This window comes from Acinetobacter beijerinckii CIP 110307, from assembly GCF_000369005.1.
In the GTDB taxonomy this organism is placed as follows: Bacteria; Pseudomonadota; Gammaproteobacteria; order Pseudomonadales; family Moraxellaceae; genus Acinetobacter; species Acinetobacter beijerinckii.
On sequence record NZ_KB849765.1, the window covers coordinates 1,344,637 to 1,402,307 of the forward strand.

The 57,671-nt window shown below is 38.2% G+C and carries 54 protein-coding genes and 1 riboswitch (2 of these 55 only partly in view); of the genes, 26 read left to right on the forward strand and 28 right to left on the reverse strand.

The window, feature by feature from the left end; all coding sequences use genetic code 11:
- The 6 genes from F933_RS11925 to F933_RS11950 form a co-directional block, all read left to right on the forward strand.
- Positions 1-643: the 3' portion of a nucleotide sugar dehydrogenase gene (locus F933_RS11925; RefSeq protein WP_005061447.1), read on the forward strand. Its footprint begins 518 nt before the window's first position; 643 of the gene's 1,161 nt are visible here — the last part of the coding sequence; the start codon falls outside the window, past its left edge; its stop codon occupies positions 641-643.
- A gap of 173 nt (positions 644-816) precedes the next feature.
- The gene (locus F933_RS11930) at positions 817-1,572 is read left to right on the forward strand and encodes a hypothetical protein (protein WP_005061448.1); all 756 of its coding nucleotides are present in this window, start codon (positions 817-819) and stop codon (positions 1,570-1,572) included.
- A gap of 31 nt (positions 1,573-1,603) precedes the next feature.
- Complete coding sequence (locus F933_RS11935; RefSeq protein WP_005061449.1) at positions 1,604-2,596, forward strand: Stealth CR1 domain-containing protein; 993 nt, start codon at positions 1,604-1,606, stop codon at positions 2,594-2,596.
- Between the two features lie 15 nt (positions 2,597-2,611).
- The gene (locus F933_RS11940) at positions 2,612-3,370 is read left to right on the forward strand and encodes a glycosyltransferase family 25 protein (RefSeq protein WP_005061450.1); all 759 of its coding nucleotides are present in this window, start codon (positions 2,612-2,614) and stop codon (positions 3,368-3,370) included.
- A 73-nt stretch (positions 3,371-3,443) separates the two neighbouring features.
- Complete coding sequence (locus F933_RS11945; RefSeq protein WP_005061451.1) at positions 3,444-4,358, forward strand: glycosyltransferase family 32 protein; 915 nt, start codon at positions 3,444-3,446, stop codon at positions 4,356-4,358.
- Between the two features lie 91 nt (positions 4,359-4,449).
- Positions 4,450-5,229 carry a glycosyltransferase family 25 protein gene (locus tag F933_RS11950; protein WP_005061452.1) on the forward strand — a complete coding sequence of 260 codons (780 nt, stop codon included), beginning with the start codon at positions 4,450-4,452 and terminating at the stop codon, positions 5,227-5,229.
- 31 nt (positions 5,230-5,260) lie between these two features.
- Here the strand turns inward: F933_RS11950 and F933_RS11955 are convergent, their stop codons facing one another.
- From F933_RS11955 to F933_RS12000, 10 genes are all read right to left on the reverse strand, one after another.
- Positions 5,261-6,475 (reverse strand): glycosyltransferase family 61 protein, encoded by a 1,215-nt coding sequence (locus F933_RS11955; protein WP_005061453.1) that lies wholly within the window; start codon positions 6,473-6,475, stop codon positions 5,261-5,263.
- A gap of 19 nt (positions 6,476-6,494) precedes the next feature.
- Positions 6,495-7,340, reverse strand: coding sequence for a glycosyltransferase family 2 protein (locus F933_RS11960; RefSeq protein WP_005061454.1), 846 nt, complete (start codon positions 7,338-7,340; stop codon positions 6,495-6,497).
- Positions 7,337-8,455: a DegT/DnrJ/EryC1/StrS family aminotransferase gene (locus tag F933_RS11965; RefSeq protein WP_005061455.1), complete on the reverse strand. Its 1,119-nt coding sequence runs from the start codon at positions 8,453-8,455 to the stop codon at positions 7,337-7,339. Before F933_RS11965 ends, F933_RS11960 begins: the two co-directional genes overlap by 4 nt.
- Positions 8,452-9,312 carry a WxcM-like domain-containing protein gene (locus F933_RS17070; RefSeq protein WP_005061456.1) on the reverse strand — a complete coding sequence of 287 codons (861 nt, stop codon included), beginning with the start codon at positions 9,310-9,312 and terminating at the stop codon, positions 8,452-8,454. Before F933_RS17070 ends, F933_RS11965 begins: the two co-directional genes overlap by 4 nt.
- On the reverse strand, positions 9,309-10,184 hold the full coding sequence (gene rfbA, locus F933_RS11975; RefSeq protein ID WP_005061457.1) for a glucose-1-phosphate thymidylyltransferase RfbA: 876 nt from the start codon (positions 10,182-10,184) through the stop codon (positions 9,309-9,311). The genes F933_RS17070 and rfbA overlap by 4 nt, the downstream gene beginning before the upstream one ends.
- On the reverse strand, positions 10,184-11,242 hold the full coding sequence (gene rfbB, locus F933_RS11980; protein WP_005061458.1) for a dTDP-glucose 4,6-dehydratase: 1,059 nt from the start codon (positions 11,240-11,242) through the stop codon (positions 10,184-10,186). The genes rfbA and rfbB overlap by 1 nt, the downstream gene beginning before the upstream one ends.
- 104 nt (positions 11,243-11,346) lie before the next feature.
- Positions 11,347-12,207 carry a lysophospholipid acyltransferase family protein gene (locus tag F933_RS11985; protein WP_005061459.1) on the reverse strand — a complete coding sequence of 287 codons (861 nt, stop codon included), beginning with the start codon at positions 12,205-12,207 and terminating at the stop codon, positions 11,347-11,349.
- A gap of 11 nt (positions 12,208-12,218) precedes the next feature.
- Positions 12,219-12,434: a hypothetical protein gene (locus tag F933_RS11990; RefSeq protein ID WP_005055957.1), complete on the reverse strand. Its 216-nt coding sequence runs from the start codon at positions 12,432-12,434 to the stop codon at positions 12,219-12,221.
- 120 nt (positions 12,435-12,554) lie between these two features.
- Positions 12,555-14,336, reverse strand: coding sequence for an aspartate--tRNA ligase (gene aspS / locus F933_RS11995; protein ID WP_005055955.1), 1,782 nt, complete (start codon positions 14,334-14,336; stop codon positions 12,555-12,557).
- Between the two features lie 148 nt (positions 14,337-14,484).
- Positions 14,485-15,249 (reverse strand): DUF4184 family protein, encoded by a 765-nt coding sequence (locus F933_RS12000; RefSeq protein WP_005061460.1) that lies wholly within the window; start codon positions 15,247-15,249, stop codon positions 14,485-14,487.
- Positions 15,250-15,386: 137 nt separating this feature from the next.
- Here F933_RS12000 and znuD point away from each other — a divergent pair, with 137 nt between their 5' ends.
- From znuD to F933_RS12015, 3 genes are all read left to right on the forward strand, one after another.
- Positions 15,387-17,489, forward strand: a complete 2,103-nt coding sequence (gene znuD, locus F933_RS12005) for a zinc piracy TonB-dependent receptor ZnuD (RefSeq protein ID WP_005061461.1) — start codon at positions 15,387-15,389, stop codon at positions 17,487-17,489.
- A 78-nt stretch (positions 17,490-17,567) separates the two neighbouring features.
- Positions 17,568-19,031: a phospholipase D family protein gene (locus F933_RS12010; protein ID WP_155757858.1), complete on the forward strand. Its 1,464-nt coding sequence runs from the start codon at positions 17,568-17,570 to the stop codon at positions 19,029-19,031.
- Between the two features lie 23 nt (positions 19,032-19,054).
- A complete protein-coding gene (locus tag F933_RS12015) occupies positions 19,055-19,864 on the forward strand; it encodes a hypothetical protein (protein ID WP_005061463.1) in 810 nt (269 codons plus the stop codon).
- Between the two features lie 83 nt (positions 19,865-19,947).
- Here the strand turns inward: F933_RS12015 and F933_RS12020 are convergent, their stop codons facing one another.
- The gene (locus F933_RS12020; RefSeq protein ID WP_034711012.1) at positions 19,948-20,385 is read right to left on the reverse strand and encodes a hypothetical protein; all 438 of its coding nucleotides are present in this window, start codon (positions 20,383-20,385) and stop codon (positions 19,948-19,950) included.
- Between the two features lie 180 nt (positions 20,386-20,565).
- Between F933_RS12020 and F933_RS12025 the strand changes: the two genes are divergently transcribed.
- Positions 20,566-21,054, forward strand: coding sequence for an RcnB family protein (locus F933_RS12025; RefSeq protein ID WP_005061465.1), 489 nt, complete (start codon positions 20,566-20,568; stop codon positions 21,052-21,054).
- 152 nt (positions 21,055-21,206) lie between these two features.
- Positions 21,207-21,575, forward strand: a complete 369-nt coding sequence (locus tag F933_RS12030; RefSeq protein WP_005055944.1) for an RcnB family protein — start codon at positions 21,207-21,209, stop codon at positions 21,573-21,575.
- Positions 21,576-21,614: 39 nt separating this feature from the next.
- Here F933_RS12030 and F933_RS12035 read toward each other — a convergent pair whose 3' ends face one another.
- The 4 genes from F933_RS12035 to F933_RS12050 all read right to left on the reverse strand — a co-directional run bounded on the left by F933_RS12035 (position 21,615) and on the right by F933_RS12050 (position 26,925).
- The gene (locus tag F933_RS12035) at positions 21,615-22,112 is read right to left on the reverse strand and encodes a phosphate-starvation-inducible protein PsiE (RefSeq protein WP_005061467.1); all 498 of its coding nucleotides are present in this window, start codon (positions 22,110-22,112) and stop codon (positions 21,615-21,617) included.
- Between the two features lie 220 nt (positions 22,113-22,332).
- Positions 22,333-24,114: an acyl-CoA dehydrogenase C-terminal domain-containing protein gene (locus tag F933_RS12040; RefSeq protein WP_005061469.1), complete on the reverse strand. Its 1,782-nt coding sequence runs from the start codon at positions 24,112-24,114 to the stop codon at positions 22,333-22,335.
- Positions 24,115-24,274: 160 nt separating this feature from the next.
- Positions 24,275-26,077, reverse strand: a complete 1,803-nt coding sequence (locus F933_RS12045; RefSeq protein WP_005061471.1) for an acyl-CoA dehydrogenase C-terminal domain-containing protein — start codon at positions 26,075-26,077, stop codon at positions 24,275-24,277.
- 473 nt (positions 26,078-26,550) lie between these two features.
- A complete protein-coding gene (locus F933_RS12050; RefSeq protein WP_005061474.1) occupies positions 26,551-26,925 on the reverse strand; it encodes a hypothetical protein in 375 nt (124 codons plus the stop codon).
- A 131-nt stretch (positions 26,926-27,056) separates the two neighbouring features.
- Between F933_RS12050 and baeS the strand changes: the two genes are divergently transcribed.
- Together baeS and F933_RS12060 are read left to right on the forward strand one after the other, a co-directional pair.
- Entirely contained in the window at positions 27,057-28,727 is a 1,671-nt protein-coding gene (baeS, locus tag F933_RS12055; RefSeq protein WP_005061476.1) for a sensor histidine kinase efflux regulator BaeS, read from the forward strand.
- Between the two features lie 45 nt (positions 28,728-28,772).
- Positions 28,773-29,456: a response regulator gene (locus F933_RS12060; RefSeq protein WP_005061478.1), complete on the forward strand. Its 684-nt coding sequence runs from the start codon at positions 28,773-28,775 to the stop codon at positions 29,454-29,456.
- Between the two features lie 51 nt (positions 29,457-29,507).
- Here F933_RS12060 and F933_RS12065 read toward each other — a convergent pair whose 3' ends face one another.
- The 4 genes from F933_RS12065 to F933_RS12080 all read right to left on the reverse strand — a co-directional run bounded on the left by F933_RS12065 (position 29,508) and on the right by F933_RS12080 (position 34,204).
- Positions 29,508-30,584, reverse strand: coding sequence for a hypothetical protein (locus tag F933_RS12065; RefSeq protein ID WP_005061479.1), 1,077 nt, complete (start codon positions 30,582-30,584; stop codon positions 29,508-29,510).
- Between the two features lie 235 nt (positions 30,585-30,819).
- The gene (locus F933_RS12070; protein ID WP_005061481.1) at positions 30,820-31,401 is read right to left on the reverse strand and encodes a L,D-transpeptidase family protein; all 582 of its coding nucleotides are present in this window, start codon (positions 31,399-31,401) and stop codon (positions 30,820-30,822) included.
- Between the two features lie 67 nt (positions 31,402-31,468).
- Positions 31,469-32,911 carry a protein adenylyltransferase SelO gene (locus tag F933_RS12075; RefSeq protein WP_005061482.1) on the reverse strand — a complete coding sequence of 481 codons (1,443 nt, stop codon included), beginning with the start codon at positions 32,909-32,911 and terminating at the stop codon, positions 31,469-31,471.
- A 123-nt stretch (positions 32,912-33,034) separates the two neighbouring features.
- Positions 33,035-34,204, reverse strand: coding sequence for an acyl-CoA desaturase (locus tag F933_RS12080; RefSeq protein ID WP_005061483.1), 1,170 nt, complete (start codon positions 34,202-34,204; stop codon positions 33,035-33,037).
- A 210-nt stretch (positions 34,205-34,414) separates the two neighbouring features.
- On the opposite strand from F933_RS12080, the gene F933_RS12085 reads away from it, so the two are divergent.
- Positions 34,415-34,942 (forward strand): META domain-containing protein, encoded by a 528-nt coding sequence (locus F933_RS12085; RefSeq protein ID WP_005061485.1) that lies wholly within the window; start codon positions 34,415-34,417, stop codon positions 34,940-34,942.
- A gap of 38 nt (positions 34,943-34,980) precedes the next feature.
- On the opposite strand, the gene F933_RS12090 is transcribed toward F933_RS12085, so the two are convergent.
- The 3 genes from F933_RS12090 to F933_RS12100 all read right to left on the reverse strand — a co-directional run bounded on the left by F933_RS12090 (position 34,981) and on the right by F933_RS12100 (position 38,248).
- Positions 34,981-35,700, reverse strand: a complete 720-nt coding sequence (locus F933_RS12090; protein ID WP_005061486.1) for a glycerophosphodiester phosphodiesterase — start codon at positions 35,698-35,700, stop codon at positions 34,981-34,983.
- A 20-nt stretch (positions 35,701-35,720) separates the two neighbouring features.
- A complete protein-coding gene (locus tag F933_RS12095; protein WP_005061488.1) occupies positions 35,721-36,308 on the reverse strand; it encodes a cob(I)yrinic acid a,c-diamide adenosyltransferase in 588 nt (195 codons plus the stop codon).
- A 95-nt stretch (positions 36,309-36,403) separates the two neighbouring features.
- Complete coding sequence (locus tag F933_RS12100; protein ID WP_005061489.1) at positions 36,404-38,248, reverse strand: TonB-dependent receptor plug domain-containing protein; 1,845 nt, start codon at positions 38,246-38,248, stop codon at positions 36,404-36,406.
- Positions 38,249-38,285: 37 nt separating this feature from the next.
- Positions 38,286-38,498: riboswitch (cobalamin riboswitch) on the reverse strand.
- Positions 38,499-38,615: 117 nt separating this feature from the next.
- Here F933_RS12100 and F933_RS12105 point away from each other — a divergent pair.
- From F933_RS12105 to F933_RS12120, 4 genes are all read left to right on the forward strand, one after another.
- The gene (locus F933_RS12105) at positions 38,616-39,275 is read left to right on the forward strand and encodes a phosphoribosylanthranilate isomerase (RefSeq protein WP_005061490.1); all 660 of its coding nucleotides are present in this window, start codon (positions 38,616-38,618) and stop codon (positions 39,273-39,275) included.
- On the forward strand, positions 39,256-40,500 hold the full coding sequence (trpB, locus tag F933_RS12110; RefSeq protein WP_005055926.1) for a tryptophan synthase subunit beta: 1,245 nt from the start codon (positions 39,256-39,258) through the stop codon (positions 40,498-40,500). The genes F933_RS12105 and trpB overlap by 20 nt, the downstream gene beginning before the upstream one ends.
- 142 nt (positions 40,501-40,642) lie before the next feature.
- A complete protein-coding gene (locus F933_RS12115; RefSeq protein WP_005061492.1) occupies positions 40,643-41,362 on the forward strand; it encodes a CPBP family intramembrane glutamic endopeptidase in 720 nt (239 codons plus the stop codon).
- Between the two features lie 9 nt (positions 41,363-41,371).
- Entirely contained in the window at positions 41,372-41,884 is a 513-nt protein-coding gene (locus F933_RS12120; protein WP_005061494.1) for a DUF1543 domain-containing protein, read from the forward strand.
- Positions 41,885-41,949: 65 nt separating this feature from the next.
- On the opposite strand, the gene F933_RS12125 is transcribed toward F933_RS12120, so the two are convergent.
- Positions 41,950-43,728 (reverse strand): 5'-nucleotidase C-terminal domain-containing protein, encoded by a 1,779-nt coding sequence (locus F933_RS12125; RefSeq protein ID WP_005061495.1) that lies wholly within the window; start codon positions 43,726-43,728, stop codon positions 41,950-41,952.
- Between the two features lie 214 nt (positions 43,729-43,942).
- On the opposite strand from F933_RS12125, the gene F933_RS12130 reads away from it, so the two are divergent.
- Entirely contained in the window at positions 43,943-44,938 is a 996-nt protein-coding gene (locus F933_RS12130) for a DUF2804 domain-containing protein (RefSeq protein WP_005061497.1), read from the forward strand.
- 53 nt (positions 44,939-44,991) lie between these two features.
- Here F933_RS12130 and F933_RS12135 read toward each other — a convergent pair whose 3' ends face one another.
- The gene (locus F933_RS12135) at positions 44,992-45,867 is read right to left on the reverse strand and encodes a metal-dependent hydrolase (protein WP_005061498.1); all 876 of its coding nucleotides are present in this window, start codon (positions 45,865-45,867) and stop codon (positions 44,992-44,994) included.
- A gap of 115 nt (positions 45,868-45,982) precedes the next feature.
- On the opposite strand from F933_RS12135, the gene F933_RS12140 reads away from it, so the two are divergent.
- Positions 45,983-47,005: an AraC family transcriptional regulator gene (locus tag F933_RS12140; RefSeq protein ID WP_005061500.1), complete on the forward strand. Its 1,023-nt coding sequence runs from the start codon at positions 45,983-45,985 to the stop codon at positions 47,003-47,005.
- A gap of 316 nt (positions 47,006-47,321) precedes the next feature.
- Here F933_RS12140 and F933_RS12145 read toward each other — a convergent pair whose 3' ends face one another.
- Positions 47,322-48,653, reverse strand: coding sequence for a Na+/H+ antiporter NhaC family protein (locus tag F933_RS12145; RefSeq protein WP_005061502.1), 1,332 nt, complete (start codon positions 48,651-48,653; stop codon positions 47,322-47,324).
- Positions 48,654-48,928: 275 nt separating this feature from the next.
- Between F933_RS12145 and trpA the strand changes: the two genes are divergently transcribed.
- The 5 genes from trpA (at position 48,929) to F933_RS12170 (ending at position 53,976) form a co-directional block, all read left to right on the forward strand.
- Entirely contained in the window at positions 48,929-49,732 is an 804-nt protein-coding gene (gene trpA / locus F933_RS12150) for a tryptophan synthase subunit alpha (RefSeq protein ID WP_005061503.1), read from the forward strand.
- Positions 49,729-50,625 carry an acetyl-CoA carboxylase, carboxyltransferase subunit beta gene (gene accD / locus F933_RS12155; protein WP_005055916.1) on the forward strand — a complete coding sequence of 299 codons (897 nt, stop codon included), beginning with the start codon at positions 49,729-49,731 and terminating at the stop codon, positions 50,623-50,625. Before trpA ends, accD begins: the two co-directional genes overlap by 4 nt.
- Positions 50,622-51,908 carry a bifunctional tetrahydrofolate synthase/dihydrofolate synthase gene (gene folC, locus F933_RS12160; RefSeq protein WP_005061506.1) on the forward strand — a complete coding sequence of 429 codons (1,287 nt, stop codon included), beginning with the start codon at positions 50,622-50,624 and terminating at the stop codon, positions 51,906-51,908. Before accD ends, folC begins: the two co-directional genes overlap by 4 nt.
- Positions 51,899-52,966 carry an SPOR domain-containing protein gene (locus F933_RS12165; RefSeq protein WP_005055912.1) on the forward strand — a complete coding sequence of 356 codons (1,068 nt, stop codon included), beginning with the start codon at positions 51,899-51,901 and terminating at the stop codon, positions 52,964-52,966. The genes folC and F933_RS12165 overlap by 10 nt, the downstream gene beginning before the upstream one ends.
- A gap of 80 nt (positions 52,967-53,046) precedes the next feature.
- Positions 53,047-53,976 carry a DUF6929 family protein gene (locus F933_RS12170; protein ID WP_005061508.1) on the forward strand — a complete coding sequence of 310 codons (930 nt, stop codon included), beginning with the start codon at positions 53,047-53,049 and terminating at the stop codon, positions 53,974-53,976.
- A 146-nt stretch (positions 53,977-54,122) separates the two neighbouring features.
- Here the strand turns inward: F933_RS12170 and F933_RS12175 are convergent, their stop codons facing one another.
- From F933_RS12175 to F933_RS12185, 3 genes are all read right to left on the reverse strand, one after another.
- Positions 54,123-54,707, reverse strand: a complete 585-nt coding sequence (locus tag F933_RS12175; protein ID WP_005061510.1) for a dual specificity protein phosphatase family protein — start codon at positions 54,705-54,707, stop codon at positions 54,123-54,125.
- Position 54,708: 1 nt separating this feature from the next.
- Positions 54,709-55,518, reverse strand: coding sequence for an MBL fold metallo-hydrolase (locus F933_RS12180; protein WP_034711014.1), 810 nt, complete (start codon positions 55,516-55,518; stop codon positions 54,709-54,711).
- A gap of 273 nt (positions 55,519-55,791) precedes the next feature.
- Positions 55,792-56,427 carry a peroxiredoxin gene (locus tag F933_RS12185; protein WP_005061517.1) on the reverse strand — a complete coding sequence of 212 codons (636 nt, stop codon included), beginning with the start codon at positions 56,425-56,427 and terminating at the stop codon, positions 55,792-55,794.
- 336 nt (positions 56,428-56,763) lie between these two features.
- On the opposite strand from F933_RS12185, the gene secA reads away from it, so the two are divergent.
- On the forward strand, positions 56,764-57,671 hold the beginning of the coding sequence (gene secA / locus F933_RS12190; protein ID WP_005061518.1) for a preprotein translocase subunit SecA. 1,828 nt of this gene lie beyond the right edge of the window; the window shows 908 of its 2,736 coding nt (coding positions 1-908); it begins with the start codon at positions 56,764-56,766; the stop codon falls past the right edge of the window.

Here is a 57,671-nt window from a genome sequence, read left to right on the forward strand (position 1 = left end):
AAAAGCAACGGTGGGAAAAAAAGCAGTGTTACTGTGCGTCGATTCAACTGAAGCCGAAGCAATTAAACTATTTTCAAATACCTACTTAGCTATGCGTGTTGCCTTTTTTAATGAGTTAGATACTTATTGTCTTAAAAATAAATTAAGTGCTTTGGATATCGTTACAGGCGTTGCTTTGGATCAGCGTATTGGCGATCACTACAATAATCCTTCGTTTGGTTATGGCGGTTATTGTTTACCGAAAGATACCAAGCAATTATTAGCCAATTATCATGACACACCGCAAGAGTTGATATCGGCAATTATACGTTCTAATCAAACTCGCAAACATGCCATTATTGAAGATATTATGAGTCGTAAAGTCTCGGTGGTCGGCGTATATCGCCTCACAATGAAGGCAGATTCTGATAATTTTAGAGAGTCCGCCGTGCATGATGTTTTACAAGGACTGGCTGATCAGGGTATTCAAATTATTATTTATGAACCAACTTTAGACGTAAAAGAGTACTTGGGTCACCCAGTTGAGTCTAGCTTGCAAAAATTCAAATCTAAATCAGATTTAATTATCGTCAATCGAATGGTGCCCATGTTTAGTGATGTGATGGAAAAAATTTATACACGAGATTTATTTGGTGTGAATTGAACTAATTAGCATCGAATAAAAACAATAAGGGCGAGTGGTTTGACCAATTAATAGTAAAAAAAAATATGATCTATATGCTAAGATGACGATACATTCAGTGCATAGTTTTGATTGGTAGTTTGTTTTAAACTTTCAATCTAAACAATCCTATCTAAAGCATTTAAGGTCATCAGATGGTAGATACTCAACTAGATTCGGCAGCTCATGAAGACAATGTGATCTTGTGCATGAAGTGGGGAACTAAATATGGTGCCGAGTACGTAAACCGTTTGTATAACATGGTCAAACGTCATTTGACCTTGCCTTTTAAAATGGTCTGTTTAACAGATCGGACGGAAGGTATTGATCCTAATGTTCAATGTTTCCCAATTCCTTCACTTGATTTACCCGTAGGTAGTCCTGAACGTGGATGGAATAAACTCTCTACCTTTGAACCTGACCTATATGGCTTAAAAGGCAATGCTTTATTTCTCGATTTGGATGTGGTCATTATTGATAATATTGACTGTTTTTTCCAAGCGAAAGGCGAGTTTTTAGTCATTCATGATTGGAAACGCCCTTGGCGTATCACAGGGAATAGTTCGGTTTATCGTTTTAAGCTGGGTGCTTTTTCAGATATCTTGCCTTATTTCCGTGACAATTTTGATGAGATTCGTAAAAAATTCCGTAATGAACAAGAGTATTTATCTTGGTTTGTTCACAAAGAAGGTAAGTTAAGTTATTGGAATAAAGATTGGTGTAAAAGTTATAAATACCATTGCCTAAGAAAAGTGCCATTTGCTTATTTTCAGCCACCAGTAAAGCCTAAAGGCGCAAAAATTATTATTTTCCACGGTGAAATTAACCCACCTGACGCAGTTTCAGGTGGTGGCGGTAAGTGGTATCGTTATGTATTGCCATCAGATTGGATCAAAGAGTCTTGGCAGTAATAAAGACGACATCATTACAAGAGTTTGATTTATGAAAGATACTCATCCTATTGATATCGTAATTGCTTGGGTAGATGGAAATGACTCTAAGTTAAAAAATAAACGCCGTCAGTTCATGAATCAATCTGAATCTTCTAATGCCTTGCAAGACACTCGTTTTGCGAGTAATGATGAAATCTATTTTTGTATTGCCTCGATACTCAAGTTTGTCCCGTATTGTGGGAAAATTTATGTAGTCACTGATCAACAAACTCCACAATGGTTGGATCAGTTTGAGCAGCAGAATCTCTGTGAGAAAGGCAAAATTAGATTAGTCGATCACACAGAGTTGTTCAGAGGACACGAATTTGCATTGCCCACATTTAATTCTCTAAGTATTGAAACGATGCTTTGGAATATCCAAGGTATTTCAGATTATTTTATTTATTTAAATGATGATTTTTTCTTTAACCAACCTTCTGATCAACAAGATTTTTTAGTTGATGATCGCATGGTGATGTATGGGCATTGGGAAATTAATCTAGTAAAAAAAATCAAATATATTGTTAGAAAGTTTGTGCAAAATAAATTTGGAAAAGTTCCACAACCCTCATATACAATGGCGCAAATGTTAAGTGCAGATTGTCTAGGACTGTCTAAATATTTTGAGATTCACCATCGCCCACATATCTTGAGTCGGGTACTTTTATGCAATTATTTTGAAAAAAATATGCAACAATTGCAGAAGCAAATTGGCTTTAAATTTAGGAATATTGATCAGATTTTGCCTGTAGGTTTATCTAATCACCTAGCAATTAAAAAAGACCAAGCAATTCTCAAAAATGATGTAGAAATTGCGTATTTAAAAGATCATCGAGATTTAGAGTTTTTTATTGAGGCTTTATCTAATCCAGATGTGAAATTTGGTTGTATTCAAAGTTTAGATCAATTACAGCAGAGTGATGAACAGTCCATTCGTCTTGCGCTTGTTGATAAATTTAGAGATGTTTTACCTAGTCAAATCCAACCGATTAATGCAGGATAAGCGAAGGAAAATTAAATGAAAGTCGTTACTTATCTTATAAATCTTGACGGTAGTGATCAACGTTTAGCGAGTGCAACAGCGCAATTGCAGCACGCGAATTGGGAGTTTACTCGTTTTCCAGCTTATGATGGTCGAGGAAAAGCATTATCTGAGTTTCAAAATTATGACGATGCAGAAGCGCAGAGAGTTTTAGGGCGTAGTCTGATTAATTCAGAATTAGGTTGTTATCTGAGCCACTATGGCTGCGCTGAAAAATTTCTTGAAACAGATGCCGACTATTTGGTGGTGTTAGAGGATGATATTCAGGTTCTACCCAACTTTAAGCATAATCTTGATTCACTTCTCAATTATCTAGATCAGCATAAAGAACTGGATTGGTATGTGGTGAATATGGCGGCTAAAAAGAAAAAATTAGCAAAAGATATTGTTCAAATAGATCAATATCAATTGTGGCATGCTTATTATTTCCCGATTCGTGGGGTAGGACTACTTTGGTCTCGCAAAGGTGCAGAAGAGTTTGTAAAACTTGGCAAACAAATACATGTTCCTGTCGATATTTTCTTCCAAGGCTGGCTGAGTAAAAATGGCAAAGGCTTAGGCGTTTGGCAACCTTTCGTAAAACCAGCAGGGTTGGACAGTGATATCTTAGGTACTGTTGCAACGCAGGGGATTCAGCGTAAGGAGTTGGAAAATCGCGATTCATCTCATGGTCTCAAGAAACAGAAACGCATGTGGCGTGACCGTTTTTATGCTTTTAGGCATCTGTTCTTCTAATGAAAATGATTTGTGTAAATCATTGCTATGAAATGAAAAGCATAAATGATTGGGTTTTTGCTGAGTTCCCTTTATGAAAATATTTAAAAAAATATTCTATCTCTTAAAATTTTATACGATGTATTGGAGTAAAAAGAGAGGGGTTAATGAAGTAATAGACAATGAAGCAGATTTAATTGTTCTTAATCCGATTAAGCAAAACGCGGTAATTCCTAAAAAAATCTGGATGTATTGGGAGGGGGCACTTTCAGGCTTTGTTAAACAATGTATCGAGCAAGTGAAAAAGACCAATCCAGACTACGAAGTTTATTTTTTAACCCCAGATACAGTCAACGATTTCTGTGATATTGATTTTAGTCGCTTCTCTCAGGCGACACCGCAGCAAAAAGCCGATCTCATCCGTTTTGAGCTGATTTATCAACATGGTGGCATTTGGTTGGATGCTAGTACGATTGTTTATGAGAGCTTGGACTGGATTCAAACGTTAGTGGTGAAGAATCAAACCAACAGCTTTGCCTACTATCGTGCTAAAAATACGACAATTACAGAGTTTCCAGTAGTAGAAAATTGGTTACTGGCTAGTGCAGAGAAAAATATTTTCTTTAAAGAGTGGTTTAATGAACTGGCAAAAGCCATTGAAATGAGCCCTAAAGCTTATCTGCAGCAACTTAAAAAAACAGAGCAACAATATCAGGACTTATTTCAACAGATTGGTCGCTTGGAATATTTGGTTGCCTATGTGGCTTGTCAGAAGGTGATGCGTAATCATTTGCCAAGTATGAGTTTGATTAACTGTGACAAAAATGCCTTGTTTTTCCAAGTAAAACATCAATGGATCAAAGAAAAAGTATTGATTGATATGGCTGTTAATTATCCACCTGCGGAAATGCCAAGATTGATCAAACTTGCGGGTAAGGAAAGAAAAACGCTGAGTCATTATTATGAAAAAGGAATGTATCTGGAAGGTTCTCTACTCGATCTCTCTTAACTTTTAGACAACTCTGCTGCCGATATGAATTGGTGGTGAAGCTTATTCAAAAAGGTAGTAAAATACGACTAATCTTCAGTTTTTTACTACTATGAAAAAATTTGTTATTAGCCTTGCTACTGCACATGAACGTAGAGAGCATATATGCGCTGAATTTAGTAAGCAGAATCTAAACTTTGACTTTTTCGATGCGTTAACTCCTGAACCCGCTGCTATTTTCGCCAAAGAACTCAATTTAAAAATTGATGAGAAAACTTTAACTAAAGGTGAAGTTGCATGCTTTATGAGTCATGTATTTTTGTGGAATAAAATGATTAGCGAGAATATCCCGCATTTGGCTATTTTCGAAGATGATATTTATTTAGGTGAGAATGTTAAAGCATTCCTAAGCGATAATTCTTGGATTGATTCTAATTGGCATCTTATAAAGATTGAAGAATTTACTTCCAAAGTTGCATTAGGGCAAAAGATTAAAACCTTTAATAGTCAGCCAGATAGAGCGCTTTTTGAGCTTAAAAGTAAGAATCTCGGAACTGCTGGTTATATTCTTTCTTTTCATGGTGCTAAGCAATTAATCAGTTATATCCAGTCCTTGGATAAGTTGATTGCATTGGATCATTTGATGTTCGAAAAACTTGTTCAAGATAAAATTTTACCCGTATCTCAAATGAAACCAGCCTTGTGTATTCAAGACGTTACGCTTTTCTCTACAAAGGATAGTGTGCGTTTTACTAGTCATTTGTATAAAGAGCGCTTAACCAGAAGACATTATGATAAAAAAACGGGGCTGGATAAAATAATTCTAGAGTTAAAGCGAATTTTTATACAATTAAGAAATTTTATTTTTTTAAAGTCTGTCGGTTTTAAATAACTTGAGCTTTAAGTGATCTTAATTTTAAGGGTTATGAAATAAAATTTTCATAAAGGTTCTTTATATCTTCAATATCCAAATAATATGAGCTATGTATATCATTTGGATTATCAGATAATGTTAAGATAAACCTCATATCACAATCATTAATCTTTGCTAATGTTGAAAATATAGAAAATTCTGAGAGATGCTTTGGAAGCCAGCTTATCGCTTTGCAATGTGAATTACAAAATATAATATTAGACCAAGCTGCACCGCTTGGGCCTGCAATAAACTCTGCATTATTAAAAATAGTGACTTGCTCATAAAAATCATAATCTTCTAAATAAAGAGGTGTGAAATCTTTACTGATAAAATATTCTAATATTTCATTTTGGTTGTAGCTTCTAGCAGCATTTTCTTTCCTTGCGAGAAAAATTCTTTTCGGAAAATCTTTTGAGAGACATGTATTAGATTTTAAAATAATTTCTCGTATTTCACTAATCAGTGATTTGGATAGTATAGAAAAGTCAGGGGAAGATAAAATTTCTTTAGAATTAAAAACAATATTGTTTTCATTGTTAATATAAAATAACTCACTTACGTGTAAATCAATATTATGATCTGAATATATAATTTCTAGATTTAGATCTTTCTCTTTAAAGTAAAGTGATAAAATTTTTTGAAAAGAGGAGATTTTTTTTACTCTCTTATCAAGTATGAGATGTTTGATATTATATTTATTTAATAAGTCAGAATCTAATAAAAGGATTTTTGGGGATACTTCTAACAACCAATGATAATAATTAAAAACACCATTTCCACCTAAAAAAATCGCATGTGAAATACTTTCTTTTTTCTTATTATAACGAAGGATCATATTTTCATGATTATGCCATTTAATAATTCCAGTTGAATAATTACAATATGCAATATTGGCTCCTTTTACTCGCTCGAAAATTGCATTTGAAGTGGTGATGAGGTTGCTTGAGTTGGTATTTATAGTGACATTGCTGAACTTGTATAAATTGACCTCTGGTATTTGAGCAATAAAATCATTTTTTTGATTAGAGTTAAGCGTTATTGGCTGAAAATTTAAATCATTTCTACTATGTTTGAATGTCAGAATTTTTTCATCATTTAACTCATCTAGCCATATAATTTTTCTTGTTTCGATCCTTTTCATTCTCTTTAGTAATATTTTTAAATATTGAGAAATGTGAGTATTCTTTTTTATTAAATACTTTATAAGAACGCGACCAAGCATACTAGAAACTCTATGAAAATTATTTAGACGTTAAATAAATTAGATAGTACTTTAATCTAAGGACTAGCGCTTTAAAAGGATTTTTCTTCTGGTATGGGCGTACTTTGTATTTTTTTTGGATACGATACACCGCTTTAGCATAATCAGGTTCATTCTTATATTGATTAACAACTTTGATTACTTCGCTATGTATTAATTCCAAATTTTTACTAATATTATTTTCATGTGACCTATAACCAATAAGCGCATGGGGGATATAAATGATTTTTTTACCTAATTTACTGATTTTTAACCATAAATCCCAATCTTCAACTTTGGTATTTGGGTTAAATCCACCAACTTCACGAAGTATGTCTGTTTTAATCATTTGAGATGACGCAGGTAGATCAAATCTGTGCATAAAAATTCGATGGAATTTATATTCACCGTAATCGTTGACATTCACTTTAATTGTTTGATTATGTGAATCTATAGAATGATTTCCACCACAAATACAGACAATTTCTTGATCTAATTGAAATGCTTCAAGTTGTAAACTTGTTTTTTCTGGAAACATAATATCGTCTGAAGCTAAAGTACAAAAAAATTGTCCTTTAGCCCATTCAATTGCTTCATTAAGCGTATTACATAACCCTCGATTTGCCCGATGTCTAAATTCGAAACGTACGAATCGCTCTTCACATTGTGAAAGTAGCTCTTTAATTTTTTCAATCGAGTTATCTGTTGAGCCATCATCAATGATAATAAGCTCAATGTTTTCATAGCTTTGATTCAAAGCACTTTTGATCGCATCTTGGATATATTGCCCATGATTATAACTAGGAATTGCTATGGTGACTAAAGGGGGAGATACTGAGTTATTCATACAGGATTAAACTGATTACAGAGCTGAATAATTTTTTGAACATCGTCTAATTGAAGTGTAGGTCCTATTGGTAGACTCATGACTTCTGCATGGATTTGCTCTGAAATAGGATAACTTTGATGATTCCATTCTTGATAAGCTTGTTGCTTATGTGGAGGGATAGGATAGTGGATAAGCGTTTGAACACCATGATCCGATAAATATTTCTGTAAAAGATCTCTATATTCAGTTCGAATTACGAATAAATGCCATACATGCTGTTGATATTCTTCAGCATTTACATTGTTCAATGGTAGTTTAATGAATGGATTATTGATGTTGTCTAGGTATAAGCGTGCGATTTTTCGGCGATGTTGTATTTCTTGATCTAAATAACTTAATTTAATATCAAGCATTGCTGCTTGAATTTCATCTAGACGGCTGTTTACACCTGGAACCAAATTTTTATATTTTTCATGTGAGCCATAGTTGCGAAGCGCACGTAGCATGTGAGCCAGCTCTTCATTATTGGTTGTGATTGCTCCTGCATCACCCAGCGCACCTAAGTTTTTACCAGGATAAAAGCTGAAGCCAGAAGCATCGCCCCAGTTGCCTGCTTTGATCCGATTAATTTCTGCACCGTGGCTTTGTGCTGAGTCTTCAAGAACCAGTAGGTTATTCTTTTTTGCAATTTCCATAATTTCAGGCATTGCAGCAAGTTGACCATAAAGATGGACAGGTAAAATGACTTTAGTTTTTGGTGTAAGTACAGCTTCAATTTTCTTTGGATCAAGGTTAAAAGTCTGTGGATCAGGTTCAACCAACACGGGGGTAAGTTGGTTTGCACTAATCGCCAGAATACTTGCGATATAGGTATTTGAAGGAACGAGGACCTCATCACCCTCATTGAGTTTACCTAGTTCTTTCCAAGCTCTTAATGTAAGAATAAGGGCATCTAAACCATTGGCTACGCCAATCGCATATTTGGTTCCGCAAAATTTTGCAAAATTCAGTTCGAATTGTTCGAGTTCTTTTCCACCAATATACCATCCAGAGTCAATCACTCGTGTACAGGCTTCAATGAGTTGTTCGCGGTATTGTTGATTAATATTTTTAAGATCAAGAAAAGGAATCATTGCCCAATATACCCTTTAATTTTTGCTGGATTGCCGACCATAATTGCATTTTCTGGTACATCTTTTGTTATGACAGCACCTGCACCAATCATTGCATTCTTTCCTATTCGAATACCCGGCAAGATAGTTGCATTCGCTCCAATACTAGCGCCTTGTTCTACAACCGTATTTGCGAAGCTTTCAGGATATTGCTTAGATCGTGGTTTTTTGTCATTGGTAAAAGTAACGCATGGACCAATAAACACATTATCTTCTAAGTTAATACCATCCCAAATGTAAACGCCTGACTTTATGGTGACATTGTTACCAATATGAACATCATTCTCGATTAGGGTATGGGCACAAATATTACATCCAGAACCAATTACCGCATTTTTCAGAATAACACTATATTGCCAAACCCGGGTATTCTGACCTATATGGGGGCTATGTACATCAGACAATGGATGAATAAATGGACGATTTACAATGCTAATAAATTCATCATAGCTACGGATATAATCGCTTTCATCATAATGTTCACTTGCCAACACTAATAAGACACAATCTTCTGAAAAGTCGTGCATTTCACGCCAAGTCATACTTTCGATGATCAAGCCTTGAGTTGGTGAGCTGAGTATAACCTCCTCTTTATTACGGCCATCATCTAAAATGAAGCGACACTGACCATGTAGGCAGATTGCAAGTTGTTTTAAGTCTTTATGTGCGTGAAAACCTCTAGGTTTATCTTTTGAGGCAGCAAAAATATAATAGATACGTTTAATATCAAAGGGGATATGCTGGTTCGCTTCGATCGCAACGAGTCCACCGCGTTGATCTCCTAGATCTGGTAAATCAATGAGTTTCTTTAAGCTCATATTTCATTCACCAAAGAAACTAGATATTGACCATAATCATTTTTATTCATACTTTGGCCGATTTCTAAAACTTGCTCTTTGCTTAGCCAGCCGTTGTTAAACGCAATTTCTTCTAGGCAAGCTACTTTGTAGCCTTGACGTTTTTCAATCGTTTCTACAAATTGTGCTGCTTCAAGTAAGCTTTCATGTGTTCCTGTGTCGAGCCAAGCAAAACCTCGACCAAGTAACTCAACATTTAAGTCGCCGCGCTCTAAGTACATTTGATTCACAGTCGTGATTTCTAATTCACCACGTTCAGATGGTTTAACTTTTTTTGCGATTTCAACAACATCATTGTCATAGAAATATAGACCAGTTACAGCAAAATGTGATTTTGGCTGTTTAGGTTTTTCTTCCAGAGAAACTGCACGTTTTTGTTCATCAAACTCAACTACACCAAAACGTTCAGGATCTTTAACCTGATATCCAAAGACCGTCGCGCCTTTTTGACGAGCGACAGCTTGACGTAGCATTGGTGTAAAGCCCTGACCATAAAAAATATTGTCGCCAAGAACAAGGCATACATTACTTTTGCCAATAAACTGTTCACCAATAATGAATGCTTGGGCTAAACCATCTGGACTCGGTTGGATTGCGTAACTCAATTCAATACCCAATTGAGAACCATCACCAAGTAAACGTTTAAATCCATCGATATCGTCAGGTGTACTAATAATGAGGATTTCACGGATACCCGCCAGCATTAAAACTGAAAGGGGATAGTACACCATTGGTTTATCGTAAATAGGGAGTAATTGTTTAGAAACACCTTTGGTGATTGGGTAGAGGCGTGTACCTGAACCACCTGCAAGAATAATACCCTTTGTAGACATTATACATTTACCCCTAATCTTTCACGTTGATAGCTACCATCTTGAACATGGCGGCACCATTCTAAATTGTTTAAATACCATTCGACTGTTTTACGAATACCTGTTTCGAATGTTTCTTGAGGTTTCCATCCCAACTCATGTTCTATTTTTGCGGCATCAATTGCATAACGCAAATCATGTCCAGGTCGATCTTTCACGAAAGTAATTAAGCTTTCATAAGATTGGGAATTATTTTGTGGTCTTAGTTCATCCAAAATTTTGCAAATAGTTTTGACGACTTCAAGATTCTGTTTTTCATTATGTCCACCGATATTGTAGGTTTCTCCAACAGTGCCTTGGGTAATAACTTGATATAAGGCACGAGCATGGTCTTCGACAAATAGCCAATCACGAATTTGATTACCTGTACCGTATATTGGTAATGCTTTACCATCTAAAGCATTCAAAATGACTAAAGGAATTAATTTTTCAGGGAAGTGGTATGGACCATAATTGTTAGAGCAATTGGTCACAATGGTAGGTAGGCCATAAGTACGCTGCCAAGCTCGAACTAAGTGATCTGAACTGGCTTTACTTGCTGAATAAGGTGAGCTGGGTGCGTATGGAGTTGCTTCAGTGAATAAATCCGTAGTCCCATCCAAATCGCCATAAACTTCATCTGTTGAAATATGGTGAAAGCGAAAATTTGCTTTTTTATTATCGTCAAATGCCTGCCAATATTTACGTGCTGCTTCTAATAAAATATACGTTCCCACAATATTGGTTTGAATAAAAGCACTTGGTCCATCAATTGAACGATCAACATGTGACTCCGCAGCCAAGTGCATAATTGCATCGGGTTGAAAATGTTCAAAAATCTGTTCAAGTTTTGATGAATCACAAATATCAACTTGTTGAAATTGATAGCGGGGGTTCTGATCAATTTCTTTTAGCGACTCTAAGTTACCAGCATATGTAAGCTTATCCAGATTTAGAACTTCATCATTGGTATTTTTTATAATATGACGTACTACAGCTGAACCAATAAATCCAGCTCCGCCTGTAATCAAGATTCGCATGCAACTACTATCCTTTTAAATGATTGGATCATTAAATTATTCATTTGAAAAATAAATTATTTTTGAAATACGTCAAGAAGAATTTATTTAATACTAAGTATATTTTAATAAAACTTAGTATCACCACCCCTAAACCTTTTATACCCCCACATATATTCTGTAGGAAAGCGGTTGATCATTTGCTCTACCGCTTTATTCAGTGCAGTTGTTGCAACTTCTATATCTCGATCATAGAGTTCAAGATCATAGAGATCATCACAATAAACATCAAAGCCTTCGCCATCTTCACGACGAAAACAACTTAACCCGACTAAGCGGCATTGCGTTTTTTGCGCCATTTTACTTGCAAGCGTGCTAGTTAGACATGGGATTCCAAAAAAAGGAACGACTACACCACCAGAAGGTTGCGGAACATGATCGGGTAGAATGACGCTAAACCCACCTTGTTTCAAATTCTTAAATAGTGCTTTGACACCATTTGCATCGGTTGGAACAAGGGTTGCTTTCAATCTCTGACGCGCATGTAAAGCAAAAGCATTAAAGCCTGAATCTTTCATCGGCTTGTACATGATGGTTGGAATACCATATTGATGTACCCATGCATTCATCATTTCCCATGTGCCGAGGTGAGGGGTGATAATCAATGCACCACGCGGATCACTTAATGCATTTGTTAACACATCTAACTGATGAACCGTCTTTATTTGCTCAATGCTCCATTCTGGGGGCATTGCCCAGCATTTTCCAGATTCAATATAACTCAAACACTGCTTGGTAACGCTTTCTCTTGCAAGGTGCTCGCGTTCATTTTTTGGAATACTTGGATAAGCTAGACCCAGATTTACACGTGTTTTCCAAAGCATACTTTTATTCGGATTTTGATTAATAAAGTAAGCTGCCACTTTTGCGATACTGCGCAAAAATGCTAAAGGTAAAACACGAAGTAAAGTGATATAAAAAGACATTACGATTAATCTTATTTGTTCGCGTTGCCTTTAAGCACCATATAAATTAGTGCGACAAAAATCAGCAGTGCTCCGACTAAACTACTTACGCAAAAATATAAAATGCGTTCATTTGTAGTCATATTGAAGAGTTCATTTGCCAAGATGTAACGCATGAAAAACCATTGAGCAAGTGAAAAAATAATAATCACGATTGCATGTCGACGTACATCAGGACGCATTGCCATAAGACTGACCTCTCAATAAAAAGCAGCTTATTATGCCATTAGCACTGATATTCTCAAAGAAAAACTCGAATATAAAAAAACCCTGCATAAAGCAGGGTTTTACCAAACAATAAACTGAATTTATTTTTCTTCAGCTTTTGGCTTTTCACGTAAGCGAATACCTAAGTCACGCAATTGATTCGCTTCAACTGGTGCAGGTGCTTGAGTTAATGGACATTCAGCAGTCTTGGTTTTCGGGAATGCAATGACATCACGAATCGACGATGCGCCTGTCATCAACATGATCAAACGGTCAAGACCAAATGCTAAACCACCATGAGGAGGAGCGCCGTAGCGTAATGCATTGAGTAAGAAGCTGAATTTTTCCTCTGCTTCTTCTTCACCAATACCTAATGCTTCAAAGATTGCTTTTTGCATCTCTAAAGTATAGATACGCAGTGAACCACCGCCAACTTCTGTACCATTCAATACCATGTCGTATGCAACAGATAAAGCAGCACCTGGATTGTTCTTCACTTCTTCAACACTTGATTTTGGCAGTGTGAATGGGTGGTGAACAGAAGTCCATTTGCCGTCATCGGTTTCTTCGAACATTGGGAAATCGACAACCCAAAGAGGAGCCCATTCACATGTTGCAAGATTCAAGTCATGACCGATTTTGACACGAAGTGCGCCCATCGCATCATTTACAACTTTGGCTTTATCCGCACCAAAGAATACGATGTCGCCATTTTCAGCACCTACACGTTTTAATAAATCGAGCACGATTGGTTCGATAAATTTAACGATAGGTGATTGAAGACCTTCAATGCCTTTTTCAAGTTCATTGACTTTGATATAAGCCAAGCCTTTAGCACCGTAGATACCTACGAATTTAGTGTATTCGTCAATCGCACTACGTGGTAATGAACCAGCACCTGGTACACGTAATGCAACGATACGACCTTTAGGGTCTTTTGCAGGGCCAGCGAATACTTTGAATTCAACGTCTTGCATTAAGTCTGCAACGTCAACCAATTTCAATGGAATACGCATATCTGGTTTGTCAGAAGCATAGTCGCGCATTGCATCGTTATAGGTCATACGTTCAAATTTATCGAATTTTACATTCAATAATTCGTTGAACATTTTAACCGTTAAGCCTTCCATTAAATCCATGATGTCATCGTCGCTCATGAACGATGTTTCAACGTCGATTTGGGTAAATTCAGGCTGACGATCCGCACGTAAATCTTCGTCACGGAAACATTTAGCGATTTGGTAATAACGATCAATACCACCGACCATCAACAACTGTTTGAACAATTGAGGTGATTGCGGAAGCGCGTAGAAGCTGCCATTTGAAACACGACTTGGAACTAAATAGTCACGTGCGCCTTCAGGTGTTGCGCGGGTTAAGATCGGTGTTTCAACGTCAAGAAAACCGTGGTCTTCGAAATAGTTACGAATTAAGTTTGTAACTTTAGAACGGAAGCGTAAACGATCTAACATTTCTGGGCGACGAATATCCAAGAAACGGTATTTCAAACGAATTTCTTCAGAAATATTGGTGTTTTCGTCATTCAATGGGAATGGAGGTGTTTCAGAAGCAGCAAGAACTTCGATTTCTTTCGCTAAGACTTCAATTTGACCACTCACCATATTGGCATTTTCAGTACCTTCATAGCGACGACGTACGCGACCTGTAATTTTTAATACAAATTCAGAGCGTGCTTTATCCGCAGTTGAAAATGCTTCTGGTGTATCAGGATCAATAACCACTTGAACGAGACCATCGCGGTCACGCATATCAAGGAAAATTACACCGCCATGATCACGACGACGATGAACCCATCCGCATAAAGTAACTGTTTGATCGATTTGGGCTTCAGTTAAAGAGCCACAGTAATGAGTGCGCATCATATTGAATTATTTATCCAAACTATATTGGCTAGACGGTGAATGCGTAAACAGCGCAGCACCAATGAAGGGGAGATTATGCCTTGTTGAACGTATAGTCTCAAGTCTTAATCTTTTCAAGCGGATTTTAAACATACGCTTTTAAATAAAACTATTCTAGGCGAGCATTTCGATCTAAGCATAATAGTATTAAACAAGATGCTGTAAATAAAATTAAAGCTGCTTGGCTGAATTCATTGATCGATTTACCGATAAAAAAATATCGTTCGGTGTGCCAAAGATCAGCGTGAATATGACGACTGTAGTCCCAAACAGAAAATAGTCCAAAAATTGTTGAAATGACTAAACTTATGATAATAAATAGTTTAATTTTTATAGGAACAGCTTTTGGTTGTTTATACTGATGGTAATAGCTTTTACACATATAAAAGATAAAAGGCAAAGCGATAATTGATGAAGCGATTTGCAATATAAAATGTAGGGGATAGTCAATTCCAAACAAAGAAATCTGTTGTGCAAGCAAACTTTTAAATGCAAAAGTACGAAAGTCGAGATGGGTTAAACCATCCCAAATCAAATGCGTTGCTGTACCAATAATCACTGCAACACAACTCATTAGACTAAATGCGATAAAATTATCAAATGATTTAATGTTCATTGCGTGACGTATACCTAAAAAACGATAGATCACGGGGCGATAGATGAGATACCACAATAAGCAAAAGCATAAGCCAATTGGCAGATTTGGAAATAAAATCCCAGACCATTGATGCGTCAAGTCAATGCTCTGTTGTGTAAATAAACGATACAGATCAGGGGTCATACAACCGATTGCCAATGCAGCTATAGGCAAATGACCTTTACTCAATTTTGATAATGGTGGTGCGAGAACAGCATGTGACAGCGTAAATGGCATAGCTTTGGCTAACGAACTCAATTCGAATCGTGGATATGCAGTTTAACAAATGAATTTTCTTGTACTGTTTTTTATTGCAAAATAAATGAAATGTTATAATATAACAATAATTTTGTAAGCTGATTCCGAGACACGGCATGTCATTTCCTAAAAATATATTGACTCTATCTATATTAGCAGTCGCATCTGTATCCTCATTTGCAGCAGAAAATGAGAAAGTTGAAACCTTAGAGACAATTAGAATTAAAGCCCATCCGCTTGAGCAAACGTCTAAAGACTTTGCTGTTGCAGATACAGTGGTGAATCAAAAACAATTACAACAAGGTGCTGTTACCATCGGTGAAGCATTAAACCAAGAAGTTGGGATTTATTCTAATCAGTTTGGCGCAGGTTCAAGTCGACCAGTAATTCGTGGGCAAGATGGCGCACGCGTAAAAGTTTTACAGAACTCTTCTGAGAACATTGATGTTTCGACTTTATCACCTGACCATGCAGTGACGGTTGATCCAGCCTTGGCAAAACAAATTGAAGTCATTCGTGGACCATCTACTTTATTGTTCGGCGCAGGTACTGTTGGTGGTTTAGTCAATGTCAATGACAGCAAGCTTCCAACTGAAATGCCAGAAAAAGGCTATGAAGGTAATGTCGGTTTACGTTACAACACGGGCAGCGATGAAAAGCTTGCTAGCGCGGGTGTGACGGTTGGCTTAGGTGATCAAGTTGCATTGCGTGTAGAAGGTTTAAAACGTGAAGCAAATGATTATATCGCGCCAGATTATTTTCACGAAGGCGAGAAAGAACGCCGTGTCGGCAATACTTTTGCTGAAGGACAAACCGTAAACGTTGGTTTGTCATGGATTTATGACCGTGGTTTTACAGGTATCTCTTATAGCAATCGCCAAGATAAATACGGTTTACCTGGACATAGTCATGAGTACGAAAGCTGCAAAGCGCATCTCTCTGGTAAACCTCATTTACATTGTGGCGAGGATGACCATGGACATGATCATGGTGACCACGAAGAAGATCACGACCACGACCACGACCACGACCACGACCACGATCATGACCATGCACATGAAGCAGGTCCTTGGATTGATTTGAAATCTGAACGTTATGATGTGCGTACAGAGTTGAATGATCCATTTGCAGGCTTTAAAAAACTACGTGCGCAAGCAAGCTATACTGATTATCAACATGATGAAATTGAAGAAGATACTATCGCAACACGCTTTAAAAACAAGGGCTATGACGGTCGTTTAGAGTTAGTCCATAATCCGCTGGGTCCTTGGGAAGGGGTCATTGGTACACAATATGGTCAGCAAAAATTAGAACTTACAGGTGAAGAAGCCTTTTTAGCACCAAATACCACGAAGAAGTGGAGTATTTTTGCTCTTGAGCATGCTCAATTTAATGATGTTCATGTCGAGTTAGCGGCTCGTATAGATCAACAAAAGATTGATATTGAAGATTCGACTAAAAAAGATTTTGACGGTTCAGCTTTTTCTATTTCGGGTGCTGCCAACTGGGAGTTTGCGCCTAATTACAAACTTTCATTGGTCACTTCGCACCAAGAGCGTTTACCTTTAGCGCAAGAGTTGTATGCCAATGGTGGACATTTTGCGACCAATACCTATGAGTTGGGTAATGATCAATTGAAGAAAGAACAGTCCAATAATGTCGAACTTGGTTTGCACTATGACGATGATAAATTCGACTACCATTTCCATGTTTATCACAACTGGTTTGATGACTACATCTATGCGCAAACTCTAGATCGTTACGAGAATTTCCGTTTAGTACAATATGCTCAGGATAAAGCAAAATTCTATGGAGCTGAAGCTGAGATAGGTTATCAAATTTCACCAATCTATAAACTTGGTGTGTTTGGTGATTATGTCCGCGGTAAGATCGACAATGAAAATGCACCTCGCGTACCAGCAGGACGTTTAGGAACAAAAGTAAATGCTGATTTTGGTGATGGTTTCAGCGGTTCGGCTGAGTACTATCATGTATTTAAGCAAGATAAGATCGCTGCTTATGAAACTGATACCCAAAGCTATAATATGTTGAATCTTGGTGTGGCGTATTCTGGTAAGTACAGTAAAGCGACTGACTATCGCGTATTCTTAAATGCAAATAATTTGCTGGATGATCAGGTTTACCAACATGCTTCATTCTTATCTACCATTCCACAAGTTGGACGTAGCTTTACAGTTGGTGTGAATTTTAGTTTCTAATTTGTCACCTAAATCTTATTGAAAAATATAAGTATAAGCCCTAGCCTTAGACCATTAGGCTAGGGCTTTTTCTGTTATATGCGTATCTTCCAAAGAATTCATCAAAAATTAAACTGGTCAGGTCGACGTTACATGGCAGTCATATTGAGTATTTTTGCGATTGGGTACATTGCTTCTGCAATTTACCATACTGTAAAACCACTTCCGAAAGGGCTGGATTTTACGGGTCAGCTTCGGCATGCCAATGTGAAATTCCTAGCAGATCAAACCTATATCGATGCAAAAGATCAACAACAAGTTGACCAACATATTTTCAATGAGATGTTTAAGCTAATTGATGAGGCACAAACCACCATTGTGCTAGATATGTTCTTATTTAATCAGGAAGTAGGTGAATCCAAAGTTAAGCAGTTTCCACTGATGCAACAACTGACGGATGCACTCATTCTGAAGCGTACACTTAATCCTGCTATTCAAGTGGTCGTTATTACTGATCCAATCAATTCAGTTTATGGTGGGGTCATGCCTAAACATTATCGTCAGCTTCGCCAAGCCGGTGTGGACGTTATTGAAACTGATTTAAGACCTTTACGAGCATCCAATCCATTATGGTCGGGCTTTTGGTATATCTGCTGTCAAAATTTAGGCAATAATTCTGAAGGAGGTTGGTTAAGCAATCCTTTTGGAAAGGATAAAGTTACCTTACGTAGTTATTTAGAACTGCTCAATTTTAAAGCCAATCATCGTAAAACCTTGGTGGTCGATACTGCTGAAGGCTGGAAAAGTTTGGTGACTTCAGCCAATCCTCATGATGGTAGCTCGCATCATAGTAATGTTGCATTAGTGGTTGATGGCCCAACAGCAATTGATGTTCTGCAAACAGAACAAGCGGTAGCAAATATGTCTCATGGTTCAAGTCCATTTGTGATTATGGGTGGACATACAGAAGACAAAAGCTTGCCACAGGTTCAGGTTTTGACAGAAAAAGCGATTTATGATGCAACCTTAAAAATCATTCAAAATGCCAAAGTGAATGAACATTTGGATATGACAATGTTCTATTTATCTGAACGCAATATTATTGAAGCATTAAAACAAGCAAAACAACGTGGTGTAAATGTCCGTATCATGCTTGATCCAAACAAAGACGCGTTTGGTCGTCAAAAAAATGGCATTCCAAACCGACAAGTTGCATCAGAATTGAATGCTGCTGGTATTCCTATTCGTTGGTGTAATACGCGTGGCGAACAGTGCCACAGTAAAATGCTATTGAAATATAATGCTCAACAAGCGGAGCTGATGCTTGGTTCAGCAAACTTTACTGCACGAAATTTGAAAAATTATAATCTTGAAACGGATATGCGTGTCATTGGTTCCGTTCAAGCACCTGTGTTTCAAGATGCAACAACTTATTTTAACTCCTCATGGACTAATGCAAACGGTCGCCAAATGACGGTTGATTACAAGCAATATGCAGATGAATCCAAAGCCAAATATTGGCTGTATCGTTTTATGGAATGGTCAGGTTTATCGACTTTTTAATTCAGTAATTAGGATTCTATTGAATGGCGAAAATTAAACTGAATATCAAACAAGATGAGCAACTTAGTTTAGTTGCTCATCAGTTAGTACATTACGCGGACATTGTAGATATTCAGAATTGGAATGAGCTTTTAGAGTGCTATTTTTCTATAAAAAAAGACGTTAAAGCAAAGAAAGTCTTTTTGGTTTTAGATGATCGATCGCAAGCTGAATATACTTCCATGCATGCGGTTGGAGATGAGCGGCTATATATTGATTATAGTGATGATCTTAAAGATATCGATGTGAATGATCCTAAATGGGAGCAAACTTACCAGAATGTTTGTATGCCAAAGCAATTGCAGCATTATATTCAACAGCTTCGCCGTATAGAAAATCAATGTGTGATAGAAGAGCTGTCTAAAAAAATGCAGCATTATGATGAGGATGATTTACAGGCTTTAATATATTTGAATCAAGATTTTGCTCCGTCTATGGATACGGAGATTGTGATTAAAGTTGCTGAAATTGAGACTGAATCACTTAAAATAGCCATGATGCCGAATGGTTATTTTACTTGTGATTTTGATCCTTTTGAAAATTTTGCCATTATTCAACGCATGCAACACTATGGTTATGAGTTTATGGGGTTGGGTGCTGCGTTGTTAGGTTGGGTAAAAACAGAAGCGTTTCGGGCTGAAAAAATTGAAGATTTAATGCAAGACTTGTCTGTGATCTATCCTCTAGATTCTGCTCATCAAATGGCATTAAAAAAGCTTATTTTAAAAAATAATTATTTGATTTTACCTTATTCTGAATCACCACAAGAATATTTAGGTTACGACTTATCTTGATTTAGAACCAGAGCTCAACAAGCAGAATTCAGAAGTTTATTTGGCATTCCGCTTGTTGAAAGCAATACATAATCAGTAAAGAATTAAGGGCTTGGTGGCACCAATTGATCTAAATCTTTATCTGTTAATGTTTCAAGTTCACTCAGATCGGTTTTAATTTTCCACTGACTTTCATCATCCACTGGATTTGGCAAGCGTGCTTCTAACCAATCACAGACGACATCTGGATTAAATTCAGCATGGTTGCATTGAATGACCCAACCGAGAAAATCTTTTGCTTCCCCATTCATGTAGGGTGGGGGGGAAACAGGGAAAAACTGCGTCGGTAAACGCTCATTGGTCGATAAATAATTGAGTACATGTCCAAGCTCTTGAACTGTTTGCCATGCGAGTGGATGCTCAACATTAATATTGAATTTAAACCACCATGCATGTTGACCATCTGTACCATGTGCCACAATCAGTGATTCTTGCACACTTGGAACTTTACAAAAAAATTGATAGAGACGATCAAAATTCATTTCAGCCACAGATATTGCCTCAAAATCAAAAAACTGATTTTAACATATCTATCTATGTATATAGCTGCATGCTGTTTATCTATTGAATAGAACGGCTAATCTGAAAAAATATTATTACAACAGTCCTGTTTATTATTTATTCTAAAATATAAAGATAGTCAGATTTTTAGGGAGATCATGATGAAGCAATCAAAAATATATTTATACGGCTTGATGGGCGTACTGAGTTATCTCCCTGTGAGCACATTTGCTGATAATGCATGGGGTGGATACAGTTCGGTTGAACGTAGACCTTACCAGCAAGCACCTACTTATCAACAACCAGCACAAGATCCTTTTGCATTCTCAAATCAGCGATACACACCGACTGCGCCCCCAAAAGGTTATTATTATCAACCGAATCAAAATAATTATTCTCACTATCCAAATCATCGTCCTGGCGTGCGTATTGAATATTATCCTGAGACTCAATACGAGCATGGTTATCGTAGAGAATCGTTTGTGGTAGGGAATGAGTTGCCGAATGAGTTTCGCAGTGAACGTTATGTGATTCAGGATTGGAATTCTTATTCATTGCGAGAACCACCAAGAGGTCGGCACTGGGTGATGATTGATGGACGTTATTTTTTAGTGACTGATGATAATTTCCGAATTGAGATTATCCGCTGATTTTAAATTAGGTTTATAAAAATTTAACAGGAAATGAATCTTCATAATTTCTTGGATTTCATTACAAAGCTTTGCAATGTCGTGTGTTTTATTCATGGTTTCTCCTTGAGTTTCTCTTAATCTGAACTCAGATCGAAACAAAGGATTAAACAATGAAAAAGACAGTTGTATTGCTCGTATCATCTCTTATGCTTGGCATATCAGCTTCAGCTATGGCAGATTCTAATCGTTGGAATAATCACCACGATTATAAAGATCGCTATGAACAACGTTATGACAAACGTCATGATCATCGTGAACAACCTCGATGGTCTAAGGATGATCGAGGTCATCATTATGGTCAGCGTATCAATTTCAAACGTGGTGAGCGATTACCATCAGAATTCCGTAGTAATCGCTATGTCGTATCTAATTATCGCTATCATCGTTTATATCAACCACCACGCGGTTACAATTGGATGCAAGTACAAGGCAAATATGTATTGGTCGATTCTAAGTACAGAATTTATCGAGTTGGATAAATCAATCAATAAAAAAGCAGGCACAAAGCCTGCTTTTTTTTATGCGAGTTCGTCATCTTGTGGTCGAGGTGTTTTATTTACTGGAACTTGTTGTTCTTGCTCTTTGCCTCGAATGACAGATGGATAATTCCATGAAGCAAAACGTACGATGAGAATGGCGAAAGCTAAAATTAAAATAGAACCTGTGATAATCACCAAATCCATAGATGCTTTATGGTTATGTTGGATGTCTGCAATTAAAAGTCGAGTCAGTGCTGTTATTGCGACATAAATCAAAAAACGCACAGGCATATGATTGGTTTTAAAATAAATTCCAACCATTGCACCTAGCTCAAGATAAATAAAGAGCAATAAAATGTCGTCAATGGTTGCATATTGCTTAACTGTTAAAATATCAATAACTGTATGTACTGCTGACCATGCGACCATACAGCCAATAATAAACAATGCCAAATAATGGAATGCTTCAACGGCATAGTGACCGAAGCGATCGAAAAGACGCTGTAAGTTTTCAAGTTTCTGTTTTGAATTGGACATATGGATGGAATAATCTTTGGGGATGTCGAGAATATACAGCAAATTTCGTGCACAAAACGTAGTGAAACTTATGGAATCTAAATGAAAGGATAAATGTTTTGAAATTTAGATTATTTACAATCGGTATTGTTTTTATATAAAGTCAGCTAAATATTAAAGTTCTGAATCATTGAAATAAAAAAGCGTCTGAATATTCAGACGCTTTTTTCTGCTTAAAGCATTAAGCTTGGTTTGTGAAGTAATCTTCGCTGAAGTTCATGATCAAGTCAGAACCCGCTTTGATTTTTGCTAAACGAGAGTCGATTTCAGGTAAGATGCGATCGACGAAGTATTGTGCTAAAGCAAGTTTGTTTTGATAGAAATCACCAGACTTATCTTTTGCCGCAGCTGAGATTTTAGCAAACATATATGCGAAGCTGAGTAAACCAACTGCATGTAAGTAATCTACTGCAGCCGCATTCGGGAAGTCTACATTTTCAGCAGCTTGCTCAATGATGAATTGAGTGATTGCTTCAATTTCAGTTGCAGCGTCTAGAGTTGCATCTTTAATGAAGTTTAAATCAGTATCTAATGCATTGGCAAAATCACGGATTTCAGTGATGTACTCTGCGATGAAAGCACCACCACATTTAATCGTTTTACGACCAATTAAATCTTGAGATTGAACGCCGTTTGTACCTTCGTAAATCTGAGCAATACGAAGATCACGAATACATTGTTCCATACCCCATTCACGAATATAACCGTGACCACCAAATACCATTTGTGCATCTAAGGTTGCTTGGAAGGCAGTATCAGTGAGATATGCTTTTGCAATTGGCGTTAATAGAGCAACGCGGTCATTGGCTTTTTTAACAGCTTCAGCATCAGTTGAGAATTTAGTGATGTCGAGCTGTTGGCCAACATAGACTGCGAATGCACGTGATGCTTCGTTATTGGCACGTACGTTGAGCAACATGCGACGTACATCACCATGCACTAAAATGCTATCAGCAGGTTTGTTTGGAGATTGAACACCAGCAGCGCTACGACCTTGCAAACGGTCAGTCGCGTATTGTGCTGCATTTTGATAAGCAAATTCAGAAGCACCAAGACCTTGGATACCCATCGACAAACGTTCATAGTTCATCATCACGAACATCGCAGCCAAACCTTCGTTTTCTTTACCAACGAGGTAGCCTTTCGCACCGTCAAAGTTCATCACACATGTTGCAGAGGCTTTGATCCCCATTTTATGTTCGATAGAACCAGGGCCAACAGGGTTGCGCTCACCTAATGAACCATCTTCATTTAACAGGAACTTAGGTACGATGAATAACGAAATACCACGTGAACCCGCAGGTGCATTTGGAGTTTTCGCAAGTACAAGGTGAATGATGTTTTCAGCTAGATCGTTATCACCGCCAGTGATGAAGATTTTAGTACCTGTAATATTGTAGGTACCATCTTCATTTGGTTCAGCTTTAGTTTTAATAATCCCTAAATCTGTACCTGCATGTGGCTCAGTTAAGCACATGGTGCCTGACCATTCGCCAGAGTAGATTTTAGGTAAATAAGTTTCTTTTTGCTCTTGTGAAGCATAGCTGTTTAAAGCCATACCTGCACCCACAGAAAGAAGCGGGTAGAGCATGAACGAAGGATTCGTTGCGAATAACATTTCATCAGAGAGTACAGTCAGCATCTTAGGCATTGCCTGACCGCCCCATTCTTCATCTGCACCTAGGCCGATCCAACCACCTTCAGCGTATTGACGGAAAGCTTCTTTAAAACCAGCTGGTGTGAAAACTTCGCCATTTTCCCAACGTGCGCCTTCTTCATCACCTGTACGGTTAAGTGGGTGAGTGACGTTTTGGGCAAATTTAGCCATTTCTTCTAAAATTGCTTCAGCGGTTGCGGCATCTACATGAGCAAGTTTCTCATTAGACTGCCAAAATTGTTCTGCTTTAAATACATCATTTAAGATGAATTTCATGTCTGCTAAAGGAGCATTGTAAATTGGCATAATCGTTCCCTTCTACGCACAGGTCATGTGCAAAGTGATCAAATAAAACGAACAAATAAATGAATAAGGTAAATTTAGCATTGATTAAACAAAAAAAGGACGGTCAAAACTGACCAGTCCTTTTTTTGTGATGAACGTTGCATCTCATTCTAATCTATGATTAGAACGCGAAGTGTTCCGCATCAAGTTCAAACAATGGCGCTACGCCAGTTGAAAGAACATCTACATGTGAGCGAACACGTGGCAAGATCTTCTTGAAGTAGAAGCGAGCAGTGGTCACTTTTGCATTGTAGAAGTCAACTTCTGTTGAACCTTCAGCCAATTTCTCTTGAGCAACAAGTGCCATACGCGCCCATAAGTAAGCAAGCGTTACATAACCAGAGAAGTATAAGTAGTCAACCGCAGCTGCACCCACTTCATCAGGATTTTGCATTGCACGCATACCGATTTGCATGGTGATATCGCCCCATTCTTTGTTTGCAGCAGCCAATGGTGCAAGGAATTCTTGCATCGCAGCATTGTCTTTGTTTGCTTCAACAAATTTATGGATGATCTTAGTGAAATCTTTAAGCATTGCACCTTGAGTTTGCAATACTTTACGACCTAATAAGTCAAGCGCTTGAATCTCAGTAGTACCTTCGTATAAGCAAGCAATACGTGTATCACGTACGATTTGCTCCATACCGTGCTCAGAAATAAAGCCGTGACCACCAAATACTTGCACACCATGCTTCGCAGATTCAGAACCAGTTTCAGTTAAGAATGCTTTAGCAATTGGAGTTAACAAAGACAAGATGTTATCAGCAAACTTACGCTCTTCTTCAGTTTCGCCTTTTTCAACGATGTCTGCATACTGAGCCAATAAGTAAACCAGTGCACGACCACCTTCAGCAAATGCTTTTTGGGTTAAAAGCATGTTACGAACAGCAGGGTGAACAATAATTGGATCTGCTTCTTTTTCAGGCGCTTTAGGACCTGAAAGTGAACGCATCGCTAAACGATCTTTCGCATATGCTAAAGCACCTTGGAAAGAACCTTCAGATGCAGCAAGACCTTGAACTGCCGTGCCAATACGTGCAGTGTTCATGAATGTGAACATGCAGTTTAGACCGCGGTTTTCTGGCCCAATCAAGTAACCTTTTGCTTTATCAAAGTTGATCACGCAAGTTGCGTTACCATGGATACCCATTTTGTGTTCGATCGAACCACAACGTACTGCATTGCGCTCGCCAACTGAACCATCTTCATTTACAAGGAACTTAGGTACGATGAAGAGAGAAATACCTTTAGTGCCTTTAGGCGCACCTGGTAAACGTGCAAGAACGATGTGAACGATGTTGTCAGCCATGTCATGTTCACCAGCAGAGATAAAGATTTTCTCGCCAGAAATTGCATAGCTACCATCATCATTTGGTTCTGCTTTAGTACGAATAATACCTAAGTCTGAACCAGCATGAGATTCTGTTAAGCACATGGTACCAGTCCAAACACCTGATACAAGGTTTGGCATATAAGTCGCTTTTTGCTCATCAGAACCGTGGTGTTCAATTGTACGAACAGCACCATGAGAAAGACCTGGGTACATACCCCAAGACCAGTTTGCTGTACCAACCATTTCAGAGATCGTAATCCCTAATGAGTTTGGTAATGCTTGACCGCCAAACTCTTCATCAGCAGAAAGAGAAGGGAAGCCTAATTCGATATATTTTTGATACGCTTCTTTAAAGCCTGTAGGTGTAGTAACAACACCATCATTCCAAGTACAACCTTCACGGTCGCCTGTTTGATTAATTGGAGAAAGTTCATTCTCACAAAAATCAGCCGCTGCTTCTAGATATTGATCAACCAATTCACGGCTTACTGTGTCTTGAAATGCAGGAAGTTTCGCGTAATGTGCTTCAGCGTTTAATAATTCGTGCAATACGAACTGCATATCACGTAAGGGTGCTTTGTATTGTGGCATAGCGGGTTCCTCAATACTGGTTAAACCAGAGTTATAATCTTAGTCAATGATAAATGTGCCCAATGACACCATTTTGTACTGCTAATCGTGCAACAAGTTATAGTTCGGTACAAGCTATTACAGGTCATTTCTTAGTGACTGTGAAGTCAAAGATTGTCGTGTTGCCTGTATAAGCGCTTAGATTGTATGTGGTTTTTAAGATTTTTTCTCATTTTGCTGATTGAAAATCGTAAGCAGCTGTGTAATGGCTGATTTAGTCTAAATTTGGATAAAAAAAGAAATGAATTCTTCTGAGTCGTTTAATACCGTTAAGACTGTAATAAAATTAAAAATCAGGGTGTTGATTGCATTTAAACAAGCATTTTAATCAAATAATTCAACGTATAAGTTTTATTTCATCAATTTAAATCGCAGTGAAATAACAATTTTAAAAGTTAAAAAAAGGCGCTTAAAGCGCCATGAGGAAGGGAGGTTTAGCTTGTTGAATTGGCTTGACGCTTGAACTGAGATTTATCTGGGGTAAAACGAACGTCGCAAGTTCCCTCAATGATGTGATTGTTCCATTGAACATTCACTTTTTCGCCAATACGTTTACCTTGACAGGCTTTTTCAATTTGAACTTTTTGAGCTTGATGTTGTTGGCGCATTTGATCGCGTTGTTCTAAACGTTGTTCACGTTTTGCTTGCCATTCGGCACGTTGTTCTGGTGTCAGCGGAGCGCGTTGCATATTATGGCGATGATGATCGTGTTTCATTGCTCGGTCTGTAGGTGATGTTGATTGGCAGGCCGCCAAACCTAAAGCAGAACCAAGCAGAGTCGTCATGAGTACAATTTTGGTCTTATTCATTGTTTTATCCAGCGTGATCAGTTGAGATTTGATCATTAAAGATTAGATAATAAAGATGAAGAAACAATGGAGAGTTTTTTTCGACCATGTTGGTTACAATCCATAAATAGAACACTATTGAGATTCTGCATTTGAATGTTCGTCGCGTGCCCTTAGCCTTACGCTTGTTTTTAACTGTTTTATTGACGACTTTGCTCATCGCAACGATTAGCTTAGGTATTTTACATTGGACTATGCAAAAGAACTTTGCACGTTATGTTGCTGATGTTGAAATGCAAAAGTTGGATCGACTGATTGCTAACTTAGGTAATGTCTATACGGTTTATCACGATTGGGGCAATGCGATTCAGGCGCAGATTTTACAAATTGAAGGTACTGCTGCACCAGACGACTATGATCGACTTTCTCAGTGGTGGTTACGCCGCCAATATGATATTGCTTTGCAGCAACGTTACTTTAATGATCACACGCTACTCAGTCTATCTCCAACCTTAGCGCAAAATAATACTGAAATTAAAAATCGCCAAATCTTTAATGATGAAGAGTTAAAAATATTAAAACTGAATTTACCCTCAGAATATCAACCCTTTGAAGGTTTGCGTTTTCCGTTAAGTCCAAGTCAATTTCGCTTAAAAAAAGAAGCGAATGACTCGAAGCAAGCGGTTAGTTCGAACAATAATCAGAACCATGTGAAAAAACAATTTGTCTCCATTCCAGATCGTTTAGGATTGAGTTCTCGATTGTCTTTGTATGATGACAAACAGCAATTTATTGTAGGTGAGCCTGCGAGCGATCAACTTTCATTTCGTCCGATTGTTGTCGGGGAAAAAGTGGTTGGTTATTTAGGTTTGAAACCTGTTTTAGATCAGGATGATGCATCAAGTATTAACTTCTTTAGTAATCAAAAGCGTTATCTATTTTTGGTTTATGTGCTCACTGTATTATCTAGTTTAGTTGCTGCATTATTAATGGCGACCTATTTTAAAAAGCCAATTCAACGTTTGCTTAATGCCACTTTAGAATTAACTCGCGGAAACTATCAACATCAAGTAAAAATTAGACGGAATGATGAGTTGGGTGATTTATCAAACCAAATCAATAATTTGTCTGATATTTTACATCAACATGAAGAATCTCGTCGGCAATGGGTTGCGGACACGTCACATGAACTAAAAACCCCTTTAGCGGTTTTACAAGCTCAGATTGAGGCGATGCAAGATGGCATTCGTAAAGCCACGCCAGAACATTTAAGTGCCATGATGCGACAAGTGGCAAGTTTGAAAAAGTTGACTCAAGATTTGGCGGATTTAGCACAAGCTGACGCTCAACAACTGAAATGTTATTTTGCTGAGGTCAATCCATGGGAAGTGGTGTTACAGGAAGTAGAGAACTTTAAGTCGACCTTTGAACAAAACCAACTCGAAGTTTTACTTTCAGGCGAAGGTTTGATTTTGTCTTTAGATCGCGATCGCTTTAAACAAATTATTGTCAATTTATTAGGTAATTGCGTTCGATATACAGAGCAAGGTGGAAAGATACAGATTCATACTCAACAAAATGAGCAACAATGGATATTGTATGTGGATGACAGTCCGTTTGGTTTAAATGACGAGCAACTGGCACGCTTAGGCGAACGTTTTTATCGTGTTGATGATTCTCGTACAAGGAGTACAGGTGGTACAGGTTTAGGTTTAGCGCTGTCATGTAAATTGGCCCAAGCATTAGGTGGCTCACTCACATTTGAACATTCACCATTAGGTGGATTACGTTGTGTACTGACTTTTCCAAAATCAATTAAATAACTTTTAGATCCTCTGATGTTGAGGATGATGGATAGGATGAAAACCATGAAACACATTATGTTGGTTGAAGATGAAGTTGAACTGGCACAGTTGGTTCGTGATTATTTGGAAGCTGCTGGTTTTGAAGTGAGCATGTTTCATGATGGTCAAGATGCTTATGCTCAGTTTCAGCAGCGCAAACCAAATTTGATGATTTTGGATCTTATGGTACCGCGTATGGATGGCTTAACCATTTGCCGTAAAGTGCGTGAACAGTCTGATTTACCGATTATCATGGTGACTGCGAGAACAGAAGAAATTGATCGTGTTTTAGGATTAAATATGGGTGCAGATGACTATATCTGTAAGCCATTTAGCCCGAAAGAATTGGTTGCTCGTGTGCAAGCGGTGTTACGCCGTTTAGAGCGTAAGGCTGAACCAGAGCAAAATGATTTATTCCGTATTGATAAAGCTCAACAACGAATTTGGTATCAACAAAAAGCGTTGACTTTAACGCCAACAGAGTTCCGTTTATTAGAATTATTCTTAGAACATTTAGGTCAAGTCTATTCACGCGCACAGTTGTTGGATCATATTAATCCAGATAGTTTTGATGTGGCAGACCGTGTCATCGATAGCCATATTAAAAATCTACGTCGTAAAATTACTGAAGCTGCTGAAACAGGTAATCGACATGAGTGGATTCAGGCTGTTTATGGTGTTGGCTATCGTTTTGAATATCCAGAATAAATTAATATAAGCGCTTGCCTTATGACCTTGATAAGGCAAGCCTAGTGAAATTTAAAAACAGACCAAAAAGCACATAATTTGTGATTTATCTAAACTTACATTTATTGTGTCGCCATCTTTCAATATTTTGACAGGTTTCTCGAAAGAAGCTCCTTCTTTCACAATATAATTCCAGCGTGCAATTTGATCATTTGAACCAATATATTGATTTCCTGCATAGACATCAGTTCGTCCAACGACTTCGGTATGGCTGACATTTTTATCATATGAAAAGTTTGCAATCAGTATGTAGTCGCCAGCAGGCAAGTTTGTGAATTTGAAACGACCTTGATTATCTAAAATACGTGTCGACATGAAATGCTTGAGAATCGATTCAGGTATGTGCGTAGGAATTTTCTGATTACGTTTGACTTGTTCGTACCATGTTTTAAATTCGTCTGTCATCCAGATCAAACCCACTGCTTGACTGTCTTTTGGTGGATATTGTTTCTTTGCAAGTACAGCACCTTTATAGAATGCTTGACCCGCAATGGTTGAATGACCGACTGGACGAATTTCTGCGGTTGCTTGTTTTAATGATTTGATCTTAACTACTTTACCAGCGAGACAATCTTGCATCGCTGTGCGTGCTTGAGCAAGACCTTCATAGTTCAGCGTGTAAATAGTGGCATCATTCAATTTTAACTGCATATCTTTTTCTTGATCACGCATGGATTTAAGCGTTTGTTGAATATCTCCTGTATTCACTGCGAGCATGCCTACGTTTGAACTTGGCAAAAGTTGGGCTTTTAATGCGGTCGGTGCTAAATTTTGTTGTCTAAGTTGGATCTGCATTTCTGCTAGAGCAAGTGTTGTAGGAATACTTTTAGCCTGAAATAAAATCGTTGCATGTGAAGACTGTTTTGTTGCACCAAAAATAGAAAAACTGGTTTGGGTATCTTTTGCCGATATAAATTGAATCGCGCAGTTGTATTTGGGTTGATTTAAATCCTGTTTCAACATCCAAACCCCGAGAGCTGATCGAGAAATCACTTGAGTATCTTGATCAGACATGGGCGTGGCATGTGCGAAATGAAAACATGACAGCATACAAATTAAAATTGTTGTGATTAAATTTTTTTGAGACATCTCTAAATCCCCCCGATCAGATTGAGTTTATTTTCTCATATTTTTTTCGTTTAGATTTTTGAATATTTGAAAAGCATAACTTATGAATCTGATAAATAATGCGTCAGTCATTTGGTAGCATGTGAATCGCTTACGTGTCATTAAAAAGTATTCGTATGCCGATATAGAGACTTATTCTTTTATCCTGTGGATAACCACAGTATTATCCACAGAAAATGTGGATAATTTTAAAGAATTATGGATAAATATTGATCTTTGTATTGTTGGGTACTAATGACCAAATTTCATCCATATCTGCATTAGTTACAGCGATACAACCCAAAGTCCAGTCCTTACGAGGCATATAGTTTGCACTTGCTGCAAATGATGTTGCACGTTTAGGCACTGTTCCGTGAATCATGACATCACCGCCTGCAGATTTCTGATGCTGTTCAGCATAAGCATTATCTTTTGTATTCGGGTAGGAGATATGCAAAGATTTATAGTAAGCACTTTGAGGATTGCGCCAATCAATAGTGTAGCTACCTTCAGGTGTTTTACCATCACCCTCAAACTGTTTATGTCCTATAGGATCAAAACCCAAACGAATTGGGTAGCTTCTGATCAACGCATCATGATGTTTGAGTTGTAAAACTCTTTGGCTTTTATACACATCAATGGATGTGACGGGTTTGGTTTGATTGAGCCGTTGTATATCTGCGATTGAAAGCGGTTTATGGGATTCTGTGGACGATGGTAAGAACTTTTCAAATTTATAAAAAGCTAAGCCAACCAAAACAATCAGCAGTGCAAATCCAACAGCAAGTCCTAGCTTCATAATTTATCTTCTGATGAAAGTTCGCTTGAGCTGCGATCGCATTACAAAAAATTCAACCTAGTCATATTTAAGATGAACAACTAACAGAAATTTCAGGAACATCACTTGGTAATGGGGCAGTGTCTTGCTCAACTTCTAAATCTAATTGTTGTGTATAGGGCCGATTAAGTAATTTAAATAAACGATCAACCTCACTAAAATCACCACGCTCAGCAAGCTCAATTGCTTTCTGCGCCATATGATTACGCAGAATATAGTGAGGATTTGCTTTTCGCATATTTTGATCTAACTCTTCAGTATTCTGATGTTCACGAATCGATTGATACTGTTGAAGAAAGCTATCGAATTGTCGTATATCCAAGCAATCATCACGCAGTGTTTTATATTGCTTGTTCTGTAAGCGGATAAAACTTTGCGTATAGTCGAGTTGTTCTGTTTGCAAGATTCTCAAGAAAGCAAAACTACAATCGAGACTATCCTTATGAAAATGTGGAAGTCCCATCTTTTCACACAGGCCTTGCCCATAGTGTTCTAAAAAAATGGGTTCAAATTTTTCCAAACATTTTGCTAAATCTTGTTTAAATTGTTCTTTATGCTCAGGTGTTGCTAGAGCAATTAAATTATTCAACCATGTCCACAGATTCCAATGACCAATGCTTGGTTGGTTTTGATATGTATAGCGACCTTGGTAGTCCGAATGGTTATTGATCCAATTTGGACGGAAACGCTCCATAAAACCGTATGGACCAAAATCTAAGGTTGAACCTGTGATATTGAGGTTATCAGTATTCATTACACCATGAGCAAAACCGACTAATTGCCATTTGGCAATCATCATCGCAGTACGCTCAATTACTTTTTCAACAAACGCGAGAATAGGATGTTCCGCTTCTAGACATTCTGGATAATGCCATTCGATACATTTCTGCGTGAACTCTGCTAAAAGCTCAGGGGCATATTGATTAATCCACTCAAAATGACCGAAACGAATATGACACTCTGAAGTGCGCAACAACATTGCACCGAGTTCTAAGGTTTCACGTTGTACACCCTGCGTTGAGGTGGTAAAACCGACTGCATGGCTTGAAGCGACACCTAAAGCATTTAGTGCATGTCCTGCTAAATATTCTCGAATGACTGAGCGAAGTACGGCACGACCATCACCCATACGCGAGTAGGGGGTCGAACCAGCACCTTTCAAGTGTAAATCGATCGTTTCGCCATGCTTATTGAGTATTTGTCCGATTAATAAACCACGACCATCACCCAATTGTCCTGCCCATTGTCCAAACTGATGACCTGCGTAAACCATAGCTAAAGGTGGGAAGTCGGTGAAAGTTTTTTGTCCGCTACAAATTTCAACCCAGTTCGCTTTATCTTGTTCGCTCCACTGTAATTCATCCGCTAAATTTTCATTAAAATGACCAGCTTTAGCACCACGTAAAGGACTTGGTTGTTGTTGATGATAAAGCTTTGGATTAAGTGAAGAATAGCGTGGATTAAAATGCATAAGCTCATTATCGGACTTAGAGGGTAGCTAAGGACTATAACAAATTTGAGATAGGCACTAAAGAGATTCTCATAGGCATAAAAAATGGCCTCATCGAGAGACCATTTTAATTGAGTAAATTGATTACTCTGAAACTGGTGCTTTTTTGATATTTCGAACCAATGTTTCTAAACATTCACGATGATGAGCCAGACGATGTTCAAGTAACTGGAAATCAACTTTAAGCTTATGATCCATTTGGTGAATCTTTTCAGCCATTGCTGCTTTCTTTGCTTGTAACTCTTGTTCTTTCAATTTCGCCCAATCATTTAAAGTATGTGTAAACGCTTCATATTCTTGCGCGATACGTTGTTTCATCTGCGCAATATCTGTATTTACATCATGACCATAAATCGCAAGGTCTTGTTCAGCATATTTGAACTTCATTGCAAGTTCAGCTTTTTGGATATTAAAGCTCGGAATGCGACGTAAGTTTTTTGCTAAACCAAGTTTAGAACTTGTCCAAATCAACCATTTTGTTGGGTCATATTGCCACCATTTCACGCCATTACGATAGTCGTATTGGAAAATATGGTGGTAGTTATGATAACCCTCACCCCAAGTGAGGATTGCTAAAACAAAATTATCACGCGCTGTATTTTCATCAGTATATGGACGTTTGCCCCACATATGACAAAGTGAGTTAATGAAAAAGGTTACATGATGGCTAATAAATAAACGAACCAAACCACCAAGCAATAGTACGCCCCAAACATCGCCCACAAGCCAACCGATTGGTAACAGAAGACCTGCATGTACGCCAATCACCAGTGGAAGATAATATTTATGTTGGAACATCACGAGCTTGTCATTCAACAAGTCAGGTGCATTTTTATAGTTTGGTTCAGCCGCAGGGTAGTTACGTAACATCCAACCCATATGTGCATACCAAAAGCCATTATTGATAGAATAAGGATCTTGATCGACATCATCGACGTGGCGGTGATGTGTACGATGACCAGAAGCCCAAAACAAAATACTGTTTTGAACTGCAAATGTACCAGCAATCATCAGTAAGATTTTAAGTGGTAGAGCTGCTTCATAAGCACGATGTGCCCATAAACGATGATAGCCAGCGGTAATACCTAAACTGCTTACAGCCAGTAAGACGAACATGCTAATCCATGCGCCCATACTGAAGTCATGATGGTAGCTATAGATTGGAATCGTAATTAGCGCAATGATTGGTAAAAAAACCAATGCAAAAATTGCAATCCAATTAATGGGTGCTTTCTTGAGTGGGGCGGAATTCATATCCGTCAGCGCTCCTAATAATCTTGTTTGCACAAGATAATAAAACTAAACGAGATAGCAAAACCAATCATGACGATATATTGCTATTTTATCTCGATATTAGCATGCTCATATAAATTAGCACTAGCATTATTCTACAGTTGTATCGAAAGAACAGTAACAAGATTCGTTTATTAAATTGGTCAATTCGTTAAAAGGTGAAATAAATCAATGTCTGAGCAAATTATCGTGAAAAATCCTATTTTTTCTTTCAGGACATTTTTTCACAAAACATTAATATTTCCTATACTTGTCGCACTCACAGCGTGTCAAAGTCAACCCACAACTGTACAGAAAAAAACATTACAACCAAAGCGGGTGAATCAAGTACCTCCAATGCAAATACGTAAAAGTACAGATGGTGTACAGGATGTCGATTGGCAAATTACCATGATACAAAACAAACGTGCTTTATTCTTTAATCAATATCCAAGCTTCACGTTGCACTCCGTTGCTACAAGTGTTTCTGGTCATACGGGTTGCAATAATATTTATGGTCGATATAAATATGATTTCACACAGCGCAAACTTGATTTAGATGTAATGGCGGGACATTTCAGTTGTAATAAAGCACTCGCACAAGAAGCAGATCTTATGGATTCATTGCAACGCGTTGAACGGTTTCAATTTGATGGTACAAATTTATATTTACTCGATGCAAAAGGACAGCGTTTAATTCAAGCACAACGTAAAAAATAATCACTTTAAAGGCGAAATCTCAGTCGATTTCGCCTGAATCACAAACTCAAATTATTTAACATATTGGTCGGAACATCGGTAATCAAACCTTGAATGCCCAATTGTTGAAGATGCTTGGCACGTTCAACTTCATTCACCGTCCAAACACTGATATTCAAATTTGCTTGCTGAGTTAGTTTGATGATTTCATCAGTTGCTAATTGATCTTTCCAGCCAATTTGACAGCAGTTATATTGATGGGCAAGTTCTATGGCATATTCGCCAATCGGGATTTCAATCAATAAGCCACGTTTAAAATGGCTTTGGTATTGCTGTAATGCAGCTAAAATCTTAATGTCAAAACTGGTAATTAGCGCGGTTTTTTCAAAACCTTTTAAATCTTTATGTAATTGAATAATTAAACGCTCAGCCGCAGCTTCATCTGTAACAGCTTTAATCTCAACTTCTATATGTTCAAAGTCTGTGAGACATTCCAAAACATGCGGTAGGCTAGGGGTATACTCTTCAAATGCCCACGCCTGCCACTGATGGCGATGATCAAATTGTTGAGCTTCCAATAAATTACATTTTTCTACCTGCTGTGAGCGACCAGCGGTGCGAACAAAATCATCATCATGGATCACGACCAATTGGTCATCTTTAAGTTGGCGTACATCAAATTCAACCGCACGTATACCTAAATTGTGCAGATAACGAAAACCACCTAAAGTATTTTCAGGTGCTTCGCCTCGTGCACCACGATGACCAATAATTCGCATTTTGATTTACCTTAAAATAATTATGCTTGATCAATACTATCATTAATGTTTTTTTGCCAAAGCACTTCGTTTCCACCTTCGGCACGTTGTAAAGCACGCGAAGCGACAAATAACCAATCAGACAAGCGGTTTAATAGTTGTAAAGCAGTAGTTTGAATATTTTGATCGCGATTATGCACTGATAATAATGCACGTTCAGCACGACGACACACTGCACGCGCTTGATGTGCATAACTACATGCTAGGCTACCTGATGGTAAAATAAACTCTTTGAGCATGGGTAAAGATTCATTCATATGATCAATTTCTTTTTCGAGAAATTCGATACAAATTGGCTGGAGTAAATGATAGTTTGGAATACAAACCTCACCGCCTAAATCAAATAACCAATGTTGAATTAAGCTTAGACTTTTATCCCAGTCAGCTTTATTTTCAATTTGAGATGCGCTGATTTGTGCTCTTAATACGCCAATCGTGGCATTGAGTTCATCCACATCACCTAATGCATTAATTCGTAAGTCATCTTTAGCGACACGTGAACCATCCCCAAGACCTGTTGTGCCTGAATCACCTGTACGTGTATAGATTTTACTTAAACGATGTCCCATGAAGCTGTCCTACAAATAAAAAGGGGATAATGTCGGTCAGAACATTACCCCGAAATTGGAGTTAAGAAAATATTTTTATTGTCTCGATTACGCGATTAGTAACGGAATGTGACACCCGCTGAAGCTTGGCGACCAGTATTAATGTACCAATCATTCGAAGGGTAAGTATTTAATACCTCACGATACTCAACATCACCTACGTTTTGAATGTTAGTAAATACTTTTACATTTGGATTGATATTCCAATAAGCATTTAAATCTACGGTTGCATAGCCAGGTACTCGGGTCGTATTTGCTGTGTCTGCATAGGATTTAGCACGTGCGATTATTGATGCACTGATGCCATAAGTTGCATTTTCTAATCCTGTACTTACCGTTAAGGTCTGACGTGGACGATAAGCAATTTCTAGTTCAGTCGCTTTATTTTCCGTTTTCACATAAGCATATTGCGTTGATACAAATAAATCATCTTGATGCCATTTGATGCTAGCCTCGCCACCTGTGAAATTTGCTTTCGCTATATTTTTATTTGTACCAGCATTATTTGTAATGAGATTTTTAATCTTTGTATGATAAACAGAAAGATTGGTGCTGATACTCGGTGTGATATCGTAATCAGAACCGATTTCATAAGAGGTGCTTTCTTCTGGAGCAAGGTTTTGATTGCCCCCCCATTGTGAATAGAGTTCATTTAGTGTTGGTGCGCGGAATGCACTACCAATATTTGCGTAAACACTTGCATTTTGCAGGAAATGATAACGAATTGCAGCTTGTCCAACTGTGTGATCGCCAAAACGTTCATTGTCTTCTAGACGTATACCTGCTTGCGTATCAAATTGTTCATTTTTAAATTGGTGTTGTAGGTAATAGCCTGTGCTATCTACACTCTGATCACCTTTTAGAATCGTGTTTGTTTTATAATTGGCATCCGTATATGTTGCACCAACTAAAATGTTTTGATTTGGTGTGAATTTCCACTTTAAGTTTAAATCTCCTTCGTTATTTTCAGTATCATAGCGCGAACCGTAAGAAGGTACATTTTGCTTGTCTTGCGCATTTGAATAACGTGCGTTTAAGATTAAGTCAGGTAAAATATTGAAGGCAACCTTCGCATTAATGACACGATTTTCAAATAGGCGTGGCGCTGTATTGGTAATATAGTCATTACTGAAAATACTGGTTCCCTTGTTTTCACTAATCGAAGCGGAAGCATCAATGGTATTTTCTTGATAGTAACCAACTTTGGCATGGTAGCCTTTTTGGTCATAACTGGCTTTTTCATTTTTAGCTTGGCTTTCAAAGATACGCGTACCATCACTTTCTAAGCGTTGACCACCGATTTGTGCATAAAAGCCTTGATCAGTCACTAAATTGGCATTGGCAATTGTTTTATAAGTATTATTTTCCCCATAAATGCCAGTTAAATCGGCACCTGTTTTTTCAGGTTTTTTTGAAATTAATTGGACAACACCACCAATGGCATCACTACCATATTGTACAGATGCAGGTCCTTTTAAGATTTCAACTTGTTGAACATTAGTTGTATCTAAAAATGCAGGGTAGAGTGGGGCAAGTTCATTTTGACTATTTAGGCGAGCACCATCTTTAAGAACTAAAGTGTGAACCGATTTAGCACCGCGAAGTGAAATCTCAGAAATTTGTCCTAAGCCACCGCTTTGTTTTATATATACCGATGGATCACGTTGAATGATATCAGAGATATTTAATAAAGGGTTTTGTTCGATAGTCTTTTGATCAATCACAGTTAGACGTACAGGAACATTCTTTAACTTTTCTTCTGAACGCGATGCCGTTACAACAATTGTATCTAACGTTGCTGTTTTATCGTTTGATTGATCTTGAGCAAAAGAAGTTGAAGAAAACCCCATCGCAATAGCGATAGCACCAACTAAACGTGTCGGTTGAAAAATAGTAGACATGACGTCGCTCCATACACTCACCCGTCGTGAATGTTAATGTGGAAATGAACAACAAGCAGGTCTCCGGACTTCACTATATCATCACAATGGTGATGCTATTAATCATCTTCCCACATCATTCAGATGCAGTGATTTGGCGTTTAGCTAAGATTAATAATTCGGTGTTACCGTTGCGAGGGCAGTGTTGGATTTGCACCAACTTCCCTATAAGCAAAAGAATTTGCTTTAGACTTGTTGCGAGAATAGGCGAAGTATAATGTGTTAACATTTTTTAAACAATTGCATTTGGATATGAACTTTGCCCAAAGTCTGCAAAATTGCTTTACAATATGAGCGTTACAAATATTCATTTCAAATTGGACATCAAATGCGCCAAACACAATTGCGAACTCGTGCCAAAATTTGTGGAATTACTCGAACTCAAGATGTTGAGGCTGTTGTACAAGCAGGTGCAGATGCGATTGGATTTGTATTCTTTCCTCCAAGCCCACGTCATGTCAGTATTGAACAAGCGCAAATCTTGGCAAGCTCAGTACCCGCTTATGTTCAATTGGTCGGTTTATTTGTAAATGCAAGCGCAGAAGAAATACAAACAGTGCTTGATTCAGTTCCTTTAGATGTATTACAACTGCATGGTGATGAAACACCTGAACAATGCCAACAGATTGCTGTGCAATGTAAACGTCGTTGGTACAAGGCTATTCAAGTTAAACCTGATTTAGATATTTTGACCGAAATTCAACGCTATCAAGCTGTGGGAGCCAGTGCGGTTCTACTTGATGCGTGGCATCCTGATTTAAAAGGTGGAACTGGTTATTGTTTCGACTGGACTAAATTTCCAAAACTCGATATTCCACTAATCTTGGCAGGTGGCTTAACCCCTGAAAATGTGAGTGAAGCTATTGATACTACAGCGGCATTTGCTGTAGATGTCAGCGGAGGCGTAGAATCCGCAAAAGGTATAAAAGACCAACAACTCATTGAAAAATTTATGCAAGGAGTCCAACGTGGATCAGCAAAACCTTAGTCAACAAAATCAAGCGATTGACTACACCCAGTTTCCAGATGCTCAAGGGCATTTTGGTATTCATGGTGGGCGTTTTGTGTCAGAAACGCTTATGGCTGCACTTGAAGACTTAGAAAGTCTTTATGGTCGTATGAAAAATGATGCCCAGTTTTTGGCTGAGTTTGACCGTGATCTTGCGTTTTATGTTGGTCGTCCAAGTCCGCTTTATTATGCAGAACGATGGTCTCAGCACCTCGGCGGTGCGCAAATTTATCTGAAACGTGAAGACTTGAACCATACAGGTTCGCATAAGGTTAACAACACGATTGGTCAAGCGTTATTGGCTAAGCTGTCAGGTAAAAAGCGTATCATCGCTGAAACAGGCGCGGGGCAACATGGTGTTGCAACGGCAACCATTGCTGCACGTTTAGGTATGGAATGTGTGGTGTACATGGGTGCTGAAGACGTAAAACGTCAAGCGATGAATGTCTATCGTATGCGTTTGCTTGGGGCTACTGTAGTTCCTGTGCAAAGCGGTTCAAAAACATTGAAAGATGCGATGAACGAAGCGATGCGCGATTGGGTCACCAATGTTGATACAACTTATTATGTGATTGGTACAGTTGCAGGACCGCATCCATATCCACAACTCGTTCGTGATTTCCAATCAATCATTGGTCGTGAAGCACGTCAACAAATCCAAGAGCAAGCAGGGCGTTTGCCTGATGCATTAGTGGCTTGTGTTGGGGGCGGTTCAAATGCAATGGGCTTGTTCTATCCATTCTTGAATGATCAAGATGTGAAAATGTACGGTGTTGAAGCGGCAGGTTATGGTATTGAAACAGGTAAACACTCTGCGCCATTAAATGCAGGGCATGTGGGTGTATTACATGGTAACCGTACTTATCTCATGTCGGATGAGCAAGGTCAGATTATTGAAACACATAGTATCTCAGCAGGTTTAGACTATCCAGGTGTTGGTCCAGAGCATAGTTTCTTGAAAGATATGCATCGTGTTGAATATGTTCCGATCAAAGATGATGAAGCCTTACAAGGTTTCCGTGATTTAACTCAGATTGAAGGCATTATTCCTGCGCTTGAAAGTTCACATGCGATGGCATATGTCACTAAACTGGCGCCGACAATGTCGAAAGATCAAATCATTATTGCAACGGTTTCAGGTCGTGGTGATAAAGACTTGATGACGGTTGCACGTATTGATGGTGTTGAAATGGTTGAGATGTAATTCAGCTTATTGCATTAATAAAAAAGCCTCTTTTATAGAGGCTTTTTTATGTTTGGAAAATGAGCGTACTCTACAAAAAGCACATGGAAATCATAATTTAAAACAGACAAAGTTTTATAAAAATCAGTAGTTGTCTTTTAATATGCATTTTTTACAGCAAGTTAGAGCTGAGCATTTTCCCGAAAAAATCGTATGGGGGTGGAAAGACACCTTTGCGATTTTGATCATTCCTTTAATTATTTTAAATGGTTTTATTTTAGAAAAAATATTTGGCAGCTTAATCGCTGTGAGCTTGGGTGATACTGTTTTAAGGGCGTTGCTATTTATTTTAGTGTGTTTTTTATATAAGGATATGCTGTTTGCTCATTGGATTAAGTTTAGACAGGCATTTTGGCGTTCTAGTTTATTGGTTGTGATAGGAGCAGTGCTATTACAAGTAGTGATTTCGCTCACACGCCAACTTGTGCCCGTCGGGCAAAGCACGGAAGAAAAAAGCTTTATCGACCCTGAACATATTCCTTTTTTAAGTTTGTTGATGATTAGTTTGGGTCCATTATTTACCGCACTTTTAGAAGATATTGTCTTTCGTTATACCTTGTTGCAAAAGTTGTTTATTCAACCCTTGTTATGGCGCATCATACTGATTATGTTGAACTCTATTTTGTTCGGTTTGATTCATTATCATAATTTTGATGGTAATTTGATTGCGACAATCAGCTTTATGAGTGCAGGTTTATTTCTAAATTTGATTTATCTATGGACACGTAATATTTGGCATGTGTTGATGATTCATTTCTTGAATAATGCGGTGTTATCAGTGGGTGGAATTGTATTATTAAAACTTCTTCAATCATTTACATAGTGATTCAATATGCCAAATTTGTTTATGGTGATGTTAGGTGGGCGACACGCAAAAGCTAATACCGAAGTGCATGATGTGGTGATGGCGATTGGTCATGATTTGCAAGAGATCATTCCTCAACTAAAACAAGCTTGGTTTGGTGAATCAAAAGGTTTACATATTGATGCTTGGGCACAGTTTTCTGGTGTTCAATCTGAAGGAATTGATTATCAAATCCAGTTTTCAGATGCAGCACCTTCAGCAACTGACCAAAAGTTATATTTGATTAATCTGGGTGGATATAGCTCGGAAGTATTTGGTGAATTACATCGCTATCATTTAGTTGTTGCACCTGATGCGATGACTGCAAAACAGTTCGCTAAACAATTAATAAAGCAAGCTTGGCATAAGCCACATATTGATCGCATTATGGATGTTGATGACTGTATTCCAATTGATCATATCGCGGGGCGGTATATTCATTTAGTGCAGGGTGAGTTTAATCCTACAATTTGGGAAAACACCTATCTGACTCTAGCCTAATCTTTGATCCAAAATAAAAACAGGGAAGCATTTATGTTTCCCTATTTGTGTAAGCCCAAATCAAATCAAGGAAGCACTGTAATGCGTTCAGTTTTAGGTGCGGTTAAAGGAGAGTTCTGTGAGATATATTTTTCCAATGCATCAATATCCTGACCACCACCGATTGGATTTTTTCCTTGTTTTAAGATGGTAAAGTTATCGCCACCATCAGCAAGGAAACTATTTACGGTTACGCGATAGACCTTAGTGTCATCTAAAGCTTGTCCTGCAATCAGAATATTACTGGCGCGTGGTGAAGCAGAGGTGTCTTTTTTATATGAATAACTGAACTCTTTCGATGGTTGTAAAATACGAACCGTTGCTGCATTTGCTCCAGACCATTGTTGTTCTAAAACGTCACGGATTTGTTTACCTGTAAGACTAATCGTCACGATAGAATTACCAAAAGGTTGTACGGTAAATACATCACCAAAGGTAATCTGCTTATTGGTATTGACCTGTAAGTCGGCGCGAACACCACCTGGATTCATCAAAGTAAAATCAGATCCTTGATTACTTGCTGTCAATGCCATCGCTTGTTGCGCGTCCGCAATTAAAATACCGAGCGCACTTTCGCCACTTTCTGTTGCATTACGATTAATTACACCTGTAGCAGCTCCAACGACTCGTGCTGAAATGGTACTAACGGCTTGGCGATATTTATCTAATATTGCTTCTATACTTGGGGTTTTATTAAATTTCTCGTATAAGTCAGTCAAATTTACCGTTGTGGTACCAGATGTATAAGCTTCACTTTGAATCGGAACTTGTTTGGCATCCTTTTTAATCACATCACCTGTTTTGCCATCCAATTCGAGTTGAATGTTGGTAATGGCAGTACCGTACTGCCCCGCAGAGGTCAGCAAAAATGGCTTTTGTGGATTCTTGGTCGAATAATCACAAATATAAGATTGATGCGTATGACCAGAAACCACTACATCAACAGCGTTATCTAAGCGATCTAAAATACCTGTTAATGGTCCGCTTAAACCATCACACGTTTTCTTATTAAACTTGGTACTTGGCGCAACACCTTCGTGTACCACCACCACAATCGCTTCAATGCCTTGTTTTTTTAACTCAGGAATCAAGGCATTCACGGTATCGGCTTCATCATGGAATTCGACATCTTTAATACCTGCTGCCGACACGATACTTGGAGTTGCTTCAAGAGTCATACCAATAAATGCGACTGGAATACCTCCATAAGTTTTAACTTTATATGCTGGAAAAAGGGTTTTTTTAGGGTCTGCCTTTAAGGAAACATTCGCAGCCAAGAAGTTAAATTTTGCCCCAGAAAATTCTTTATTAATTTGACATGGCTGTGTGCTGGTATATTGCTGACAACCACCATTCTGCAAACGACGAAGTTCATCTGTACCACGATCAAATTCATGATTACCAACAGCATTAAAGTCAATCTGAATATCATTCATGGCTTCAATGGTCGGTTCGTCCAAAAATAACGATGACGTGAGTGGTGATGCACTAATCAAGTCACCTGCTGACACTACAGCATTATTTGGATACTGGGCACGTAGTTTTTTAATTGCATCGGCAAAATAGCTAACACCACCTACGGGAATACGAACATTCTTGGTATTGTCTGTTGGATCTTCTGCTTCAATAAAGCGTTTAGGCGGTTCTAAATTACCGTGAAAGTCATTGAATGCAAGGATGTTGATATTTTGATTTTTGCGTTCAACTGTTGGCGTTCCGTTATTATCATCATCGTCATTACATGCTGTTAAAGCCAGCATCATCATACAGAGCAGTTTTGCTTTTAGTAGTTTTTGATTCATCATGGTTTTTGATCAAGTGGTATAAGATTGTTTTTTAAAATAAAACCTCTGTGTGAATGTTTGATGAAAAAATAAACTTTAATAGAAATTTGAAATTTTTTTTAAGCATAAAACATGATGAAAATCGATCAATTATAAATACAAAATTAGTAGTAAATTTGATCACTTACAGTCTATTATTGGCAAAGATGCGACCGAGCAATCATGGAAATAAGCAATGGATTTGATACAAGCCAATGGTCAACCTCGTTATGGACGTTTTGACCAGATCCCTTCACGAATAAATCTCGATGATTATATCTATAAAACACCTTATGGTCAGATTCTGAAAGGTTGGCGTAAACAGCTTAAATATAAGAAATTTAAATTCTGTGGTTTACAGCATGAACATTACAGCATTGGTATTGCGATTGTCGATTTGTCGTGGGCAGGGCACGGTTTTTTTTATGTCTATGATCATCAAACGCAGAAAGTGATTGAGTGGAATGCGATTCAGCCGCTTGCTCTAAAAACTCAACTCGATGAACAGCCTTTATTCAGTCAAAGCTATTTTAAAAAATCAGCTTATCAATTTGATATGCAGCATGCGAATGGTGTGCGTTATATCCAAGTGACTAAACATGGTGAGATAAAACTTAAAGCTCGTATTTTCTGTGCAGGGACTGATGCACTCAGTTTATGTAGCCCCACAGGGATTAATGGTTGGACGTATACGCAAAAACAAACCACTTTGGCTGTAGAAGGATTTTTTATTAATCCTGATAAACAACAGGTTGAGTTTAATGCTCAAAGCCTTGCTGCATTAGATGATACCTGTGGTTTTTTGCGCCCTGAAACCGCTTGGTTTTGGTTGTCTTGTCAGTTCCGTGATGCAAATGATCGCCGTATTGGTTTGAATCTCGCATCTGGAGTTAATGAGAGTTTTGGCAATGAAAATGCGTTGTGGGTAGACGGGCGTTTGCATCCGCTCACCGATATTTTATTTGAACAGAAAGATGCTAATACTTGGTCAATTCGTTCTTTGGGGGGATGTTTAAATTTGGTGGTGGAAACTGGTTGGTGTCGTTTTGAAAATATTAATCTGCGTTTGATCGGCAGCCAGTTTAATCAATGGCAAGCCAAAGTCAGTGGCACCATTGCACATGAGCAGGTTGAAGTGGTGTCATTAGATAATGAATATGGTCTTTTAGAACAGCATTATGCGAAGTGGTGAGAATGACAGAAAAAATCCCCTAAATTCAAAGGGGATTTTTTATGAGACGTGAATTAAAGCCCAGCTTGCCAAAAAGCTTCACCCGCTGCAATTGGATCATTGGTCTTGGCTAAAGTATCAATCCAAACATCGTATTGGCGAATCACTGGATGTTGATTCGGATGGAAATCTTTTTTAAACCAGTCGCTATATTGTGCTCTTTTTGCGGTCAAAATACCGTTACGACCAAAGAACCAAGGTAAACCTTTACGTGCCATATCAAAACGTTGTCTTAAACTAAAACCATCTGTTTTAAGCATCACATCAGTACGATATAAAGTAAAACCAAACATCATCACTGTTGTGAATACCAAGGCAAAGCGACGAGTTGCTTCAGGTACTTCACCCACTTCGCGCATGACATCAAAAGCAACATCACGATGTTCCATTTCTTCAATTGCATGCCAAGCAAATAATGCGCGTACAAAAGGATCGGCTTCCGCTAAAGTTTCTTTTTTACTATAGAAAGTATCTGCCATTAATGCAGTTAAATGCTCTGCTGCAGCGGTCATGGCGATGTTGTATTGAGCTGAACGATTTTTCAATTCAAATCTAAAAATCTTTTTCAATCGAGCAGTGAACTGATCAACTGGCATACCTTGATCTTTCATGATTTGGTTCATTTTATCGTGAGCCATACCATGTTGAGCTTCCTGACGGATAAAATCAGCCACACGTTCTTGCAAGTCTGGATCATCAATTTTGTCGCGGAATAAACGCACACATTCAATAAAATAGCGCTCTCCATCGGGAAAAGTCAGGCTCAACGCATCAAACATACGGGTGCGAAATGGATCGCCACCAAACCAAAAACGGGGTGCTTGGTCTAAATGAAAGTCTAGTTTTGTTCTTACAACGGGTTCAACTTGATAGGAAACATGTGCATTCATTTTTTGCTATTCCTTGTCTTTTCATGAACTCAGTATGAGAAAACTCCGATGAAATGTTTTGACAGTTACAGCCAATTTTTATACAAATAACGACAGATCAGGATGAGATCGGTATATGTCAGTCAAAATTATCATTGGATATTTGCGATTATTTAATCGTGTTTTACAACAAGAACAAATTGATTTGTCTAAAGTTGTCGCGCCTGAACTTTGGCAGGCTTTTCAAGCTTGCTTGGAAAATCCAGATGAAAGAGACTTTGATGTGGAGCGCTATGCTTTATTGTTACAAGCTGCTCAGCCGCATTTCACACGTCCGATCACATTAGTTTTAGCTGAACATGCCAATTTGCAAGATTTAGGTTTAATGGGTTATTTGGCATCAACCAGTATTGATCTACAACAAGCCTTACAACTCTTACAACGCTATTATTCTTTGGTATTTAAGCAAACTAATTTAGAACAGCTCGATGTGCAGCAATTTTCTGAATATATTCAAATTGTGTGGAGTGCATCTTATAGCGATTTTCGCGAAATGTACGAGTTAAACCTCGCGTTGATTTTTAAAATTTCTCAATCGATTGTCCAAGATGCGTTGGTTCCGCCGCAGATGATTCAATTTGGATACATGCCACATACGGCTTTATATCATTTTGAAAAATTTTATGGTTGTCCGATTCAAGTTCAAGCAGGACAGTATGCGATTCGTTTTTCTAATCAAATTTTAAAAGCGAAAAGTATTGCCGCTGATCAGCAATTAAATCATGTACTTTCTACCCAAGCGCAGCAATCTTTAAACAGCATTACTTCTTTTGAGATTCAGCAACAACAATTCCGTCAAAAAATACAGACACAAATCGAGCAAGGTCTTTTGCAGCAAGAAGAAGTATTACTGAGTTATGTCGCAAAACGTTTGCATTGTTCTGAACGAACATTACAACGACAACTCAAAACCTATCAGCTCAATTTTCAAGATATTTTAGATCAGTACAGGTTAGAGCAAAGTAAATTGTATTTGCAGCAAGGGAAATCTTTTTCTGAGATTGCGGAACGTTTGGATTATGCAGATCAGAGTGCGTTTGGACGGGCGTTTAAGCGTTGGACAGGGATTACACCAAAGCAGTTTTTAAAATCTCTTTAGATTTTAAATGAATCTTTCCACTGGGCGTAAGTCTTATTTAAATAGAAATTTTCTCAACAGAGTCTTGCTGTATTCTCACCTAATTATTGGATATACCACTATGTCTTGCACTTCAGTTGAAATATATTTCAACTTTGTTCAGGTTTTGCCTACTTTTGTTTTGGCAAAAGTAGGCAAAACCATTGTCATTCACATGAGGAGCGATTGAAGCTCCGCAAGGTTCACTTCCTCGTTCTTGCGCTTCACCAAAGCTTCAGTCGCTTTGGCTTGCTCAGGTTGTGAACGACATTTCTGAGTCTCGTATTTCGCACAGGATTTAACATGTTTTGAGGCGTGGATAATGAAAGACAATGGCGAGCACGGCACAAACCGCAAGAATCCAGCAATAGTAGATATTGCCAATCAACTCAACTGGAGAGAGTTTGGCAATCGAGCAAGCAAGCAATAATTGCGCACCGTAGGGAATAATTCCTTGAACCACACACGAAAAAATGTCGAGCAGGGCGGCACTACGCTTAGGATCAACACCATATTCTCTCGCCACTTCACGTGCCATATCCCCCGATAAAATAATCGCGACGGTATTATTCGCCACAAATAGATTTGAGAATACAACCAGAAAACTGATACCCAACTCACCAGCGCGTTGTTTACCGAATTTAAATAGGCGAGTTAATGAATAGATACGTTGAATTAACCATTGTAGTCCGCCTTCTTTTTGCATCAGCGTGGACAGTCCACCAAGCACCATGGAAAGTAATGCCACCTCAAACATGCCAACAAAGCCATCATAAATAGAGCTGTTTAACTTTAATAAATCAAATTCAGGTTTTTCAATGAGTCCAATAACACCTGAGAGAATGATGCCAATCATCAATACAGCAAGGACATGCAAGCGGGTAAAGGCGAGAAAAAATACCGCAAGATAAGGCAAAATCAACCAAATATCGTAGGGTTTTGATTGAATCGCTTCAGCCTGATGGCTCATAAAAATATAAAGCACGAGTGTCATGATCGCAGCGGGGAATGCGATCCAAATATTAACTCTAAATTTATCTCTGAGTTCTACATTTTGACTTCGTGTAGCAGCAATGGTGGTATCCGAAATCATTGATAAATTGTCACCAAACATGGCACCACCAACTACAGCACCAATCGCATAAATTGGAGCAATTTCGGTGGCTTGGGCAAAACCAAAAGCGATTGGGGCACAGGCGGCAATGGTACCCATTGAGGTTCCCATGGCTGTTGCAATAAATGCTGCGATAATAAATAGCATTGGCAACACAAATTCAGCTGAAATGAGTGAAAGCCCAAGTTGAACAGTGGCATCTACACTACCAATCGTACTTGAAACACTTGCAAATGCACCTGCCAACATGAATACCATAAACATCAAAATCAAATTTGGATGACTAGCACCTTGTAAAAACTCTTCGATTGCAACATTCAGTTTCTGTTTATAGAGTAGTAATGCCAAAATCACAGCAGGGATTGCAGCAACGGGCGCTTTGACTTGATAGAAGGCAAATTCTGTCCCAATCATTGAATGATAAAGACCACTCCCGAGAAAGATGATCAAAAATACCAATAGCGGTAACAAAGCAAGGGCATTGCTTTGTACTTTTTCCTGAGTGTGGGCAGACATAGAATTAAAAAGAAAATTTAGAAATTGTGGTTAGTATAAAGGAGCTGAGCCTATTTCTAAAATGCGAGAACATTCATTAGAATTTAGGAAGCTTTGATCATTGAGAAAAAACTTAAAATATAGATAAATGTAATAAGGCAGTTGTAAGTAGAAACATTCACTGTTGCAATCACGTCAAACTCTGTTCAATGAACAAAAAATAGCGTTACAATGCAGTGTTCTTGTATGACTACAAACAACTCCTTAATTTATATAAATCAGGAAAGCATAATCCTATGTCACGTCTTGCCACTCGTTTTGAACAGCTTAAATCTCAGCAACGTAAAGCGCTTGTTTCTTATGTAATGGCAGGTGATCCACATCCACAGGTAACAGTTCCATTACTTCACCAAATGGTTGAAGCTGGCGTTGATGTCGTCGAGTTGGGACTCCCATTCTCTGACCCAATGGCAGATGGTCCAGTGATTGCTTTAGCTGCTGAACGTGCGTTAGCAGGTGGAACAAGTACGCTTGATGCATTGAATATGGTGAAAGAATTTCGTCAAAAAGATCAAACAACACCTGTTGTCTTGATGGGGTATTTGAACCCTGTTGAAGTGATTGGGTATGAAAAGTTTGTTGCTTATGCGAAAGATTGTGGTGTTGATGGTGTACTTTTGGTGGACTTACCCCCTGAAGAAGCTAAGCAATTTGGTGAAGTCTTAAAACAAAATGAGATGGATCAAATTTTCTTGCTTGCACCAACTTCAACAGACCAGCGTATTCAACATGTGGTAAATCAAGCCAGTGGTTTTGTTTATTACGTGTCACTAAAAGGTGTGACAGGTGCCGCAACTCTAGATACCTCTGAAGCAGCAGCTCGAATTGCTAAAATTAAGACCATGACTGATGTACCTGTCGGTGTAGGTTTTGGAATTAGTGATGCTGCGTCTGCAAAAGCGATGGGTCAAGTTGCTGATGCCGTTATCGTAGGAAGTGCTTTCGTTAAATCTTTTGCGACATTGCCAGCCGATGAAGCTGCGCAACAGACGGTGAATAAAGTCAAGGAGCTTCGAGCTGCGCTCGATGAATTAGTATGAGTCAAGAGTTAACAACAGGGAAGATTCTAAGCCCTTCAACGCCTTGGACTGAGCGTCAAGTACCGAGCATTCAGGTTGCGAATCAGCAGCAAATATTTAAATCGACTTTTACTGAGCCGACAATCGAATGCCCTGAATGCCATGCATTAGTGACACGTACAGCCATGTCTTTTAATGCTTATGTGTGTCCACAGTGCGATGAACATTTACGTATGCGTGCTCGTGATCGTTTGAACTGGTTCTTTGATCAAGTGAATGCTGAGTTAGGACAAGAATTTAGTGCTAAAGATCCATTAAAATTTGTTGATAGCAAACCATATCCTGAACGTATGCGCGAAGCTCAAGACAAAACTGGCGAAACTGAAGCATTGGTTGTAATGCAAGGTTCTTTAAAAGGTTTGGACTTGGTGGCTTGTGCCTTTGACTTTGATTTCATGGGCGGTTCAATGGGTACAGTTGTGGGTGACCGCTTTGTACAAGCTGCTGAACGTGCAATTGAACTTCACCAACCTATGATTTGTTTTGCTGCTTCTGGTGGCGCGCGTATGCAAGAAGGCATGTTGTCTTTAATGCAGATGGCACGTACAGCTGCTGCGATTCAAAAAATGAAAGAAGCACGTGTTCCATATGTTGTGGTATTAACACATCCTGTTTATGGTGGTGTAACGGCTTCATTGGCAATGTTAGGTGATGTACATATTGCTGAGCCTAAAGCGATGATTGGATTTGCAGGTAAGCGCGTGATTGAGCAAACGGTTCGTGAAAAGCTCGAAGAACCATTCCAACGTGCAGAATATTTGCTTGATCATGGTGTGGTCGATCAAATTGTTCATCGTCATGCATTACGTGATACTGTATACAGACTCGTGGCTAAACTGATGAACTTACCTTGAAACCCGACGCTCCACATTCAACAGATACATTAACAACATGGCTCGATTATTGGGGCCATGTTCACGTTACAGGCATTGATTTAGGTTTAGAGCGCGTTATTCCTGTCGCTGAAAAGCTAGGCGTAATGCAACCGAAGGCAAAGGTTTTTACTGTAGCGGGTACCAATGGTAAAGGCTCAACCACAACCGCGTTAGCTGCAATTTTAAATGCTCAAGGCTACAACGTTGGTTTATACCAATCACCGCATATCTATCGTTTCAATGAGCGTGTAAAACTTGCAGGTTTGGAAGTTGATGATCAAAGTTTGGTTGATGCATTTGTCATGGTCGATCAAGCGCGCCGTGAATGTGGATTAAGTCTGTCTTTTTTTGAAGCAACCACTTTGGCTGCTTTTGTTATTTTTAAGTTAAAACAATGTGATGTTTGGGTACTTGAGGTTGGTCTTGGTGGTCGCCTTGATGTTGTCAATGTGATTGACCCTGATATTGCGGTAATTACCAATATTGGGCTAGATCATGTTGATTGGTTAGGGGATACCATTGAAAAAATTGCTTACGAAAAAGCAGGCATCATTCGTCCTCATATCCCTGTGATTTTTGCCGGGCAACAACAGTTACCTAAAGCCATTCAACACAAGGTTAATGAAACACAATCCCAGTTATATGCTTTAAACCGTGATTATTTTTATCAGCTCAATGATGATGGTCAAACATGGTCATTTGCATCTTCTGGCACAACTTTAAAGCTCCCTACAGGGCAGCTAGCTTTAGATAATATTTCGACTGCTGTTGCTGCTGTTTTAGCAAGTGGTGTGGATATTTCTCAAGAAGCGATTGTCTCGGGTATTCAACAAGCTCGTTTGCAAGGTCGTTTTGAAATACGGCACATTCAAGATAAAACCGTCATTTTTGATGCAGGTCATAACCCGCATGGCGTCGAATTTTTATTGAATCAGTTGCGAAAATTCTTAAAATACAATAAACAGTACACAGATGTTGTCGCAGTATTTTCAATGCTGGCAGATAAAGATATTTCATCTGTCACCGATTTACTAAAAACAACAGTAAAAGATTGGTTTATTGCTACCTTAGATGTGCCAAGAGCCGCACCAATGCAACAGTTGAAACAAGCTTTGCAAGGACAGCAAGTACATGAGTTTGGCAATATCCAGCAAGCTTTTGAAACTGTGCTGAATAAATGTAATAACAATCAGCTGATTTTAGTCTGTGGTTCGTTTCATACTTTAGAAGCGGTCTGGGAGTATTTAGAAGAATGTCAATGAATAACAAACAACGTTGGATGGGTGGCGTTGTTTTATTAGGAGGTGGTGTGTTATTGGCTGCATTACTCCTTAAAGGTAATGAAGAAATCGAGCAAGATAATACACAAGCGACTATTACGCATCCTATTCCCAAAACGCAATCGACTCCTAAAACTGCTCAACCAGCGCAAGATGGCGAAATGGTTTCGCTACAACCATTGGCTGTTGATGTTGAAACAGAAAAACGGTTACTTGAAGAACAACGCCGTTCACGTGAAAAAGCTGTTGCAGAGCAAGAAGCGCGCGCTGCTGATTTTTTAAAGATGCAACAAGAAGCTGAAGCTGCTGCTGCACGAAAGGCAGCTGAAGAATATGCAGCGATTAACGCACGTCGAAACGCTGCACAGGAAAGTTCAGATAATATTCCACCTGAATTAAATGAAGATGATAAAGCGAAAGCACAACGTCTAGCTGAAGAAAAAAGAAAGGCAGATGAAAAGAAAAAAGCTGAACAACTCAAATCAGATCAGCAAAAAACAGATGCTGAAAAGAAATTAGCGGAAGAAAAACGTAAGGCTGAAGCAGACAAGAATGCTGCTGAAGAAAAACGTAAAGCTGATGCAGACAAGAAAGCTGTGGAAGAAAAACGCAAAGCTGATGCAGACAAGAAAGCTGCCGAAGAAAAACGCAAAGCTGAAGCAGATAAGAAAGCTGCTGAAGAAAAGCGTAAGGCTGAAGCAGAGAAAAAAGCTGCAGATGAGAAAAAGCGTAAAGCTGAAGCAGATAAAAAAGCTGAGGCTGAAAAAGCTCGTGAGTTGATGGAAAATGGCGATAAAAAGTGGATGGTGCAAGTTGCATTAGCCGCAAATCAAGCCAATGCTGATGCAGTTGTGTCTAAATTACGAGCGAAAGGCTATAAGGTAACGACTAGCCCGACCTCTAAAGGTATCCGTATTATGGTTGGACCATCGAAAGATAGAGATACTGCTGACGCGGCGCGTAAAAAAATCACCTCAGATGAAAGTTTAGGTATGAAATCAGCTTGGGTAATTGATTGGGTTCCACTTGATCAGAGATAAATAGTCATATTGATCTAAGTAACTAAAGTATCATCAGGATCAGTTGATTGTGAGATTTTCATCAAATAGGCGATGAAGTTATGAAACAAACGGATTTGAGGATACTTGAAAAATTTAGCTTTTCGCCAGACTCTGCAATTGGTGCATTGTCTGGCGTTGCTTGCTTAGAGGACTATTTATATCTCATTGGAGATGATGTTCGTTACTTATTAAAAACGAGCCTAAAAAATAAATTGACTGCAACGACAGCTTTTGAAAAAGTCCCTTTATTTGAATCGTCTGAACAACAAGCTCTAGCAATTTTTAGCAAAGCAGAAAAGCCTGATTTTGAAGCACTAAGTTGTATCATTTTTAATGAACAGCCTCATTTATTAATTATGGGATCAGGTTCGACTGAAAAGCGAAAGCAAGCTGTCCTATATAATCCATCCAATCATCAATTCAAGACTTTGTTAGATCAGGTGGATTATGATTATTTGCAGCACTGTGCTGCACTCACCGGCGGAGCCGATTTAAATATTGAAGCAGTATGCTCAGACAACCGTCATCTTTATGTCTTTCAACGTGGCAACATTAATCACTTTCATGGTGTTTTAGTATTTGATTTAGCAAAAATTCAAGCACATAAATCTTTAGAAAACTCCTTTATACGCTCATTCAATTTAACATTGCCTGAGATTAATGGTTCAGTAAGTGGTATTTCAGATGCCTATTTTTTAGTGGGTCAAAACCTACTGATAGCCACCGCTGCGGTTGAGCAAACATTAAATACCTATGATGATGGTGATGTGTTGGGGAGTTTTATTTTGCTGTTCTCACCAGATGGTCAACCTATATCGAGTCATTTGATTCAGAGTGCAGAGGGTAAAACGCTACCAATTAAAGTTGAAGGGATTACGTGGCTCGAATCTCGACCTGATGGCGAAGTATTTTTATTGGTCACTGACAGTGATGGTGGTGATTCTGAAGTTTTGAAGATATTGTTGGCTAATTCAGCTTTTATAAAATGAGAAGTTTAAGTGAAACCTATTCGCAAGGTATGCAATTTTGAGCAATATACTTTACAGATTGATCAAGAATAATTTGATAGATCGGTTTGTTTAATAAGCTCTATTGTTTTAGTAAATAGAGCTTTATCTAGAGCAATTCCAGTCTTCTAACGAGATGGATTCGACAGTTGTTGTCGAATCCATTTTACATTTTCAGGTGTAAATATATTTTCAATGTTTTTCCAAATGATATGGTAGCCATATCCTCCTTGCTTCATTTCTTTAACCGCATCTTCAATGGACCAATTTTCAAAAATAATCCGATACATCGCTATCGTTGCACCTGTCCGATCTGAACCATGATAACAATGCACTAAAATTTTATGATTCTTTTGTTTTGCTGTTTGAATTGCCTGCATTGCTTTTAATAAATCATCACGCTTAATCGCCCATGTATAAATAGGGATGTGCACAAGATTGAATGATTTATCGTTAAAAACATGAGCATCTTCATTTCTAGCTCTAAGATTAATTACCGTATCAATTTGATGTTGTTTCAGCTCTGGAATTAATTGATTATTCGGTTGGTCACTACGAAAAACATCATGACTGATCTGATAAAAATTATGGGTATTCGAAATCAGCATTCCCCAATTTTCGGGGCGTTGCTCATCATCTAGACTTGGATGTTTCATACATCCAGTTGTAGTTAAACTGGAAATTAAAAGAATGCTAGTAAGTGTCTTTTTCATATTACTGGTAACGATTGAATTCAACTGGATCGTGCGCACAAATTAACTCAATACTTGATTCATGTTGAGCGAGATATTGTAAACGTTTCAGATTATGTAAACGCTGTTGATTATTTTCAGCCAGTAATCGTTCCGTGAGATCTAATACTCTAAGTTTATTTTTCTGATTTAATTCTAAATGTGAGAAGTAGGCATCTCCGCAAAACAGAATCCATCCATCTTGTTTTTTAATTGCAATACCACAATGCCCCTGTGTATGACCTAATAATGGAATCATTAATATTTCATCACTAAAAAAGGGTAAACCTTTAACTTTTTCTAGGTTGAACCATGATTCACCATCGCTGTGTTCTGCAAAACTCCAGTATCGATGTTGTTTAAATTGTTCTGTTTTATATCGAAGCTTGGCTTTGCCAGAAAGAGATTGCGTCGCATTATATTCAGAAGCGAGCACATGGACTGTTGCATGTGGAAAATCCGAAATCCCGCCAGCATGGTCAAAGTCTAGATGAGTGACAAAAATATGTTTCACGTCATTCGGATTAAAACCAAGCTTTTGGATTTGTTGGATAGCGCTCAGTTTTAAATTAGATTCAAATTGCCCAAAGCGGGTGAGTAATTTCCCTAAACGCTGCTCAGTATGTAAATAATCTTGTAGACCCAAACCTGTATCAATTAAAACTAAGCCACGGTCAGTTTCAATCAGAAGGCAATGACAGACTAAATGCGCTTTCCAACCTTTTTGACCGAATAATGGAGCACAGACAGGGCAGAAACTGCCACAGTGAAGGTGGTGAATGTTATAGATCATAATATTTTTATTGTGTCTCAATATCGAAATATTTTTATAACCGATTGATTCAAAAATACCAAAGAAATTTTCAAACACTCGAAAAAAGCCTATCAGAAGATAGGCGATGGAGTTTGTTTTTCACTTTTTATTTTTAAGCTTAAAACAAGCGCTTTTTAATGTTGTCCTCATTCAATTTTCAATTGAAACCTTGAGTTGGTTTCAATAGCTTTTACAATTTGATTTTGAGACCTCTTGTGAAGTTTTAAGTCGCTTTTTAGTAGGAGCGAACCATCACTCAGGCTGTGCTGTTAAACGTAAATAAGGTTTCACAGCTTTATAACCTTTAGGGAAACGTTGTTTAATTTCTTCCTCATCTTTTAAAGAAGGAACAATCACGACATCTTCACCATGCTGCCAGTTTGCTGGTGTTGCTACCTTGTGCTTATCGGTTAATTGTAGTGAATCGACGACTCTTAAGACTTCGTTAAAGTTCCGACCCGTCGATGCAGGATAAGTAATAATCAAACGTACTTTTTTGTTCGGATCGATAATCACCAATGAGCGTACGGTTAGAGTTTCACTCGCATTTGGATGAATGAATCCATATAACTCAGATACTTTTCGATCTTTATCGGCAATAATTGGAAAATTCACTATAGTATTTTGTGTTTCATTAATATCTTGAATCCAATTTTTATGTGATTCAACATCATCCACTGACAGGGCAATTGCCTTGACGCCCCGCTTTGTAAATTCATCTTTTAGTTTTGCTGTAAAACCTAGTTCTGTTGTACACACAGGAGTAAAGTCTGCTGGGTGCGAGAATAAAATTCCCCAACCATCAGCTAAATACTCATAAAAATCAATTGTACCCTCACTTGATTCTTGCTGGAAATTTGGAGCAATGTCGCCTAAACGTAGTGTCATGATTCATCCTCAATACATTTTTATGTTCTATCTGTCTGTTTAATATGCAGCATCAATCTTATAAATAAAATTATTGTTTTTTCATTTTATTATGAATAATTATGATAACTGAACTTTGCTGACTTAGAAAATTTGATCATAAATTCACATTTAAATCGGTGTAACTTAAATGCAAATTTGCTACATTAACGGCTCTTCGGTTGTGTGATGTCAGAATCGCCTAGCAGATTTTTTACCTGTTTGGATGCAAAGCCCTTGTAGTTCTTATTTCTGACTCCATAATAACAGCTAAGAAAAAATTACTTATTTAAACAAACAGGATTAGAGAGTTTATTCATGTTGGCAAGTCTGATCGGAGGTATCTTCGGTACAAAAAATGAGCGCGAACTCAAACGCATGCGTAAAATTGTTGATCAAATCAATGCGCTTGAACCGACGATATCTGTATTAAACGATGCAGACCTCTCTGCAAAAACTCCAGAATTCAAACAACGTTTTAATAATGGTGAAAGTTTAGATAAGTTATTACCTGAAGCTTTTGCTGTATGTCGTGAAGCGGCAAAACGCGTCATGGGTATGCGTCATTATGATGTGCAGTTGATTGGTGGTATTACCTTGCATGAAGGTAAAATCGCTGAAATGCGTACAGGTGAAGGTAAAACCCTAATGGGTACTTTGGCTTGTTACCTAAATGCATTGAGCGGACAAGGCGTTCACGTGATTACCGTGAATGATTATTTGGCGCAACGTGATGCTGAACTGAACCGTCCTTTATTCGAATTTTTAGGCTTAAGCATTGGTGTCATTTACTCGATGCAAATGCCAGCCGAAAAAGCTGAAGCGTACATTGCGGATATTACATACGGAACTAACAACGAATTTGGTTTCGATTATCTTCGTGACAACATGGTGTTTTCTCTTCAAGAGAAGAAACAACGTGGTTTGAGCTATGCCATCATCGATGAGGTGGATTCAATTTTAATTGATGAAGCACGTACGCCTTTGATCATTTCTGGGCAAAGTGAAGACTCATCTCACTTGTATCAGTTAATCAATAGTATCCCGCCACAGTTGAGTCCTCAAAAGGAAGAAAAAGTAGCTGATGGCGGTCATTTCTGGGTTGATGAGAAACAACGTTCGGTTGAAATGACCGAAGTTGGTTATGAAGCAGTTGAACAAGAATTAATTCGCATGGGCTTGTTAGCTGAAGGTGAAAGCCTATATTCAGCAACCAATCTAAACTT

What these genes read in the sequence shown, in the direction of transcription:
- F933_RS11930 (WP_005061448.1), top strand. Translation starts at nt 817, where the DNA reads ATGGTAGATACTCAACTAGATTCGGCAGCTCATGAAGACAATGTGATC.
- F933_RS11935 (WP_005061449.1), top strand. Translation starts at nt 1,604, where the DNA reads ATGAAAGATACTCATCCTATTGATATCGTAATTGCTTGGGTAGATGGA.
- F933_RS11940 (WP_005061450.1), top strand. Translation starts at nt 2,612, where the DNA reads ATGAAAGTCGTTACTTATCTTATAAATCTTGACGGTAGTGATCAACGT.
- F933_RS11945 (WP_005061451.1), top strand. Translation starts at nt 3,444, where the DNA reads ATGAAAATATTTAAAAAAATATTCTATCTCTTAAAATTTTATACGATG.
- F933_RS11950 (WP_005061452.1), top strand. Translation starts at nt 4,450, where the DNA reads ATGAAAAAATTTGTTATTAGCCTTGCTACTGCACATGAACGTAGAGAG.
- F933_RS11955 (WP_005061453.1), bottom strand. Translation starts at nt 6,475, where the DNA reads ATGCTTGGTCGCGTTCTTATAAAGTATTTAATAAAAAAGAATACTCAC.
- F933_RS11960 (WP_005061454.1), bottom strand. Translation starts at nt 7,340, where the DNA reads ATGAATAACTCAGTATCTCCCCCTTTAGTCACCATAGCAATTCCTAGT.
- F933_RS11965 (WP_005061455.1), bottom strand. Translation starts at nt 8,455, where the DNA reads ATGATTCCTTTTCTTGATCTTAAAAATATTAATCAACAATACCGCGAA.
- F933_RS17070 (WP_005061456.1), bottom strand. Translation starts at nt 9,312, where the DNA reads ATGAGCTTAAAGAAACTCATTGATTTACCAGATCTAGGAGATCAACGC.
- rfbA (WP_005061457.1), bottom strand. Translation starts at nt 10,184, where the DNA reads ATGTCTACAAAGGGTATTATTCTTGCAGGTGGTTCAGGTACACGCCTC.
- rfbB (WP_005061458.1), bottom strand. Translation starts at nt 11,242, where the DNA reads ATGCGAATCTTGATTACAGGCGGAGCTGGATTTATTGGTTCAGCTGTA.
- F933_RS11985 (WP_005061459.1), bottom strand. Translation starts at nt 12,207, where the DNA reads ATGTCTTTTTATATCACTTTACTTCGTGTTTTACCTTTAGCATTTTTG.
- F933_RS11990 (WP_005055957.1), bottom strand. Translation starts at nt 12,434, where the DNA reads ATGGCAATGCGTCCTGATGTACGTCGACATGCAATCGTGATTATTATT.
- aspS (WP_005055955.1), bottom strand. Translation starts at nt 14,336, where the DNA reads ATGATGCGCACTCATTACTGTGGCTCTTTAACTGAAGCCCAAATCGAT.
- F933_RS12000 (WP_005061460.1), bottom strand. Translation starts at nt 15,249, where the DNA reads ATGCCATTTACGCTGTCACATGCTGTTCTCGCACCACCATTATCAAAA.
- znuD (WP_005061461.1), top strand. Translation starts at nt 15,387, where the DNA reads ATGTCATTTCCTAAAAATATATTGACTCTATCTATATTAGCAGTCGCA.
- F933_RS12010 (WP_155757858.1), top strand. Translation starts at nt 17,568, where the DNA reads ATGCGTATCTTCCAAAGAATTCATCAAAAATTAAACTGGTCAGGTCGA.
- F933_RS12015 (WP_005061463.1), top strand. Translation starts at nt 19,055, where the DNA reads ATGGCGAAAATTAAACTGAATATCAAACAAGATGAGCAACTTAGTTTA.
- F933_RS12020 (WP_034711012.1), bottom strand. Translation starts at nt 20,385, where the DNA reads ATGAATTTTGATCGTCTCTATCAATTTTTTTGTAAAGTTCCAAGTGTG.
- F933_RS12025 (WP_005061465.1), top strand. Translation starts at nt 20,566, where the DNA reads ATGAAGCAATCAAAAATATATTTATACGGCTTGATGGGCGTACTGAGT.
- F933_RS12030 (WP_005055944.1), top strand. Translation starts at nt 21,207, where the DNA reads ATGAAAAAGACAGTTGTATTGCTCGTATCATCTCTTATGCTTGGCATA.
- F933_RS12035 (WP_005061467.1), bottom strand. Translation starts at nt 22,112, where the DNA reads ATGTCCAATTCAAAACAGAAACTTGAAAACTTACAGCGTCTTTTCGAT.
- F933_RS12040 (WP_005061469.1), bottom strand. Translation starts at nt 24,114, where the DNA reads ATGCCAATTTACAATGCTCCTTTAGCAGACATGAAATTCATCTTAAAT.
- F933_RS12045 (WP_005061471.1), bottom strand. Translation starts at nt 26,077, where the DNA reads ATGCCACAATACAAAGCACCCTTACGTGATATGCAGTTCGTATTGCAC.
- F933_RS12050 (WP_005061474.1), bottom strand. Translation starts at nt 26,925, where the DNA reads ATGAATAAGACCAAAATTGTACTCATGACGACTCTGCTTGGTTCTGCT.
- F933_RS12060 (WP_005061478.1), top strand. Translation starts at nt 28,773, where the DNA reads ATGAAACACATTATGTTGGTTGAAGATGAAGTTGAACTGGCACAGTTG.
- F933_RS12065 (WP_005061479.1), bottom strand. Translation starts at nt 30,584, where the DNA reads ATGTCTCAAAAAAATTTAATCACAACAATTTTAATTTGTATGCTGTCA.
- F933_RS12070 (WP_005061481.1), bottom strand. Translation starts at nt 31,401, where the DNA reads ATGAAGCTAGGACTTGCTGTTGGATTTGCACTGCTGATTGTTTTGGTT.
- F933_RS12075 (WP_005061482.1), bottom strand. Translation starts at nt 32,911, where the DNA reads ATGCATTTTAATCCACGCTATTCTTCACTTAATCCAAAGCTTTATCAT.
- F933_RS12080 (WP_005061483.1), bottom strand. Translation starts at nt 34,204, where the DNA reads ATGAATTCCGCCCCACTCAAGAAAGCACCCATTAATTGGATTGCAATT.
- F933_RS12085 (WP_005061485.1), top strand. Translation starts at nt 34,415, where the DNA reads ATGTCTGAGCAAATTATCGTGAAAAATCCTATTTTTTCTTTCAGGACA.
- F933_RS12090 (WP_005061486.1), bottom strand. Translation starts at nt 35,700, where the DNA reads ATGCGAATTATTGGTCATCGTGGTGCACGAGGCGAAGCACCTGAAAAT.
- F933_RS12095 (WP_005061488.1), bottom strand. Translation starts at nt 36,308, where the DNA reads ATGGGACATCGTTTAAGTAAAATCTATACACGTACAGGTGATTCAGGC.
- F933_RS12100 (WP_005061489.1), bottom strand. Translation starts at nt 38,248, where the DNA reads ATGTCTACTATTTTTCAACCGACACGTTTAGTTGGTGCTATCGCTATT.
- F933_RS12105 (WP_005061490.1), top strand. Translation starts at nt 38,616, where the DNA reads ATGCGCCAAACACAATTGCGAACTCGTGCCAAAATTTGTGGAATTACT.
- F933_RS12115 (WP_005061492.1), top strand. Translation starts at nt 40,643, where the DNA reads ATGCATTTTTTACAGCAAGTTAGAGCTGAGCATTTTCCCGAAAAAATC.
- F933_RS12120 (WP_005061494.1), top strand. Translation starts at nt 41,372, where the DNA reads ATGCCAAATTTGTTTATGGTGATGTTAGGTGGGCGACACGCAAAAGCT.
- F933_RS12125 (WP_005061495.1), bottom strand. Translation starts at nt 43,728, where the DNA reads ATGATGAATCAAAAACTACTAAAAGCAAAACTGCTCTGTATGATGATG.
- F933_RS12130 (WP_005061497.1), top strand. Translation starts at nt 43,943, where the DNA reads ATGGATTTGATACAAGCCAATGGTCAACCTCGTTATGGACGTTTTGAC.
- F933_RS12135 (WP_005061498.1), bottom strand. Translation starts at nt 45,867, where the DNA reads ATGAATGCACATGTTTCCTATCAAGTTGAACCCGTTGTAAGAACAAAA.
- F933_RS12140 (WP_005061500.1), top strand. Translation starts at nt 45,983, where the DNA reads ATGTCAGTCAAAATTATCATTGGATATTTGCGATTATTTAATCGTGTT.
- F933_RS12145 (WP_005061502.1), bottom strand. Translation starts at nt 48,653, where the DNA reads ATGTCTGCCCACACTCAGGAAAAAGTACAAAGCAATGCCCTTGCTTTG.
- trpA (WP_005061503.1), top strand. Translation starts at nt 48,929, where the DNA reads ATGTCACGTCTTGCCACTCGTTTTGAACAGCTTAAATCTCAGCAACGT.
- accD (WP_005055916.1), top strand. Translation starts at nt 49,729, where the DNA reads ATGAGTCAAGAGTTAACAACAGGGAAGATTCTAAGCCCTTCAACGCCT.
- F933_RS12165 (WP_005055912.1), top strand. Translation starts at nt 51,899, where the DNA reads ATGTCAATGAATAACAAACAACGTTGGATGGGTGGCGTTGTTTTATTA.
- F933_RS12170 (WP_005061508.1), top strand. Translation starts at nt 53,047, where the DNA reads ATGAAACAAACGGATTTGAGGATACTTGAAAAATTTAGCTTTTCGCCA.
- F933_RS12175 (WP_005061510.1), bottom strand. Translation starts at nt 54,707, where the DNA reads ATGAAAAAGACACTTACTAGCATTCTTTTAATTTCCAGTTTAACTACA.
- F933_RS12180 (WP_034711014.1), bottom strand. Translation starts at nt 55,518, where the DNA reads ATGATCTATAACATTCACCACCTTCACTGTGGCAGTTTCTGCCCTGTC.
- F933_RS12185 (WP_005061517.1), bottom strand. Translation starts at nt 56,427, where the DNA reads ATGACACTACGTTTAGGCGACATTGCTCCAAATTTCCAGCAAGAATCA.